We start from the raw sequence: 55,123 nt of genomic DNA, 5'->3' as shown, positions 1-55,123 counted from the left end.
AACGGCACCCTGGTGTGAGGTTGCCAGCTTAAGAAGCTGATTGATTGTCGCGCTCTGATTTCAAGGACATGAAAAGTTCGACGTCGATTTCGACTCGCAGAAGGAAATTCTCGTGTGCTACCGCGTCCAGACGCAAAAGGGGCTCGATGGCTGCCGGATCGGCCAACCTGTCGATCAACTTCTTTGCCTGCCTTGTAGACGATCATCGTGCTTTGCGCGGTTGATCCGGCGGTCGACGCTGGTCGCACAGAGCAAGAAGCATCGATCAAAGAGCCTTTCCTTTGCCTATGGCGGTCTGCAACTGCTTAAGATTTGGTACATCGGAGGTATGGGCGACGGGCTACAAGGACGACAGTTCCTGGCTCGACATTGCCGAAGCGAAAGACCGGAATCGCGCGTCTGCCTTGGTCATGAGTGTCGGCGATGATGCCCGCGTGATCGTCAAGGGCTTGATCGGAGGCCGTCCATCGTTGCCAGGGGCGGACGACGTGAAACAGCCCGGGCACCGGGGACACACCGCCTTCTTGGAGAAACGTGCCGTGGCGCATCAATCGCCCGAGGATCGACTTTCCGGATACGTTCATGAGGCCGCTGGCCCGCAGCCACCACCACATGCTTGTCCCAAGAATGCGCTCGGGCAACAGCCGCCGCGACCGCCCGGTTGCGAGCAGAACCGAGTGGGTCGCGGAAAGCTCTGCCGCGATATCCGCCCCGTTGCCCCATCGCCCACCACTAGGACGACGCCGGCGGGAATTTGCCGGGGTTGATGATAGGTCTCCGCGGTCAATTGAAGGATCGACGCGTCAAGTTTCCGACCAATTGTCGGTATGACCGGCTTCTGGAACGGGCCCGTTGCGACAATCACGAGAGTCGCGCTCAATTCCTCGCCCGAGTCCAGCGTGGCGCTGAAAGACCCGTCATCTGCTCGGGCGAGGAGGCGGACCCCGTCGCCGAGCGAGACAGGCAAATCAAAGTGCGACGCGTAATCGGACAGATAAGCCGCGAACTCCTCCCGCGAGGGATAGCCGTCAGGGGCGCCGGAAACGTTTAGTCCCGGCAACGAGCTATAGGCTCGAGGGGTGAAGAGCGTCAGGGACTCGTAGCGATCCTTCTAGCTCTCGCCGATTGTCTTCGCACGATCGACAATTCAGAACCGCAAGCCAGTCTCACGCAGATGGTATCCTGCCGCGAGCCCGGCTTGCCCTGCGCCGATCACCAAGACGTCAACGCTCGGCATGCGGCGGGTCATGGATCGGCGCGGATCATTGGACGGCCGCGACCTCGGCGCGGACGAGTTCCTGAAGCTCCTGCACCCCGAAGCTGGGCAAGGGTTTGCCATTCACGAAGAAGGTGGGCGTTCCCGAGATGCCGATAGTTTTTCCGTCCTCCATGTCCTTGTTCAACGTCGCCATGATGTGTGGCGCCAGCATCGTTTCCTTCGCCTTCGCCACATCGAGACCTGCAGCGCCTGCCGCCTCCCAGGCCTTGTCGAGTTGCGGTCCGCTATCTGAGGCCCATTCGGGTTGTTTGGCCAGGAGCGCCTCTAGCACCGGCACGAAAACATTCTGCAATCGGGCCGTTTCAAGGATGCGTACAGCCTCGTCCGAGCCCTCATGGAAAGGGGTGTAGCGCAGGACCACCCGAACATCGATTGGATATTGGTCCATTATCTGCTTCACGGCCGGATAGAAAGCGCGGCACGCCTCGCAGGACGGATCGAAAAATTCAACGATCGTGACCGGCGCATTGGCCGGGCCGAGGACCGGTGAATGAGGTCTGACAAGGGTGCTCGACTCTTGCATCGGGGCAGCTGGCGCATCCACAGGGACTTTTTTGTAGAAATACCCTGCCGTTGCGAAACCTCCCAGCGCCAGAACGGCAATGGCGAGGACGGTCGTGCGTCTGTTCATGCGATGGACCTTTTGCGAACGAGGATGAGAAGGATAATGATCGCGGTAAACGCGGCCAGTGAAAGGGCTGGTATGGGAATCCAGCCGAGGATGCTCATATCGCTGCCGGAACAGGACGGGCCGGTTCCACACGGTTCGATGCTCTCCGGGATCACGCCGCCGTATAGAAGGCCATGATACAGTGCGACGAGCCAACCGATGATGGCCAGCGGTAGCGCGTAGCGCCAGACGCTCGAATCCGAGACAAAGCAGGAGATCGTGAGGATCACCGCAAGCGGGAACATAAAAGCCCGCTGAAACCAGCAGAGGACACATGGCGCCTGGCCCATGATCTCGCCGATGAAGAGGGCGCCGAGCGTCGCGGAAATTGCGACCAGCCAGGCCGCGAGCAGGAGCCCCCATGCGCGAAGATCGGGAAGATCGGAGTTAGCCGCCTCCGGACTTGTCTTCTGGTTGTTGCCTATAACCATTTCTCGTGAGGTTCCGTCTGTTGTTCCGTTCTGAAAGTGGTGCTTGTGCTGTTCAGGCTTTTGACTCGATGAGGCGGCGCAGCTTTGCAATACGGGTTTCGCGCGGTTCATCCATGTCCATCGTCCCGATGAAACGGCCGTCGGCTCCCATCAGGAAGACGCCCGCCGTATGATCCATCGTGTAGCCGCCGCCATCGACCGGGACCTTCTTGTAGTAGGCCTTGAACGCCTTGGCGGCGGCCTCGGTCTGTTGCGGCGTGCCGCGCAGGGCGACAATGCGGCTGTCGAAGGCCGTCATGTATTCGGCCAGCGCCTGCTGGTTGTCGCGCTCGGGATCAACCGTGATAAAGAGCGGGGAAAAGCGGTCGGCGTCCGGGCCGAGTTCGTCCATCAGGCTCGTGAGCTCAGACAATGTCGTTGGACAGATGTCCGGGCAGTAAGTAAAGCCGAAAAACATCAGGTAAGGTTTGCCGGCCACGTCGGCATTGGTGAATTTCTGGCCCCTATGCGTTGTCAGCTCGAATGGTCCGCCGACCGCTGCTTCGCCGGTGCTTGACACGGTTCCGGATGTCGGCAGTGGCTGTACGCCGGGGAAAATACCACTGAACCCAATGAGCAGCCCACCGACGACAGCGACCGCACTCCAGGCAACGATGCGGAATGTCGTTACAGCATTCATTGATCCATTGCCCCGTGACCGTCATTGTTCTCAGTCGGCGCCGAGGCGCCACGACCCTGGATAGCGAAATCGACTGTGATCGATCCTGCCTTTTCGAAGGTCAGGGTCACCGGAAACCTCTCACCTTTGACGAACCGTTTCGTCGGTTTGATGAACATGATGTGTGTCCCGCCGGATTGGAGCATGACGGTAGCACCAGGCGCGATCTCGATACCTCCAACTACGGGTCGCATGCTTGCAACCCCGCTAACAACCTTCGACTCGTGGATCTCGAACTTCTGCGAGATCAGCGATGAACCGGAAACAAGGCGATCAGGCTCCGTTCCCGTGTTAGTCAGCGTGATGTAGCCGCCCGCTACCGGAGCCGCCGGCGGCGTGGCCCGTGACCAAGGCTGTACAATCTTAATCGTGCCCACTGTGTATTCCTGAGCGCTGGCCGGGATGGAAACCATCAGTGCCGCCAGGGTCGCTGCGGCGACGGTCAAAACATTCAATCGCATGAATCTATCCTTTCTTCTTATTGCTCGTGGCATACCGGCCATGCCGCAAGAGGCGCAACGCGTTTGCTGACGAGCGCAGCAGCAGAATATGCCCAGACCCAATTGCCGTTCGATCTGCGCCAAAACGAAGGCGAGGGCGAACATTGCTCCCGTAAAACCACCAGGCGACCTTTCCGGCCTTGCCACCATGCCTCCCGACGCCGCTGAGGCAGGCAGCCTGACATCGCCGGAGATTCTTGTCGATCACTGATCGGCGTGAAGCCGAGCGCCCGAATCTTGTCCTCGATTGTCCGAGGCGAGGTTCTGTTTTCATCGAGTGAGAGCGAGACGCTCTCCTGGCTTTTTTGGCTGACATTGATGTCGCTTTCGCCCGGTAGCCGCCTCATCGCGTTTTCGATTTTGATCGCGCAGGATCCGCAATCCATTCCTTCAATACGCAGTTTCAAGGCGCTAGGGGTCGCCATGGTTCACCTCGACAATTTCGACATGACCGGTTACATGGACCCTATAGCAACTACAGGGTCAAGCCATGGGCGCGAACATTCTGACGATTGGTCACCTCGCGCGAAAGACCGACACAAAAGTCGAGACAATTCGCTTTTATGAAAAGAGCGGCCTCTTGCCCGCGCCGGAGCGGACGAAGGGCAATTATCGCGCATATGACCTTGCTCATTTGGGCCGGTTGAGCTTTATCCGCCGTGCGCGCGATCTCGGCTTCTCGCTCGATCAGGTTCGAGAACTTCTGTCTTTGTCGGATAATCGCAACCAGTCCTGCGCGGCTGTCGATGCCATTGCCAATGAGCATCGATCTGAGATCGAGCGCAAGATTCGCGATCTCCAGGCGCTCAAGCTCGAGCTCGACAGCATAATCGACCAGTGCGGCTGCGGAACCGTGGCCGAGTGCCGCATCATCGATTCCCTGTCGCCTTCGCAATGAGCCAGCGGAACAAATTGTCGTCGTCCAAGCCCGCACTGAGATCTTGGAATTTGGCAAACTGCGCGAGATCGTGATTGGCATCTTCGGTCAAACTTGACCACCTTCCGAATATGTTATCCACGTTACGCCGAAGGCGTCTTGCAAAAATCATCCTTTTCGGATGCCTTGGCGCCATCTTGGGATATGCCATAACCAGCGTCGGCTTCTTGATAGTTTGCTATGCTGTCGAGCACACATTTTCGGAAGAGCTTTGGGCGGCCTGGAGTATAGTCGTTTTCACGATAGCTTACGGTATAGCGGGCGCGATATGGGGATCTGCGCCGGCTACTACCCAATAGATTTCCGTCCGACCGCTATAGTTTGTGAGCCGCATCACTCTGACGGCATGGCTCTCATTCTAGCCGATCCGCCCGAAGACCGGAAAGTTTTCGAGTAGCCAGAAGGCGAACAGCGACATCTGGCCGGTAATCATCGCCAGGCCCATGGCGATCATGATCACTCCAGCGCCAATCTGAAGCAGCCGTCCGGCTCGCCGCATGGCCGTGAGCCGCTTTGTCAAACCTTGGGTAAACAGGGCTGAAGCGATGAAAGGTAGAACCGAGGCCAATCGAATAGACGCTCAGGAGAACGATGCCGCTGGACGCAGTTGCCGAGACTGCGCTGACAGTCAGCATCGCACCGAGAATGGGACCGATGCATGGGTCCAGCCGCAACCGAAAGCAAGGCCCAAAAGGTAGGCACCGAGAGGACGGCCGCCCGGAATGTGGCCGTGAAAACGCACATCCCGATCCATCCATGGTAGGCGCACCACCACGGAGACGCCGAACACGATGATGATGGCGCCGCCGACGATGTTGGGTTCATACCGGTTGGTCAGAAGAAGGCGACTCATGGCGGTAGCACTGGCGCCAAGAGCGACGAAGATGGTCGAAAAACCCAACACAAAACAAATGCTGAGAACCGAGCGGCTCGGCTGAAGTTAGCTGCTGAACAAGGCGGTACTGCCCGATTTTGATTGGCGGGACTCGCTATAAAAGGATTAATGAAACCAAAATGTTCAACGGCTCTATTTTTCGCTATCGCGCTTTTTCTGGCTTCGCGACCTCAGCCAGAATAGGAAGAAAAACGCCGCGATGAACAAAACGGCAAATCCGCCTGCGGCGACGGTCGAGAAGTTGCCGATCGCGATCATCACGGTTGAGAGATAAAATGGCGCGGTCGCGAAGACGGCCATGATGCACGCCGAGGCGACAAGCGCGTTCCGGTCTTCGCGCTCTATTTTCCCCAGGCTCCGACGCAAGCGCCCCACGAAACGCGCCACAGTTTGACAACCCGCCTTACTTCGATGCCCGCGCGTCTCAGAGCCAGTCTCAAGCGTCTTCTTCGTTCGACCTCGATCGCCACAGGAAGGGCGAGCGCCGGTATCTTTTGAGCCCCTTGTTGAGTGCACGTCAGTCAATCCTGCGGATCGGCCGCCGCAAGGCTTCGACGTAAACCTCCAAGCGATGGCCAACGACCCGGTAACCATAGCGTGCGGCCAAATCGTCCAGCATCTTCTCAAGTTCGGGTGAGTGGAACTCGATGAGCTTTCCTGTTTTGTGGTCGATCAAATGATCATGATGCGGGCGGCCTGCCAGTTCGTAGCGCGAGCGACCGTGCTCAAACGTATGGCGGATGACGACACCAGCCTCAACGAGCTGCCGTAGGTTGCGGTAGACCGTGGAAAGAGAGGTGCGCCTGTTTACGGCCTGGATGCGCCGGTGCAACTCCACCATATCGGGATAATCCGTCATTTCCGAAATGACGCTGATGATGGTCCGTCGTGGCTCTGTGATCCGGAGCCCCTTCGAGCGGTAGATCGTCTCGACTATTTCCGTTTGTTCGAGCGAGGGCTGGTTTGGTTCCATGAGGGCTATTGGCCCGCACTTGCCGCTATGAAGCAAGCGCTCAGTTTCAGCCCGGAGACAGAACGCTGCGAACTGATGGCCTCGCCTGCGGTTGAGCGCTTTGAAGCCCTGTTTTCGGAACTGATAGGGACGAAGGACAAGCGGGGCCTTCTGCTGCATGATTAGAGCTCCGCTGATACTTCTAATAAGATCGGATCGCTTGAACTTGAACGCTGTCGCCGAGGGCCCCATCTAGAACTAGTCCCGGTATTCGGTAACGAGGAGCAGAACTATGAAATGTCCGATCGATGATGTCGAACTCGTGATGTCAGAGCGCCAGGGGATTGAGGTGGACTACTGCCCAAAATGTCGGGGTGTCTGGCTTGACAGAGGCGAACTCGACAAAATCATCGAGCGCTCCGCCGCAAATGAAGCCCCGTTACGATATGCCGATGAACCGCGCCACCGGGAGGAAACCGAGAGTCACGGAGCGCGTGGTGATCGCGATCACTCCTATTCCAAACACAGAAAAAAGAAGTCGCTGCTCGGAGAGCTTTTTGATTTCTGAGAGGCATTGGCATCTGAACCGACAAGTTGCCAGGACGAGTGGGGTTCGGCGTCGGCCATGGCGGCGGTGGGCCTCTGCGCGGTGATGGGCGGGACGCCGGAGCAGGTGGAAAATGCCGCCGAATTCAAAGGTGGCGCTCGTCGCGATCGGCGTCGTCTTCAGCGACGTGTAAGCCTCCACATGCCTAACCATGCGACCGGCGCGAGGCGGACAACGCTCGCCATGCCCGGAAGTATCCAACGGCTTTCCCGTGGGGAAAGGAAAGACGAAGTGGGCGAGCTCGGTAATTCCCATGGATGTGAAAAACGTCCACGCTAGGTAGTACCCGAATTGATACCCGCGTCTTCAGTAGAATCACTAGAAATGAGCCGGTCTCCTGGACGGGTACTCCGGTGATCTTCGAAAGTGCAGAGGGGAAAATCAAGGAAGCGCTCCTCCATTCTCTGCAGAATGACGAAGCCAAGCGTCGAAAGTAAGGACTTTGATCGACGCGAACGACACGTTGGTCGGCATGAGGAGCCACAGGATGAAGCCGCCTAAAAAGCCGAACGCGAAAAGCAACATGGACAAAATGCCTAACAACACATAACCGAGTCCGAGCACTGCCACAGTGAACAGAAAGGCAGAATTGACAACGGATTCTCTCTTTTTGATCGTTATTCACCTCACTGCAAGAAATCTTTTCCCACAGTAGCCGCTTTCGCAACCGTCGGTATGAGCCTAACGCCGCTAACCGACGATTCGATCCCACGAACGCGAACGGCGCCGGTGAAGCTGGGTCGCAATGAAATCTGTATTTTGGCGCAAAATATCTCTTGTCCCTCTAGTTGCTAGAGGGATTAGCGTGCGGCTGATGACGGATCCGGAAGGCAATCGGAAGGCGCGACGCCATGAATGAAACTGTTCTCAAAAGCCGGTACAGGGTCGAAGGTATGGATTGCGCCAGTTGCGCAAAGAAAATCGATACCGCGGCGAGGCGGGTCGACGGCGTCGAAGGCGTTTCCGTTTCGGCTACCGCCGGAACAATGACGATCGAACATCGTCGCGGGACCGATATGTCGAATCTCGCGAAACGCGTCGAAAGCCTGGGTTACAAGGTCGCTCCGATTGCCGTGGGACAAGCAGAATCGGTTTCTCAGTCAGAGTCTGCTCTCGAAGCCGACGTGGCGCACGATGGGCACGCGCACGGCGAGGGCGGGCACGTTCACAAGAATGAGAAATCCCCCGACCGCCGCGATAGCTCCGTATCGGGACTCCATGGCCACGATTACGAAAGCGAAGAAGGCCCATGGTGGCAGACCGCGAAGGCGAGGCTTACGATACTTTGTGGTCTCGCGCTTGGCGCAGCCTTCATCCTCGCAAAGCTGGTTCCGGAAACTGCGCCATGGGCGTTCATCGCCGCCATGGCGGTTGGACTCATACCTATCGCTCGACGGGCCGTAATGGCAGCCCTGAATGGTTCGCCATTCACCATTGAAACGTTGATGACGATCGCAGCAGTCGGCGCCGTGATCATCAACGCCAGCGAGGAAGCCGCAGTCGTCGTCTTCCTGTTTCTTGTCGGTGAACTGCTGGAGGGTGTAGCAGCCGGTCGGGCTCGCGCCAGCATCAAGGCTCTCGCCAAACTGGTGCCCAAGACAGCGCTCCTGGAAGTTGACGGAAAAACGTCGGAGGTTCCCGCCGAAAGCCTTGCAGTGGGAGCGACCATTCTTGTGCGCCCGGGAGACCGCGTTCCGGCGGACGGCACTATCATCTCAGGGTCAAGCTCCAGTCGTGGGGATCACCGGGCTTTGGCCGGCGATTCTCGCGGACACCGGCGCCACGGTCCTCGTCACGGCCAATGCCATGAGGCTGCTTGCGTAGCGCGGGCTCAAGTGATTCCGGTATCCGTTGCGCAAGCGATGAGACTGCTGGTTCGTTGCATTGCGTGCTCTCTCCTGCCAAAGCACGCAATCATGTGAGGAAAGCTTGTGTCAATCGAGGTATCGGCAATTGGATTGGTAACCGCGGCCTTGGCGGGCGCGATTTCCTTCGTTTCGCCTTGCGTCCTGCCTCTGGTTCCTGGCTATCTTTCATTCGTCTCCAACGGTGTTGACCCGGGCTCGACACGCCTGATCGATCGCCTTCGGGTGACGTGGCCTGCCCTCTGGTTTGTCACCGGCTTCACGACGGTGTTCGTGCTCCTTGGACTGGGCGCCCAGGTCCTGGGCGGACTCCTGCTTCGCTACAGCGCCGAAGCAAACCTAGTCGGCGGCCTGTTGGTGGTCGTCTTTGGACTGCTGATGACGGGCTTGTTCAAAGTCCCCTTCCTGATGCAGGAGTTTCGATCGCTGGGACCAAGTTCGATATCAGGGCCGGGCAGCGCGTACATGCTCGGTCTCGCCTTCGCATTTGGATGGACCCCCTGCATTGGACCCGTCCTGGGCTCCATACTGACTGTTTCGGCGATGTCCGCAAGCAGCGGCGCCATTCTGCTGGCCGCATACGGTCTTGGCTTGGGCGTGCCCTTCCTGTTAGCGGCATTGCTCTTCGGCAATGCCGCGGCGGGGCTGAAGCGACTGCGCTACACCGGCCGGATCCTGAACTTGGCGGCCGGCGCGGCAATGATCACGATGGGCGTGCTGATGATGACTGGACGCCTGCAGCTAATCGCTTTTTGGCTGCTTGAGCGGTTTCCCGCGCTCGGATCGATTGGCTGAGCGCTTGGTGCGGCAAGCCTACTTCACCGCAGCACCGTGCTGCGTGTGGCCTTCGCGTATCGCAACCCAACGTCCCGTATGATCGGTTGGAGAATCTACGCCAAGTGCAACACAGGCGTGTGGAGGGTAGGGTATCAGCCACCATCGCGCAAATGCGCCATGAAGACTTCGGCGGGTGTTTTGTATCCGAGGCACTTTCGTGGCAGCGAGTTCAGATGATGGGCGAGTTGGACAAGCTTTTGCTGTGAGACGTCCGCCAGGTCCGTATCGCCGGGCATGAAGCGGCGAATGCGCTTGTTGGCGTTCTCGACGCTCCCTTTCTGCCAGGGTGAACTGGGGTCACAGAACCAGCTCCTTGCGGCGATTCCGTCTTCCAAGGCCCTGAAGCCCGCAAACTCGGTGCCGCGGTCGAAGGTGAAGCTTTGACGTGCGGAGGTGGCAAAGCAGAGAATGCTTTGATGATCTTGTCCATGATTGGACGCGAGTGCCGGCTTTGGTTCTTGATCATCACCGTGTAGCGGCTCCTACGCTCGACCAGGGAGGTGACATTGGCATGGCCCAGTACACGCTCGAAGATCAAAAGGTCGCCCTCCCAGTGACCAAATTCAGATCGATCGCCAATAAAATCAGGATGTTGCGATATCCTGTGACTGGCAGGAAGCACGCTGTCTCGCGGCTGTCTGAAGCCCCGCGGACGGCGTTTGCGGCGCGCCTCAGGCAGATGTCGATAATGGCCAAGCCCGTAAGTTTCCTCAACCGTCTGCGGCGTTCCTTGGCGATGTCATCGGCAACCGTACTGTAATAACCGTCGTAGTCCGGAAGCTCGTGATCGCGAAACGTATTGCGCTTGATCTCACGGTAGATCGTCGATCGGTGACGACCGAGCTGGCGCGCCATCTCATTGATCGGAACCTTGCGTTCGACCAGGTGATAAAGGCGACGACGATCGGCGAGGGTCAATTGCGAATAGCATCGGGACAAGCCAAAATCTCCAAAGCGAAACCATTGAATTCATTGGTATGTCGCACTTGGAAATAGAATGTACCGCGCTACATGTGATGGTCGCATAATAAACCTGGAACTCAGGTGCTGGCGTCGAACCGCTTTACAAATCGGCGGATTGTCGGAAGCGGCCAATTACGGCTTTGCAGAGTTCTCCACACCGCAGGAGACCACTATGCCAAGCTCCAGCAACATTTCCTCGACATGACGCAAGCTCAGCGGAAATCGAAAATAAAGCCAGACTGCACGGGCGATGATCGTTGCCGGAAAACGATGGGCGCTTGTAGCGGATGGCGAGCGTATTCATGCCTGCGCGTCGACCCCCCCCCAAAACGCTGAGCAGAAGTTAATGTGACAAGCCCTCCGGGGAACGGCAGGCCTGGTGCGGGCTGCACTCCTTCCTGTCTCGTTCTTCCCCGGAGTCGGGCGGGGTGGGGTCGCTTCGGTCCGTCAACCAGAAAACCGCCGACCGTGGCTTGGGCTATGGCCTGCGCCCGCACCATTCGGCGGTTTTCCGGTGTGACGGGCCTCCGCTCCAGCGCGGATACGGGCCATGTCTGGCCGTCGCGCACCCTGCCCATGACACAAACTCCATCCAGACCGCGAGATGTTGTTAACGATACTGTAGCTATCCACAAAAAGACCGACCGATATTTGAGTCCTTGCCACCAAGGATTCGCACGAAAACGAGTCCCTGCGCTCAAGGATTCGACCCTTCTCGAATGCTTACGGACGCCCACGAATCCTTGCTAACATACTGATACGACCTCATTTTATGGAAACCTGCCCTCGCTTGACACGTCGTTCGGCAGTCTCGTATGGAGATGCCAGGCCCACACTAAAATAAACCGACGGCCGAGCCGAATGGAAGTTTTGTCAACAATTATGAGAGCGGGACCAACGGAGATTATAAGGCTACGTCGCAAGCCTAGAAACAACGCAAATTTCTCTTCTGTTTTCCCTTGCGCTCGACAGAAGTAGAACTCAACATATTCACATGAGCGGCGGGGATCGGCCCCAGAGCTTCCGAAACAGGAGAGGTACTATGAAACATTCCGTTCCCGACGAAGGCATCGCCATCATCGCCACCGCGCAGCGCGGCTATTACGGAGAAATCAGCCGCATCGAACTGGCTGGCGGCACAATCCTGTCCGCCGCCGAGATCGTGCGGAAGTTCTCGGCGGCCCTGCCGGACACCTTCGCGTCATTCGACCGAAAGATGCGCGGCGACAGCCTCAACCTGGACCTCTACGGGTACGACCCCGAGCAGGATGTCGCCGTCATCCAAATCCGGCATTTCTTCAAGCGCTACGCAAAGGGCTTCGCGAACGTACACAAAGACTACGTCCTTGCAGGTAGGAACGAGGAAACGGGCCAGTTCTTCCGTCATCCCGTCTCCGCCCATGCCGTTCACGCGGCCATCCGAAAGGACGGCGTGAACCCCGTTGCCGTCATTCGCGCCGCGCAGCGGTGGATGTGGGATGTTACTGACAAGCAGCTTGCCACCGGAATCCGTCAGGGCGACATCCTGATCGTCCCCGCAAAGGGCAGGCCAGCGAACGGCGAAACGATCGAAGCCGACATAGTGCTGGTCGGCGGGACCCATGAAGTCCACGCCTCCGCCTTCTGCCGCGACAAGAAGGGCGTGGTTTACGCCCACGGCCCGACCGTCAGGCACACCAAGGCGCAGCACCTCACGACTTATGGCGACGGCGACTTCTGGCACTCCATTCGCGTCGGCCGCGAAGCTGCGACATGGGAGTGGGGCAAGCGCCTCGGAGACTGAAAGCCGCCTGACGATGGCCCTGTGGCGCGGGCCGAAACCGGGATTTCCCGGTCGCGGTAGCCAAGCAAAGGAGCAGCGAGATAGCAACAGCAGCGGGGATCGTGGAGCGCGAAGGCGTTCGGGATCGATGCCGACATATGAAGGGTAAAAGCTGCGCATCGACGCGAAGACCGACCGCAGCGACATGAAGGTCTTCTTGGAACTGGAGGGAGAGCCGGACGCGATCGAGGGCGGGGCATTCACGGTGTTCTGCGACACCCCTCAACATGCGGCTTGGGTCAAGAGCCAGGTCAACACGTACCGCACCCGGTACATCGGCCTTTTTCTATTGCCTACGTGCTGGAAACGTACGATGGCGCGGACCTGTTTGCCTACGGCCCGGATATCGCCGGAATGGTCGAGCCGCCCAGGAGTTCGCGACACGGCGCGCCGCCGAATTCCCCGAGGACGAAGCCGCCTTACACTTCAACCGGGCGACATCCCCGGCCCTCGCCGTCCCTCCCGCGGCGGCTTCGGCGAGGGCCGAAAGCCTGAAAAACAAGAGGAACAGATATGCTTCATTCGTGGCTACAGAATCCAATTCAGGAATGGCTGCCGGCCCGCTGGTACGGCGGCTTCCTTGATGGCTTGCCCGACCTGTACGTCGGGAAGCTTCCGGCCGCATTCGGAAGAAATGGCATCCACCAATGGAAGGTCTGGATCGTGGAAAACCAGGTGGAGAGGCTGGCTCTGATGGATGCCCTTTCGAAACCTGTCCCTATGCGCGGCCAGATTGTGGACTTCGCATCGGGACCGGATGCCGCAGTCAGCAAGGTCGACATGAAGCGGCATTACGGTCTCGCTGCCATGGCTCTCTACATGCCAACAGAAGACTCTGTTGGCTGGCCGTGGATTACCCTAATCAGGCTGCCTTCGGTGGCTGATGCGGGGCCTCTTTCCCGTGAACTCGCACGAGGGGTTTACTCATACGAGATCGACCTGAGCGAAGCAGCCGCCCAAGATCGTGTCGCCCGGATGCAAATCACAGTGATGAAGGCGGGATCAATTCCAGAGATCGTTACCCCCGATCATCGGAAAGTTTCATGAATGGAACAGGTGGAAGGGGATTTGGACGAAGCCGGGTGCCGGGAACACCTGGAATATAGCGGCATCGTAAACCCTAACCAAATGGAGGACGCAGCATGACCAACGTGATTCAATTTCCCGCGCTGAGCTCGCGCTCTTTCCTCGCTCGTTGGCCATTCCTCGTGATCGAGGAAGCTCAGTCTCTCGAGCCGATGCCAATCCGTGGCCGTGCAAACGACGACGGCCCATCCGTCGAGTATTGCCGGAGGACTAGGTCATGACCGCCGACTACCAGCCGGCAGCTTCAACGCCGGTTAACCTGACATTACCAGTTGCGCTGTGTCTCGCGCGAAAAGCGCGGCATGCTCATGTTGTCGATCAACCGCTGATGCAGTGGGCTGATCGGTGCATCGAGTACAGGGTATGGCAGGATCAGGCTTCCTTGCCGAAGAAGCCTGTGATGCGCTGTTGCTGCGGGACGACGCTCAATGCGGGCGCAACGATCGGTTCGGTGACCTCTACCTCATCGCGCGCCCATTCCGCGCAGCGGGTTCGTTCTCGGAAGTCGACGGTCGTCTGTCGCTCAGACAGGTGAATGAACGTCCGCAGTCATTGATGATTTCCGTTTAGCTGGGAGCAACGATCCATTTCACAAAACGCATGGTTCTGCGCAGGAGGCCGCACGATTCTCCTTAGATCTTGCCCTGCGCAAGTAACGAATCTCGGTCGGCCTTCCAAGAGCGCACTTCGCCCAGATAGAAGGAGATTTCTCCGAGACGCTGAAAGTCTGCCTGCTTCCGTTCTGTGATGGCCTCCACGTTACGGTGTTCTCGCATTCTCATGTGCTCGAACACTGCATGGAATTTTCTGATCACGACCCCGTCGTCGTATTGCTGCATGAACGTTTCATAGGCAGCGACGGGTGTCATCTTGTCGGATATGAAGACACACCGGTCGTATTCGGGACGCTCGTGAATCTCAAAACCGTTAACGTCGTATTCCTTGTCCCAGCGTATTTGCTTACGGATGACGGCGCCTCCGAGTGCCTCGGCCAGATCGCGGGCCCGCTCGAATTCGCCAGGTTGAAAACCACCTGTCGCGGGGAAGGTGCGCACTGACCTTGTCCGCTGAGGAATACCCAGCTCGTCAAGGCTATACACATCATACGCGTATCTCGCAGGTAGGACCACACCGGGCGCGCAGACACACCCGCTACGGCGATCGTCACTTCTAGATGTCAAGGCGCTGTAGCCGTGAATGTAGAGCAACCAGATCTCTTCCTCAATTCTGTCGTCGAGATCTCCCCGTTCGGTTCCTTGCGGAAGGGGTCCTTCGATTATCCGATTGTTCCAGGCGTCGAGAGCCCGCATGAGCGGTGCGCTCATCACTTGCTCAAGCCGATCCTTTTCTCCAGTCGGTATCGACCACGCCTCTTCCTCAATGTCATCAATGCCCGGCCTGAAGTTGATGGATAGATCAAGATTGCATGTCATCTTCACCTCCTCCATGTCTCAGTTGATAGCGTCGCGGTGAGACAGCGGCCGCTGAGATTCAAGATGTGTCACCTGGAGCCCAGCCTCCTGGAGGCTCAGGCAGACCGCTCCAAAGGCGTAGCTGTCGATCGGCTTGTAGACGCCGCTCTTCGCGAGTGCAGACAAGTGTGAGCGGAAGACCGCGTCTGACAAGCTAGGTAGCCTGGCGTTGTCGAGGTAGACCGTGCCCCAGCCCTCCTCGTGCTCGTCCTCTACGTTCTCAAGTAGCGCGGCGAGTGTTGCGTTTGAATCGGACATCTGTTGGGCTCTCTGTTCTGTATTTTCGCAATTTGTCGGTAATTGTGATCGCTAACGTAACCAATGGTGATGATGAAAAAATGGGAGATCAAGTATTATTTTTTAAATGATTGAGGTGTGTGACGTTGATGATCGTAATAGTGTTTGCTTGTGAGGTGTGATGCGACTTGTATACTGATAATTCTTCCCGACGGCGAGGCAGGCCCAGAGAGCCTGCGCATCGACTCCTGTGCGTCGGTTTGGTCGGTCGACCCCGACATTGAAAATGGTCAACCGAAGTCGGGGCGACGTCAACCGCGATCGTGGCTGCATCTCCGAGCTAGAGTGGAAGAGGCTCTGAGCATGCTGGGCGCCGCAGCCAAGCAGGTCGCCTCGCTAGGTTGCAACCGGTCTGCCGGCTATTGCGGACGTCCAAGAGACGCCGAACCATCATATCATGAGTGGGATCGGCACAGACAACCCGGCAAGCGGGACGCAGGCGTTCGAGGCTGGCTATGCCGCCGCGCGTGCGTCCCGTTCCGCAGCCCTTGCCGACGAACGGGCGCGCAAGAAGCGCCGTCGCGCCCTCAAGCCCAAGGTAATGCCCGACGGCCTGAACCCAGCCGAGCAGCGCACATGGCGGCTCAAGGAACAACTCCGCCGCGAGGAGGCGAAGCAGTTCGCCGAAAATGCGCGTTTCGAGGCTGGCCTGGTCAGGGAGCGGCTCCAGCAAGGCTTCCGGCTCTTCGCCCCGAAAAAGGTCTACGGCCGCTGGCGTGAGGATGTCCGCGAGCTGGGGCTGCGGAGCGAAGCCTTCGGCCTGCCTGGAAAGCTGTTCGTCGCGTCGTGTCACAAAGGCGGTGAGTTGCGCGTGTCCTGGGACAAGGCGAACCTGAGCGTAGAAAGCCGTTCCAAGCTCCTGTCGCTGGACCTTCCCTATTTCGAGGGCAACAGGACCTTCTTGTCATTTTGGCGCATCGATCTCGACCAGACCTGGCCCTCGGTTGATGCCTGCATTGACGATATCCGGCAGCTGGTCGGCTGCAAGATCCCCTTTGCGCCGCACCTCGTCGCCGGAGACGAACGCACCGATGGTAGCTTCGCCCGGCCGCACATATTTTTTCTGCTGCCACCGGGCGAAGCGGTCTGGAACGATCCAGACGATCGCCGCTGCAATATGCGAACCGTCAAATTTTTCGAGGCCGTCTATTACGGCATCGTTGCCGCGCTGAAGGAACTGCAGGCCGACCCGGGAGCGCCGGCGACAACACAGCGTGGCAAGAACCCGCTGTCGCCTCTGGCGACAGGCTTCGTCATGAACGAAAGCGAGTTCATGTCTATGTCCGAATGGGCTGGCTGGGTCGACACGTCGCTCAATCGTGAGGCCCTCGTCCGCCAGCGCGCTGCCGACAAGGCCGGCGTTGATCTGGAGACCTCGAACGAAATCTTCACCGCCATCCAGAAGGAGGCTTATTGGATCCTTCGGCAGTGGTACTTCAACTCCGACCTTCGCCTGCGGGCGCCGGAAGCTACCGTTGCTGATAACCTTCACCAAGCCCTCGAGCCGGTCGCCCAGAATCTGGTCGTTGGCCTGCCTGGCCGCGGCCGCATGTCGGAAAGGCAGGTCGCACTGCTCGTGTCGCGGGTCGCTTCCTATGCAGCCGGGTCGTTTGACCCCGCCAGGCTCGAAAAGGGCATCGCCCGGAAGGCGCTGCTTCATGTCGTCGGCCATCTGCCGACGGTCCGGGAACGCCAGCAGGTGGCCGCCGAATACGCGTCAAAAGAGAAGGCGGAAAAGACGCTGGCCCGACTAGTGGACGCATGGAACTTTCTGGCTGTCGAATCCGCCGAAGTCTCAAAGTCCGCCCTGGCGCGTGAGGCCGGCGTTTCCCGTCCAACTGTGTATGCGAGGTGGGCCGAACTCAAGGCCCTCCTCGCAGCGCGCAAGCGGTGTAAAGTTCGCTGTATAGATAAGAAGCCTGTACTGCTCCCGGCAGGTATGAACTTCTCCATCACAGCCTGCCAGGACCGAGCACCGGTCATCATTGTTCCGGTCCATGATGCAATCGCCAGAGCCTCGGTCACCGAAGATACGGAGATCCAGATCATCGAGGATGGGAGGCACGAGCAGACGCCACACATCGTCCTGCCGCCCTGCCCCGTAGTTGTACGCGTTACTCCAGTTGTCATCCCTGAGACCATCGGCAGGGCGAATGACGCTACGATTTGGCAGCCAGACGATGACGATTTGGATTCCGGGATCATCGCCGAACAGGAAGCGTTTTTGGCTGCGGATCTGGAATACATGCCGAACTGGGATGGATGACGATCTGTCGAGTGACGCATTCTCGATTGAGGTGGCACACCGGGGGATGAAGGCAAAGTACGATCATCCAGCGACACACTGGCCAAATGGTCCGCATCCCACCAGCGGACCCGCAGGTCCCGCATCGTTTGCGAGCGAAGTCAGTCTGGCTGAGTCATCCACCTGGAATCCACATCCTTTATGAAGCTATACGGCAGAATGCGGCTTGGGGACCCAGACGAAGGGGATCGAAGTTCAAGTATCATTGGTGGGCGGATGTTCGTTTGCGGGCCTTGCGAATTTCCGCTCAGGGTCATCTTTTCGTCACCAGCGTGCGATTGCGACAGCAGCCGTTCAACGAAGCGCCTGCCGCCAATATTCAGCTCTTGGCCAAAGAATTCGCTAACCAGAATTTATGGCAGAGAAAGATTACGCAGATCCGGTCGAAGACTGCCCCGTCTCGTTCATACGACGTTAGCTTTTCGACGCTGAAAGTGCCTCCCATCACATAGTTGGGAGTTGAAAGTGGACTTTACGGAACCGGTGCGCAACGAACATGCCGAGGCCAAGCGGGACGAGCAATTTGCGGTCTTGCAGATCGAACCTGCTGAGCGTGCACCAGCACCAATCCGCCCACCGTCCCGAGGAGTACGACCAGATATTGGTCATAGGCGGGCTGCTTGGACCGAAAAGTTCGTTGCCGGATACTGCTGAGAGATTCATCCAACACGCTGCAAGAAAAGGCATTCCCATTAGGCGGTCTTTGCACTGGGAGCTTCCTGCTCGCTGAAATGGGCTTGCTGGACGGGTTCCGGGCTTCAGTCAGCTGGTTTCACGCGGTCACGCTTCCCGGACGTGAACGCGTCCTGCGACAGGCTCTTTGTCGTAGATCGGGACCGGGCGACTTGCTCTGGTGGAGCAGGCGCGGCCGAAGCACGGGCTGTGGGAGTATCGACCAGGCAGCTCGATCGAGCCTTCGCTGCAGAGCTGAACACGAGTCCCGCACGTGCACATGAAGCAGAGAATCAGCCTGGCAACGCGTTTGCTTCTCGCGGGCAAGGACGCGGTCGGCGAAGTGGCGTTCCAAGCGGGGTTTGTGAGCCCCGGGCATTTCAGTCGGGTCTTCCGACAGATGACAGACAGGTGGCCGACGGAAACGCTTCGCAGCCAGTGAACCACTCTGGGGTATTCGAGCAAATTTGGAGTGCCGCGTTTCAAGATTGATTGAGAGGTGGGTGCCATTTGCGATGGTCGCGATGTTCTGGCTCATGCTAGCCCGGCCAGCGATGTGCGATTAGTGCGTCGCCGTTCCGCGCGTCTGCGTAACTGATCGCCGCTAGGCTGGATTGAATTGTTGGATTGTTGGCCCTATCTCAAGCAGCAGCAGCTGGGTGAAGTGAGATATTTGATTTCTGGGGCTTTTCTTGGTAGTAGGTGGCTCATCATGACGCATTTTGGACCCGCTATTGTTCCTAAGGATTTCCCTGAGCTCAAGATGCTTATGTGGAACAGAGATTGTGCGCGTCCGATGCCCGCCGACGAGGTGTTCGCTCTTTACGAGCGCAACTGGCGGTTCGTCGACCGTGCGCGCCTAACGGCAGAAGAGACTCTTCTCATTGCTGAGCTGACTGAAGAGTTTGGCCACGGCCACATGCTGGTTTAATTTTTTTAGTTAGTCTTTTCAATCGCATGATGCATCCTATGGGTACCAACAGGAGCCCTGTGATGCTATTCCAACGCAACGAACACAACACGATAGTCGGGGTTCTCGCCTCGATGAACCAGGACCTACTGGTCACCAACAAGTGCTGGTTTGGCGGGGGAACTGCCATTGTCTTGAAACATGGCGAGTATCGAAAGTCGCTCGATCTCGATTTTCTTTGCGCAGACGGCGCCGGCTATCGCGAACTGAGGAATGCCTTTTTTGAACAAGGCATTCACGCCCTCTTTACTTCCCGAACTCGATCACTCCGGGACGTGCAAGCCGATGGCTATGGCATTCGGGTGTTTATCGAGCATGAAGGGTTGCCTATAAAATTCGAGATCGTCCGCGAAGTTCGTATCGAACTGGACGGCGCCGTCGATCCACTACTTCAGGTGCCAACTCTTAGCCCATCGGACATGTTCGCTGAGAAACTTCTGGCGAACGCCGACCGCTGCTACGACCGGGCCGTGGCCTACCGAGACGCGATCGATCTAGGTCGACTGGTCGAAGCGTATGGGCACATACCGGATACTGCTGTTGCCAAGGCAGAAAAAGCATACGGTAGGGATGTCCCGCGGAAAGCCATGGGAATCCTGAATCATCTGCAGAAGGTTTCTGAGTTAAGGTATGCCGCCTCAGTACTTGATATGGATGAAGACGCAGCAATTTCCGCCATCGCCTCCCTTCGCCGGGACTGCATCAGGATCTGGCCGGAGGCTGGCATCCTTCGAGATCCCGATCCGGAAGCAGGCGAAGATTTCGGAATGTGACTTTGCTGCTGCTTACTCCGGAACTCGCTCGAGGCGTGGTCAGCCGTCTGTGGTCGAGGACTCCATCTTCCACGGCCGTACCAGTCGCCACCTCCGACGAGAACAAGAATAAGAATAATGACGAGAAGCGTGGTGAGATCCATCTTTGCCTCCTCCCGCGTTCGATTGGTTCGCGCCTTCACATCTATATCCGGTCTCTCTCAATGGCTTGATGCGTTTTTTTGTTCCAGGGGCAGCGCTCCTCATCGAAGCGAGTCGGCAGGGAGTCCTAGGAAGCGTTGGCGCGGTCGAAGCAAGCGCATCTGATCGATTCTCGGCGCCTTCGCTCGGCGCCGACGTCTCGATCCTCTCATTGAAATCGCTTCGCTCCCTGCCCCGATGAACGACCGCGCTAAGAAGATCGCCGATGAAGCCATCTGGTTTGCTTCGGCAACGGGAATATGCCGGAGGTTCGTCGGGCGGGCCAAAACCAAGCCCTAGACTCGTAGAGTATTCAAGCTTACGGCCATCCGCAGATTGACCATCGAAGTCCATGCTTTCACAGTTGAAGCGGAAAACGAACTGCCGCGCAATTCCGAGCCGTTGCGCAGCATACGACGGCAGAATGACATTGAATAGGCAAGTAACAATACAATTCCTATCAGCATCCTCTGACTGAAATATAATATCAGATACGGATACGCTCTCGCAAATATCTTCCAGTAAAATATCCATATTTTTGTGGTTCACAGTCATTTGAATTTAATTTTTATATCCATTTGGAATTCTCGGTTCGACTATGGTTTCATCGAAAAATGACCTATGTCAAAGAAAGTTTTAACGAAACTAGGGCCCAGACTCATAACCAATAGCTGACAGTCGCGGCGATGCAGACTGCCGCGAGAAAGTTGACGGCAAGGCGGTCGTATCGTGTTGCGACCCTGCGGAAGTCCTTGAGGCGGCAGAACATGCGTTCGACGGCATTTCGGTCGCGATAGAGCACCGGAGAGAAGCAGTTTTTCCAGCGACGGTTGGCCTTTGGTGGGATGTTCGGCATCGTGCCGCTGGCCTCGACCTGGCGGCGGATCGCATCTGAATCATAACCCTTGTCTGCATGCAGGATGCGGGTGTCTGGCAGACGTTTCAGCAGCTCGCCTCCTGCCGTGCAATCAGCGACTTGGCCGCCGGTGGGCATGAAGGCAATGGGGCGACAATAGCGATCGGTCAGGGCATGGATTTTGGTCGTGCGGCCGCCCCGCGAGCGCCCGATGGCCTGATTTTGCTCCCCCCTTTACCGCCAGAGCGTCTTGCGCGGCCCGTAGTCCGGCGGCGCATCGACCCAGCGCCCGCCTGATTTCAGAACATGAACGATACCGCTGATCACACGCCGGTCGTCGACACGTTCCTTGCCCCGCGTGTCAGTCGGAAGATGAGGTTCGATACGGCGAAACTGCTCTTCGGTGAGCCAGAAATGGTCCCGATTCATCACCCCTCCCTTTCGGAAGTCGTGAATCACAAACCTCAGGCGATGCCAACATTTTTATGGGTCTGGGCCCTAGTCAGCCCATTTTTCGGCATGCGACAGACGCGCGCACTACTTCGTCATTGACTAAAGCGAGCATCTCATCGCGACGCGGGAGTGGCACCGAAATCCGCTTCAATGAAAGTCGAGCGCTTGGGTCAACTGCAACATGCGAGAGCGCCTAGTCTCTGACGTGCCCTCAAACCCTCCGCCTAAGGAATTCAGGCAAAGCAATACACGCATTGGCGTTGTCGTCATGCTGAGGGCGCGCTCGCAACTCGATCCTATGCAGACACTGGCAGACAACGTCACCGCCCTGGTTCTTTGTCACGTGCTCAAATGTGATGATGCCGGTACCCGATCGCAATCTGGACCGCTTCATCTCGACGACCTGCGTTTCGACCCTGAGAACGTCCCCAACATGCACAGGTTTTGGCATCTGCAGATTGTCGTACTCCGACTTGGAAACGGTCACCCCCAACATCACCTCTGACGGAATTCCGATTGTAACTGCCAGCACAAATGTCTTGTCGACTGCTTTGCACCCGACTTCATCCCAAGGTTCGTCAGCACCAGGGAGCGGTTGGACAAGATACGATAGCGACTTGATTTCATAGTCGTCTTCCTCAGTCACCGTGCGGCGTCGCCGATGGAAATCGCGATCGCCTCGCGCCCATTCGTCGAAGTATTTACGAGCCATCGGGGTCGCCCTCCAATAGTGCATCGCCCAACAGCGGCGTAAGAAATGGTGCCGCGAGCTGTGTGACCTTGTCGCCTGTCAGCGTCCCCTTGAGTTTCTTGGCAATAGCATCGATCGCCCGCCAAACATCAGGTATTTCGACGTGCTTTTCCGCTTGATGGCGAGCGTGCGTTACCTCGTCAGCCAATTGCGCCTCGTCAAAGCCCGCAATCCGCCCCTCGTGGCGACATGCTTCACGATCGGCCATACATGCGTTGTCGTTTACGACCTCAAACCAAGATCGCCCCGTCACGCGAGCTTCAGCGGCTGGCCCCATAGCGATGATGAAAAGCTTGGCGCGTGCGGAAGCGACACGCTGGGCCGTCGCTGCTCCAGCAAGTTTCAGAAGGCCAGGCAGCTCTTCAGCTTTGGTGGTCGGTCGCACCGGAAAAGCTCTTTTGAGCGCGGATTGAAGTTCACTCGAGATCGCTGGGCCGTAGCAGGTTGCCTGAGATCGAAGTACGCGCGCCCCGTCCGGGTTGTACCAACTTGGCCCCGCTCCGACCTCGATGCTGTGCACGGCCAGATGCAGCGGAAATCCCATGCGCTTGGCCATCAACAGGCGACCGACTGCGTGCCCAGCCTCATGCATAGCGACAACTCGCTCCACCTCCGTTGCCCGAGCGTCGGCGTATGCCGCGCGTCTTTCCCGTCTATTCATTTTCCGTGTGCCCCCCGGCCGTCACGCTGCATGCATGACGGGCATGAAAAGCGTGAAGCGAATTGGACGTAGGCGCAACTGTTCTTTCGCCAAAGGCGTGCAGGGCCGACCTAGCTCATTCCAACGGACCGGGCCGTCGCCAGGAATGCGCGATCGAAATCTGTAAGATCCGATCAATTCGAACGAATCTTTTCGTTAAACAGAAAGATCTGCCCCCTCGAAGCCGCCTTCCCTGGCGCTGGTCAGGTAGCTTTTGAGGTCCGAAAAGGTGTTCATGACGCGCATATCGAAAGCGAAGCGGGACAACCGCAAAGCTCGTAGCTAAGGCCGTCGGTATGCTCCGCCGGGCTCCTTAGCTCGGCTTTCGGTCAGTCCCCACCGCGGGGCAGACATCGAGCAGGATTACTCGACCCCCACGCAGACGACGTTCCTTCGTCGAATCAACCGTTCGTCAGCCCTGGTGTCCACCTCGCAGTCCGCGAGCTTACAGGACCCGGAGCCCTCTGGAGTTTCCAACTCCGATCAAACAATCGTTAACCAGTGTCGAAGATCTGGAAAGGATCGTTCAGATATGAGCGAAGACTAGTCTGTCGTGTTCATACCAAGTTAGCATTCGACACCGAAAGTGCCGCCCATCACAGTGTTGGGGGTAGAAAGTGGACTTTACGAATTCGGCGCGCGAGGCCAGACAGGGCGAGCAAGTATCGCACGCGCAGATTGAACCTGTGAGGTTGGCGCCGGCGCATGATCTCAACAAGGTTCTGCACTCGCTGAAGACAGTGGTGTTCAAGCAGAGCCAACGTATGGCCGAAGGCTATGTGCGGATATCAGCCGAGATCGAACGGGCACGCGGGGCCCTTCCCATTTCCAAGTTGAAGACTTTCCTCACCTCTGAATGTGGCCTCAACCGCAGTGACCTGGGCATGTATTTGGGGTTCTCGGAAGTGCTGGGGAAGCATGGGGAGATGATCGTGGCCCGTGGGCTGCCGATGACGCTTGCCAAGTCGCTCATCGCCGCGCCGGCCCCTGTACGCAAGGAGGCATTGGAACGGATCGCAGCGGGCAGCTTCGTTCACTCCGGCGACGTATCGGCGATCAAGCGCCGACAGAGGGAAGAGGTCGCAGATCCGCAGGTGGAACTGGAGCGACGTCGGCAAAAGACGCTGCGGCTATCAGCGCAGCGTAAGGCGACGATCGATCTCGAAACGTTTTCGAACCGCTTCATCTTCTTTGCTCAGTCCCTGATCGATTTTTTCAACGATGCGCAGGATGACGGCGCCGATGCGGGAAAACTCGGTGCGCGCAAGATGCGCCTTCAGGAAGAAGCCGGCCGCTGTCTTCGGGAGTTCGAAGCGGTATTCGATATCGCCGGCCTCCCTGGCATTTGGGAACTCGGCTTCCATGCCCACGATCCTCAGACCGTCCAACTGGCGCGGGCCTACAATAGTCTCCGCGACCTCGTTGATGGCGCATTCAAGCTCGCCGATGAGGAGAGTGGCAATCCGGTTGACCGGGACTATGCTCATCTCGATCTGGAGACAGTCGAGAACGTCATCTGGTTGTTCAACGACAATGGGATTTCCAGGAATGATCTAAGAGCGCGCAAGCTTCCTGCCGAGGTTTCCGCACCGAAGGTAGTTCATCCACCTCTGCGGCTGACCTCACTCGAGATCTGTGCTGGTGCCGGTGGCCAGGCGCTCGGACTTCACGCGGCGGGCTTCGATGCCCTGGCGCTGTACGAGCGCAATCCGGCGGCCGCCGAGACGCTTATGGCCAATCGCTGGTTCGGCCCGGTGCATTGTGCGGATGTCACCCAGGTGGATTTCAGGCGCCATCGTGGCAATGTCGATCTGGTTGCTGGCGGCGTGCCGTGCCAGCCGCACTCCAGTATCGGCAAGCAGAAGGGACGCAATGACGAGCGTGATCTGTTCATGGAGGCTGTGCGCCTGGTCGATGAGGTTCAGCCGCGCGCCTTCTTCTTCGAAAACGTGCAGGGGTTCGGCTTCCAGGGCAACTCTGACTACCGTGCGGATCTCTATCGGAAATTTGCGGATCTTGGTTATGAAAGCCAGGTTTTTTCGATCAACGGGAGCGACTATGGCCTTGCTCAGTTGCGACCACGTGTTGCGTTCGTTGGTTTCAGGGATACTCCGATCCAAAGGTTCCGGATGCCGCCAAAGTTCCCGGAATGGAATCTGACGGTCGGCGGCGCCCTGGTTGATCTTGTCGGTGCAAATGGTTGGTCTGGGGCCGATGACTGGGCGAAAAACAAAGCCAACCGCCGCGGATCGACGATTGTTGGGGGGTCCGAACAGTCCGGACGGCTTGCCTTCTCGTCTAACCTCCGCAAGCAAGACTGGCTGGACATGAAGATCGATCCAATGGGCATTGCCAACTCGGCCCCCGGGCGGGATCATAAGCTCGAAAATCTCTTCCAGCTTACGCTTGCGATGGGGGCACGGCTGCAGGGTTTCCCTGACGGATGGAGGTTTGTCGGCGCCGGCGCCGAAGGATCGGACAAGGACCGCAAGACGAAAACGCGCCAGATCGCCAATGCGCTACCGCCGATCATGGGGCACGCCGTCGGACTGGCGATCTACTCGGCACTCACCGGCGTCGAATTCGACTATGCGCAGGCCTTGAGGTCACCTCAAATGCCGCCGAAACGCAGCAAGGGTGTGGTGAAGCTCAGTGAAATACGCAAGATCGAAGACTATCATCGCCTCCAGTAGGTAGTTTCGGCTACTTTCGTCCCCGGCGATTCGCTGGGATCTCCGGGGGTGCCTGCGCAATGTTGAGGCCACTGGTTTCGACCCTCGTTGCTGGTCGGAATCCCCCGGTATGGTTGGGGCTTCCGACCCCGCGCTCGAGGTGTTCGCTTGAAAGGCCTGTGCCGGCAGAGGGGGCTCCTCCGCAAGACCTTGCGGAAGACACGCACAGTCGGCACAGGAGGCCTGGCTTAGATCTTTGCCAGGCATCTCGCCGGCGATCGGGTTGCAATAGGAATAAGATCCTGCAATGGCTGTGTCCGAATAACGGAGAAGTCATCATGCGCCGTTCCGTCCCCTGCCCCGGTCAGTCCGTTGGCAACAGTTTCCTTGCACTTGGCATCGCCGGCGTTGCGGTCGCTGCACACGCGCATGCAGCCGGCATGCAGGCGGTTAGCAATCATCGTGAGACTGCCGTTTCGGACCAGTGGGCCGAGCGTTTGATCGGCGCCCGCGCCTCAGCCGCCGAGGCCTTGTCCGTGGCGCGTGCTGCTGTTGACCGCGTCCACGAGCTCGAGGAAGAGATCGCGGCATTGCGTTGTGCTGTGTCGTCTCGCGACACATTGATCCGGAGGCTTTCCAGGAATGCATGATCAGCTCGACGAAACCGCAGAAATCTATCGCGTCTTTGGGGATTTCCTGCATGAAGTGCCCGAGGCGGAACCGGCGGTGCGCAAGGTCTGGCGCATCGCACGCATGCGCGAGGTTAGAGAACGGGCCGAGATGCGCCACGCTGCCGTCCCCGTTGAACATCAGGACCAAGGCGATGAGGCCTGATCACGCATTCCGCCGGGCTTGTCTTCTTGCCGTGCAAACAATGTAGAAAACGTGGCGAGGCCCTGGAATGGGGCCTCCGGTTGTCCAGGGTCAGGCTGCCCGGAACGTGGCGGATTGGGAACAGGGCGCTGTGTCGCAACCATCGTCCACGCATTCGGCTTTCCCGGCGTCTGGATGTCTAAGCAGGTTCGGGGACGGCAACGGCACACCCACGATGCCTTTACAACCGCTCGCCCAACGCCCGCATGCCGCCGGACCCGCCAACGCCAACCTGTGGAGCTGGGTCGGCTGCATGGTCAGCAGGGCTATAGCGACATGCTCGTCAAGTTTCGACATGTCGAAGCCTTGTCTCGATCGCCCGTCGGTCGATGCGTAGGCGTGTACGATCTGCCCTGCATCTTGTCGTGGCAGATTCGGCGCTGGAACAACGATCGTCGCCGCGGCCTCGAGGCGGTGCCTCAGTTCAGCTGTTTCAAGATCGATAGACTGATCGAAGACCCCTGTTGGGGGCAAGCGCGTTGCGGCAGGCGACAGACCGAGCATCCGTCCGATGTCGCCAAGTAGATCGAAGGGGAGCCGGATGCCGCCGGCAAGTGCCCTGGCTATGCCTCTCATGATCTGTCCGATAAATCTTGCCATGATTTCCTCCCTTGGCTTCGAGAGGAAAATCCACCGCCGGCATGCAATCGACAAACGCGCGTGATGTCGAAAAACAGCCCAACGACGTTTCTTCCGTCGGTGCGCTCAATTGCTTCCAGATCCGCATCCGGACAATATTCCAGCCGACTGACGTTCCGCGAGCAGCGCTGCCGCTCGCGGACCAGGACAGCCAGGCAAGGAGTTCCGCCATCGGATCAGGCGGCCTCGTTCAGTTCCGCGCGAGCCTCGTCGCGACGTTGCTTGAGCCACTCGAAAGCCTCGTCCTTGCTGAACGTTAGATAGATCGCGCCATCGAATCCGGAGCCAAGCCATTCCCTCCCATCAGTCATGTCGTGGAGTTGCTCGTCGGTCTCGTCGCCCCTGGGGATGAAGCCCCGAAACCATTCCTCGGGGCCCATGACCCAATAATTGGCAAGGTCGCTGATCGCTGTCTCGAGGATTTCGTGATCGCGGAAGGCTTCATCTCCCTCAGCAATCGCAACTTCGGCAACCAGATCAGGTCGGGACTCTAGCAAGTTGGCGATGGCAAGCTGGGAACAACTTGACTTGAGTGGAAAGCGAACGCCTTTGCCCTCCCATATCCATGCCGGGGTGCCAGATCCCCAGGAGTTGTTCACGGAGACATCCCCGTCGCGGAAGTCGATCTCGAGCCAGTAGCGCTCATTCTCACCGGGACAGGCGTCAATCGGTCGGTCCCTGCCTTCGCGTTCAATCTGCTCGCGGAAGCGCTTGCCCTCGGCCGCCGCACCTTCAAGGGCCATGTTGTACAGTTCAGTCTTCATCGGAAAGCTCCTCGTATTCTTGATATTCCGCATTCCCTGTCGGGTGTTGGCAGGTCAATACTGTTGCCTACATTTCAAGCGTGAAGGCGTTTTCGTATCGGCGCAAGAGCAATTTCTCCGCGACGATAACAGAAGCCGGGCAGGTAAAATAAATATCCGCTTGACGCCATGGTTAATAGACGAGCGGGAGATCATAAGTCTTTCCGGATGTATCAATGCGACAGTTGTACATGGAGCAAGATGCGTCTCAACTTGTCGTTGACACTGCTCCCGAACAACCGCGAGTGGTCCGCATCGCACGGTCTTCCTCCCGACGATGTACTCGTCAAATTTCTCGGGCTGCCATGTCAGCGGCGATCACTGCGTGGGCGAGCGCTACCCATTCATGCCAGGGCATCTCGACAAAGAAGCTTGGCGCGTCCGTCTGCATGACGAAACTGCGACCATCCTTTCTGATGTGCGAAACAACGTCCGGCAAGCGATCGTAGAATGCCTGTTCGGCTGCTTCGGCCTTCTCTTTGCGGCTTCGCCGGACGGCGTCTAGCCCACCCAGAGCTGTCTCCAACAATTGTTGCACGGCATCGAGTTCATCACCTTCCATGCGGCTGAAATCGAGGTTCATCGCGTCCATCAGTTCATTCCACGCGATGGGGGTGCGACGGCAAGCGCCAGGTCCTCGACCGTCATCCAGGCTTTGATGTGCTCCGACATGCCGCGCATTGCGATTACAATGGCCACTGCAGAAAAGTAGTCCGCCGGGCCGATGAGCCGATATGTCCGCCCGCTGGCCGTGACCGCAGTCATCGTATCCAGGTTGAAATACTGAACCGCGCTTGAGATGCGCCCTCGGGTCGTGCCTAACGGCGTACCAACCAAACGCGGTTCGCTCCAGCCGTCAACAACGACGCCCCAGGAAATCAGCTTAACCTGGGGTTCTTCCGAGACAGATTTTACCGCCATACGCCCCTCCGAATACAGGCTCCATCGCCTGTGTTCCCGAAGCTGGCTTGCCGGCGTGCAAGAGACCAAAGCTAACGATGCCCGCGTCTGAAGCGTAGCCAAGATGCGGGTTTTTGGCCCGGGTTGCCGCCTATCACCGCGGCAAGAACACCCCCGCCTCGGTCGTCGAGCACTGATACGACATCGCCCGAGCCGTGCGTCGGTCGGTTTGGATGGCGACAGGCTAGCACTCCGTGACTCTGGGCCCTTCGGCTATGCCAGCCCCTGTTTTTAGGTGTCAAAAAAATCAGTCCAATTTGAAACGCCGTATGTGCAAATCGATCCAGGTGGCCAGCACGCTATCCAGTGGCCCGGTGGGCGACCGAGCCGGAATACCGCAGGATAGTCGCGTCGGTGGCCGAGGCTGCGATAGAGAGTGGCCACCGCTCACAGCCTTTGAGGGATTGGTCAGCTCACTATTTCTCACTATGCAGTTTTCGGGAATCCGGATTCTAAGCTGCGGAGTAACGGGTAGAAGACGGTGCTATGGAAGGATGTCGGAGCGGCCATCCAGGTCCTCAATTCCGAGTAGTCTGTCGAACCGCTCCGGGGGCCGTACCAGCCTTCGGCGCAGCACGGCAATGGAGCGAGCGCGATCGAAGCCCTGCGCCACAAGCACGTCGGCGGCGCGAGACAAAAATTCATCACGGGATTTCCTGCTGCGCTTCGGCGATCTGATGGCGATTTCGCGCAAGAGCCCGTAGAGGGCCACTGTGATCGCTGTGTCTGTCTGTGGCGCTTCGGGGGATCGCCTCGCGTCCAGGCCCCGTCGGTATGTGGCCTGCTCGATCCTGTGTCTCGGATCCGTAACCGTGATCGGTCTTGCCATGGTCCCCTTCCCTCGTCTCACTAAAGCTCACTAAACGTGAGATCGCTTGCAGGCGCGCAAGTCACAACCGCTGCCGGCGATTGCACGACCGCTACCGTGGGCGTTCAGTTCGTCTGGTCGGTCGACCGTGGCTGGAGCGCGTCAGGAATCCTCGCACAAGTCGCTGTTCCCGCCGAAATCGCTGCCGGCGGCCGCCACTGTTCGGGTAGCAGTCTTGACGGCAGGCGGCTTGCCCGCACCATGTTCGACACGGTCGATCCGATCCCTGGCGCGTTGAATGCGGCGTCCAGAGCCGAATGGACCAGATCTGCGCCCTGCAGGTTTTCGCGCAGAATGACAGCTGCTGCGTCAGCCAGCGCGGCTCGTATCGCGGGAATCGTTGGACGGGGTTTGCCCCGCTCCATCGCCTCCTTCAGCCGCGCGCGCCGTTCGCGCTGCTTCTGGGCGTGGTAAGATCTCCTGCCTGCCGCGTCCAGTCCCGTGTATCCCGATCTGACTGGTCGTACGTCATCTGAACCGTGCGGTTCCGTCGAGGGTTCCTCGCTAACTCTGTCCTTGGCCATTTCTCGCTCGCATCCTGTGTCCCATGGGAAGGCTGGCGCGAGATTGCCGTCGGCACAATGGGGGTTCACCGATCTGGCCGGAAGCATGGCAGTCCGCCAAGTGCTGCATTCAAGGCGCTTGTGCGTATCCCGTTCGGAGATCGCCCCTTGACGCCACGCCATCCGACGCCCTATCGATCGGATATTGTTGGATTTTCCCGCATACCAGGAGCGGGAGCCGGAGTTCTGAACGCCATGACGAGACCCTTGAACCGAATACGTAGCTGATCATCCCTGCCGCATCGGCGGTCGGCCAGCTCATATTCTTTTCGAGGAGTTTCTCATGTCGTTTGTGACACAGCGTTACATCGCCGATATGCATTTCGGCCATGCTAGCATCATCGGGAACTGCGATCGGCCCTTCGCTTCCACCCGGGAGATGGACGGCGAAATCGTCCGCCGTTGGAATGCAGTCGTGGGCGAGAACGATCTCACCTACATCCTCGGCGACTACGGCCGGCCGGGTAAGGACGTGCACGCCTTCCGTCGCCAGTTCCACAGCCTGGCCGGGCGCAAGGTCCTGATCCTCGGCAATCACGACCTCGGCCGTGACGGCCGTGTCGACCCGGAAATCGCAAAACTGCCTTGGCACCAGCCGCCGACACATCTGCTCGAAGTCAAGGATACAGGCAGGCGGGTGATCCTGTCGCATTATGCCATGCGGGTGTGGCCGGCATCGCACCATGGTAGCGTCCATTTTTATGGACATAGCCATGGCAGGCTGCCCGGGATCGGGCTGTCGCGCGACGTTGGCGTCGACATGCCTGATGTCGCGTTTGCGCCGCGCACCTTCGCCGAACTCACCGCGGGTTGGGGTTTTTCCGTCACCGCCGCGGCCGATGAGGTGGTGGCATGAAGCTCTGGATCCTGTCGGACCTTCATTTCGACCCGTCCGTGCTGCGCCACAACCGTGGCTGGTCTGTGCCCGAGGCTGACGTCGCGGTCGTCGCCGGGGACGTGGCCTCGGGCGGTGTCGGCAAAGCGTGCAATGTGCTCGAACACCAAGTGTTGCCGCATATGCCGGTGGTTTTTGTGCCGGGCACTCATGAGTTCTACGGAGCCAGCATTCTCGAAGAGCGGGAGCATTGGCGTGAACGTTACCGTACCGGTGATCTGTCGGAGGGGTTGCACGTGCTCGATTGCACTTCCGTCATGATTGGCGGCACCCGTTTCCTGGGAACCACGCTCTGGACGGATTTTGAACTCGACGGCTCCGGTACATCCCAGGTCCGCGATGCGATGCGCAACGCTGAATCTCTGCTCAACGATTATAGATACGCCGCATGGCGCGTGTTGCCGCAGCGCGAACGGCTCACGGCCGAGCGCACGCGTGCACTGCACCGCCAGGCAAGGCACTGGCTGGAGGCCGAACTGGCGCGCCCGCGAACCGGGCCGGTTGTGGTCGTCACCCATCATGCCCCTCACCCGGGTTCAGTTCACCCGGATTATCGCGATAGCACTCTCAATGCCGCATTCGCGTCCGACCTGCACGGCCTGATCGTCGAGCATGGGCCGGATCTCTGGGTGCACGGGCATACGCATAATTGTTTCGACTACCGGGTCGCTGCAACACGTATCGTCTGCAACCCTTTGGGCTATCACGAGGAAAACAGAGCCTTTGATCCGGCTCTCGTGATCGAGTTGTGTGACTGAATGCGGGATTGGTATGATGACGAATACCGGTCGGCCGAGCGGCGTCGCTACGAACAAATCAGGACAGAGTTCCCCCACCTCGTGACCCGGCGATTTGAATGTCATCAAGGCTGGTACGATCTCCTGCACGAATTCTTCGCAACAGTTCGGACCACACTCGCAGCCGAGGAGCACCACGCACGGTTCGACCTATATCAGGTCAAGGAGAAGCTGGGAGGCCTTCGCATCCATTATCACCTTGCCAGTGCCGCTGGACCTGCAATCGCCGCCGCCATCTTCAAGGCCAGGCTCGCAGCAGAGGACGCGTCTTTCAGTTGCTGTGACGTGTGCGGCCGTCCCGGTGTCCTTCGTGTCGCCAATGGCTGTTACGCCACCCGGTGTGCCGCTCATGCCGACGATGGGTTGCCCTGCAAAGCAGAAAGAGACAGCGATGACCGATGACGAGAACAAGGTCGCTGTCGCTGTGCGGTCAGAGCCGTCGGAGGCCGAATTGCTTGCTGGATACGCAAGGGCCCATTGGCCAAAACTTACGACGGGCTCTGCAACGCCCGAGGAGATCGGGCGCGCACTGGTGTGTGCGGCATCCTGCGGTCCGGTGAACTGGACTGGGGTCAGGATCCTCCGGGAGTTGGGCGTATTGATTGAAGGCAGCAGGTGGATGACATGACTTTGGCCAGCGTCGAGGGAGCGACTACTGTGCGGCTCCCTGCCTTTTGGGGGGGGGGCGGTATCCAGTGCGGTCTTGATCTGATGCCGCCGCGGCGCGCGCCGCGAACTCTTGGCAAGCGTCTCTACCTCGGCATCGAACCCTGCTCGCAGCTTTGAGGGGCAAACCATAGAAGCGAGGCCCGATCTGTCTGAGCTGCGCGCGTCTGGAATAGGTCCGGCGCCCTACCCTGTCATTGGGACTGCCAGTCCTGATGCCTAAGATTTTCGCCGCGCGGTGGTCGGACCCTAGGCGGGCGACGTTTCAGCCGCATTGCATCGGAGCATTAACAGGCTCTGGTGGAGGCTGGGATACGTCCGTTTCAAGCCAGCGCTGCAGGCTTGCCTCCCATTGCTTGTCCTCCTGGTGTTTCCATGCCCTGCCCTCCTCCATCTTTGCCGTCACATGCTCTGGGATCCGCTCAGTCGGGCAGCTCTCTCCGCCCAGTATGCAGCCACCAATTCCGATTTCGGCAGGCCATTGGGTGATGACGCTGTCGCCAATATGCAGGTTGCCATCAACTTGCAGCCCTTCCGGCAGAGATGTGAGGCAAGCTCCGCGAAGATCCAGGTCTCCGAGAATGGTGAGGTCCTCGGGCAAGGTGATTTCGCGATCGGAAAGATTGGCAATGACCGTGAAGGTCAGGCGCGAGAACACTGCTCCCTTGGGGATGTTGTCCGCCTCGTGTTCCGTGCCGTGCACGTCCGTGACAATAGGATACAACCTCTTCCAGTCTTCGAAGTGTTCCAGGAAGGGTCTCAAGACCCTCATGTGAATGGGTGGCGGACGCTTGTTGCAGCGGCCTTGTAGCTGCCAAAGCGTTCGTCTGACCGGACCGCTTGCCCTTGACAGCGGGCCGCCTGGTGGGAACGCTTCGTCGGGATGAACGTCCACTTCGATCGTGACGTGAGGCCGCCCTGTTTTGTCACGCAGGGAGTAGATCTCTGTGGTTCCATTGGAGAGCGCTTCGTCATATGCGCCATGTCCAATGCAATGCTGCATGCGCTGGCTTTCAAGATCGAGCGCGCGACTGCTCAAGAGCCGCATTACAACGAAGCCTTCAGTCAGGCTCGCAAGCGTAATCTCATCTCCCGCATCCACCATAAACGACTTTCCCTGAAGCCGCATGCGCATGGCCTTGTCGGCTTCATGGGAAAGCTGAGCGATCGATCCACACTTCATCAGTTTGCGCGGTCGACCCTGGTCGTCGACATGGTTGAGCCAGGCGGCAGAACCCAGGAAATCCGCGGTCAGCCAGTCAACGATGTGCTTCGTCACATCGTGGTCGGGTAACGCTCCGCGCAATGGCACCCCGCGCCCCGACATTTTTGTCCGCAACTCACGAAGTCGTTTGACGGCGGTCCTGCCTATCGAGCAGCGGACCAGGTCGACGATCGCGGGCGATGACGACCAAGACCTGACCCAATCCTCCAGTTCGCGTTGCTCCTCCGCTGTCAATCTCATCGATGTCGCCCTGTAATCGCTTCGTGCATTTTGTCCGCCAGCGAAGCGCAGGCCAGAGCGCCCGTCAGCAGACCATTCGGATTGGAGACCATGTATTTCGACATGGTCATCTCCCTCCGGTCCCCATAAGCATGCGTCCGCCGGCGGAAATGACACAGCACGATCTTCCGGCAACATCCGTGATGGCATTGTTTGCAAGGCCGAGCGGTCGGTCGACGTGGTCCGATCCTCTGGGCCTGGGTTGCCATAGTATTTGAATGCAACAGTGCAAACGAGATCACCTTCGCTGTCGCGGGCCCTTGAGCCGCCACCTGCAAGCACGGCTTCGCATTTTTCGGATGCACGTCCAGGATCTGCTGTTGTCGAAACCAGAGCCGCAACTCAGAGCAAGGCGCCGGGTCACCAGCGGCGGCAGATGCGCTCTCTCCGCGCGATGGGATTGATTAGCTCGACTGCCTGTTCCGCCGGCTATTGTCGCCATCGAAAGGACGCCAAACCATCAGTGCCATGGGTGGAATTGGCAAACATGATCTGATGGCTGGCACGCAGGCTTTTGAGCACGCCTATGCCGCTGCGCGCGCATCCCGTTCGGCAGCCCTTGCCGACGAGAGGGAGCGCAAAAGGCGCAGACGTGCCTGCAAGCGGCGCACGATGCCGGAGGGACTGACTGAGGCCGAGCAGCGCATATGGCGGCTCAAGGAGCAACTGCGCCTCGAGGATGCGAAAAAGTTCTCCGAAAATGCAAGCTTCGAAGCTGGTCTTGTCAGAGACCGGTTGCAGCGAGGCTTTCGGCTTTTTGCCCCGAGGATGGTTTACGGTCGCCGGCGCGAAGATGTCCACGAATTGGGCCTGCGCAGTGAGGCCTTTGGCCTGCCGGGACGGATGTTCGTTGCAGCGTGCCACAAAGGGGGCGAGTTGCGGATGTCGTGGGACAAGGCAAACCTCGGTATCGAAAGCCGCTCCAAGCTGCTGTCGCTGGACCTGCCCTACATTGAAGGCAACAAGGCCTTTTTGTCTTTCTGGCGCATCGACCTGGACCGGGTCTGGCCGTCAGTTGATGCTTTTGTTGACGACATCCTGCAACTGGTCGGCTGCAAAATTCCTTTTGCACCGCATCTCGTGGCCGGAGACGAACGTCCCGATGGCCGCTTTGTGAAGCCGCATCTCTATTTCCTGCTGCCACCAGGTCAGGCCGTCTGGAACGATCCCGAGGATTCCCGCTGCCGAATGCGGACCGTCAAGTTCTTCGAGGCCGTCTATTTTGGCATTGTCGACGCGCTGAAGGAGCTGGGGGCCGATCCGGGTGCGCCAGCGACAACTCAGCGCGGCAAGAATCCACTCTCGCCTTTATCCACGTCACTCATGATGAACGATCGCGACTTCCTGTCGATGACCGGCTGGGCGGGCTGGGTCGACACCTCGCTTTGCCGCGAGAGGCTCGTCCGTCAGCGCGCCGCCGACAAGGCGGGCGTTGAACTTGAGACGTCAAACGGCCTGTTTACCGCCGTTCAGAAGCAAGCCTACACAATCCTGCGCAGGTGGCATTTCGATGCAGACCCGCGCCTGCGTGCGCCGGAAGGCACCGTCGTCGACAATCTGCATCAGGATTTGGAGCCGGTCGCACAAGAAATGGCCACCGGCCTGGCTAGCTGCCGTCGAATGTCGCGGACCGCGGTCACGCTACTGGTGTCGCGGATCGCCTCCTATGCCGCAGGCTCGTTTGATCCTGCACGGCTCGAAAAAGGCATCGTTCGAGGCGCGTTGATGCATGTTGTTGGTCATCTCGCGAGCGTTAGGGAGCGCCAACAGGTCGCTGCCCAGTACGCTTCTCGTGAACGCGCCGACAAGACGCTTCAGAAGCTCGTCGACGCCTGGGACTCGCTGGCCGTCGAGGCCGCTGAAGTGTCAAAGTCTGCCCTGGCGAGAGAGGCGGGAGTTTCTCGGCCTACCGTCTATGCGAGGTGGTCCGAACTTAATGTGGTCCTGGCAGCGCGCAAGGGGTGTAAAGTTGGGTGTATAGATAAAAAGCCTGTAGTGCTTCCGGCAGGGTCAGTCTCTCCGTGTTGGGTCCGTGATGACCGGGCGCCGGCCATGGCAGTACCGTTCCAGGAGGGAAATGTCAGCCCAATCACAAGATGGACCGAAGAAGTGATACAAGCACGAGAGATCGTTCTGCCGCCCTACCCCGCGATCATGCCTGCCGCATTGAAGCATCTCACCCAACCGACGGGCGCAGGGGCTGGGCAGGACCTTTCAAACGATGGCGATCAGGATGCCAGATCATCGACGAACAGGAACAATTCCTAGCCTCAGAATTGGAACACGCTGTCGGGCAATTTGGCATTTCGTGGGGCGAATGTCTCTAGCGGGGCCGGCAGCCGACAGGCGATTGCGAAAGCGGACCTCTAGGCGCCGTGCTTGCATTGACCTGAACTTCCTCACCTTACCTAGCTGCCGGACATGAACGAGCCAGCCAGGGTTGAAACAGCGAACGCCACGAGTCGTTTGTTGGGGTTTCAGTTGGCAGTACCTCGTCAGACGTATTTTGACGGCCACCGCCAGTCAGTCTGGGGTTTGCCATAACAGTTGGTGTCATAGGTAAAGCGACCGGAGGCCCCCTCCCGACAAGCCCACACAATTTGACCGTACTGATTGTAGAAGGCATCCCAATCTGCACCCTGGTAATCGCTTGGGCGATAGCTCCCTCCGCCCCCGCAATCGTTGTTGGCGCACACCGCCACCGCTGCCCCAACTGCGGCAATAGCCACGCCAGCTGCTATAGCGTTGTTTTGGTTATTGACCATCTCCACGCACTGGAGGGCCGACACCGACCTGCTTGATAGTTCGACATAGAGAGCTTGCTTGAACTGACCGTCATTCGTTGTGACAAAGGATCGGCATAATGCCGAGGTGCTCACTGCCTTGGGGTTCTTACTGAGCGCTTGTTGGGAGGTGGTACACGCAGCAAGTGACACAGTAAGAAGCGCCGCCGCAACAGCGGCGGATTGCCGACCAATCTGCATTTTGAGCTCCCCAGCCCCAATATTACGTTAATCAAGCTATCTATAAAACAGCTTCTCGTGAAGTACGGAATCTTGCGATGGTCAAATGCCTGAGCGAAAATCTAGGCAATGCATGAGACATGGCCTTGACTTGGCCAAGTGCACGACACCGTCAGGAGAGGCTTTGACAGGCTGGGGGAGCCAACCATCAAGAAAGTTGCCGCACAGGATGCGTCCAAGACGGCGCAGACTGCCCTATGCTGTGCGAAAACTGGTTCCAACGTTGGCGATCATCGGAGGGATCGTTGCCTATCAGGCTGTCGAGCGAAGTGGTGCTCAAGTCGGCCGCATGTTCGACAACCTAGGGCCGAGTGCGTCGCGCCCCGCTGCAAGAACCATCCAAGGCCGCGCCGCGGTGATCGATGGCGACACTATCGAGATCGCTGGCCAGCGCGTGCGCTTCAACGGGATCGATGCCCCAGAGAGCTCACAGTTCTGCCAGGACGCAAAGGGCTTCGAGTACGCCTGCGGGCGCACCGCGGCGAAGGCGCTCGACCAATTTTTGGCAATATCTCGTCCGGTCAAGTGCGCGTTCGTCGGGTGGGATCAATATGGCCGCTTCGTCGGCAACTGCTTTCGCGCCGATGGCAAATCCGTTGCCGGTTGGCTAGTCGAGAGCGGTCATGCACTGGATTGGCCGCGATATTCGGGGCTCGAATATGCCGGCCACCAAGCTGCGGCAGAGAATGCCAAGCGTGGCATTTGGCAAGGGAAGTTTCAGAAACCATGGGACTGGCGGGCAAACCAAACCGAGGGCATTGCGCCAACTGCTGTGGCGCCGAGCCCGAGCTTCACATTCCTGGGCTCATCGTCGTGTGACATCAAAGGAAACATAAGTGCAGAGGGCGAGCGCATCTACCACGCCCCTGGTCAAAAGTTCTATCGCCAGACCAAGATTTCCGAGGGCAAAGGCGAGCGTTGGTTCTGTTCGGAGGCAGAAGCCAAACAAGCTGGCTGGCGCAAGTCCAAAAGATGACCCTCAGCATGTCTTGACGGATCTAAACCGGGAAGCGAGGATGAACCTAAATTCGGGGGGATTTCGTGAAATCAGTACTGCCAATCGTCCTGTTGGCGCTTGTCGCTGGCTGCGCAACTCCACCATCCAATATCAAGGCTGTCGCGTCCGATGGACGACAGTGCACACAGGCCGACCGCGATCGCTTGGCCGACATCACGGCGCGTCAACAGCGGACCGCTAACAAGGACGCTTGGGGCGTGTTCATGACTGGCGTTCCGCTGGGGGGCGACGACACTCACGAACCAGAGATTGCCCGGCTGAAGGGACGTTGCAATGTCAAATAAGAGTTTTCTTCAAGCGTTGCCTTTCACGAGGTCGTTCTGGCCTCGTGCAAAGCAGTGGGCATTGGGGTTGAAGCCTACACTTGTTGTCGTTCTAGCTATCTTGGCGATGTCCGAAACTGCGGCCGCTCATGGTGGTGGTTGCCGCAAGAGCTCGCCACCCGGACAATGTTGTCACATGGACAATAGCGCCGGGTCAGTGCATTGCCACTGATCGAGGCAGCTCCCGCACATCCTGGGCCATAAGCAAACGGGCTTGCTTCAAATGTTCGGCGCCTGGTTACAGGAATTGCCAGCACTGGATAGCGTAGTCTTTCAAAGCGATAGATCCCTCGATGAGGCCTTGCCGCAGCCACGGTCCGAACCGCGCTTTCTGTTGGCAATATCACCCAACAGTCTTCGAATTCACTGCATTCTAAACTGCGCTGCGAGCGGCGCTCTAATTTTGCTGCAGACGCTCGCACCGCATGGCAAGATGGCCTTGTTTGGTGGGGGGTTGCATGAACGCGGCAATGAGCCAGAAGCTGGCGAACTATGGTCAGTGGACCTATCGTGGCGCCTGGGCGCTCGAGATTGTTGCGGCAATCATCGGATTGGCAACCGGTATCGCGCTGAGCTATCGCGGTTTTGTTGCCAACGAAGCGGCCGACACCATGGACCTTGTCCTTGCAGGCGCATAGCTGCCGTTTGGGAACTTCAGCCCCCGAAGGTTCCACACGCATATTATGCAAATCCGCTGCCTGAGGCGCTACAAGCGAGGTCTCAATTGCTGTGACCACTCGATGCCCAACAAGCTTGCGAGATGCGCGACGATCGTCGGCATCGTGGATTTCAACCTTGAGCATTTTATCGGACTGAATAGAAGGACTAAGTTGTGAGCCGTTATTTCTCCGACAGGCATGGCTTTGGAAGCGCAGAGGTGCCCATCACTGTGCGGGAAGACGCGCCGCCCGCGCTTCGATATGCGCTGGCTGAGCTTGCACGGCGTGTCGGGCTCGCTCCATCTTCCATTCGCAGTGTCGTCTGCAGCGTGCTGTTTGAAACGCCAGATACGAACAACTGGTCGGAGTATCCCAACATCTGGGAGGAGGTGCTCAGGCTGATAGACACCTGCGAGTGGTACAAGGTCTATGACATAGCGGAAACGATCTGGCGCGGCCTCGAGTATAGATACGATGAACAGCAGCTTTTCGAGGCCGAGCTCAATAGGTTCTTCTGCGAGAAGGGAATTGGCTGGGAGCTAAAAAGCCCCATGGGCATTGTTTTCAGAGGCGACGCGAACTTCACCAATTCCACCAAACGTGCTGTCGAAGCATTTGAGGACACCGGCCGGCTGACCGCCGCAGCGGAAATCCGCGAGGCCCTCAAGGACATCTCTAGACGGCCCGTGCCCGATAGAACAGGCGCCATCCAACATGCGATGGCTGCTGTCGAGTGCGCTGCCCGCGACTTGACGGGAGAGCCAAACCTGACGCTCGGGCGCTTGATCCCTCGCCTGAACGTCCCACGGCCACTGGACACGGCACTGGAGAAACTGTGGGGCTATGCCTCCGAAAACGGTCGCCACCTCAAGGAAGGAGCCGAGGACAGTACCGCTGAAGCCGAGCTCGTCGTCAGCGTCGCTTGTGCCGTGAGTGTCTTCCTCCTCCAGCGGGAACGGGAAGTAGCGTCTGCGGCCGGTACATCCCGCCCCTGGCAGACGTCCTAGCGCGACATCCGGGGAATTGAGCGTAGATAGCTCTAGACAACCAGCAGGCGCAGTTCGGCAATCGCTGGCCTGAACCGATCCGCCAAGCGTTGGTCGCTCGTGACGAGAAGATAGTCGCGCTCGATCGCCTGGGCCACGATCCAGAGGTCGTTCTCATCGACTTGCAGCGTCTGCGCGGAAACGCGGTCCTGCCAGTTTTCCAGCCATCGCGGGGGGCGACGCGAAAGGTCCAGGTAATGCTCGGCAAGGCGCGCCTTGACCTCTCCATACGCCTCGGCGGTGTGGCGGCCGACTTCGGCAAGAGGATAGTTGGCAGCCTCGGCCAAGGTCTGACGGATGTGGGTAACATCCTGCCCGGCTCGTTGGGCAGCCTCCAACCCGTATCGCAATTCTGCCAGAACAACGACTGAAAGATAGACGAGGTCGGTCGAAGCGAAATTCTGCGCACACGCCTTGACCGCTGCAAAGTTGGGGCGACGTTGATCGAACAGAACGGACACAAAGTTGGTGTCGAGTAGAACCTGCTCCATCAGGCGAGGAACCTGGAGAGCGCGTCATTTTCCTCAGCAGGCACAGGCTTGAACACGTCGAGCACCCAGGGTCCCCGGCTCAGACCATGATCGCGAGTCAGCCATTCATGAAGGGGCACATACCCCTTCAAATCCGGTGGCAGCCAGCCGGAGAACGGGTGCGGAACGGGCCGCTCGCGGCCCGCGAAATAGCCGAACAGCTCCCGCTCAAGGCGCGGCGGCAGGTCATAACCATCGAGAACGAGTGCGTCGATCCAAACCAGCAACTGGTTCAGACGTTCGTCCTCGCTTCTTGGTGAAAGCACGGCGCTGAGCGATTTCTCGAGCAGAGCCTGATATTCACGCACGGCCTCGTTGAGCGCGGCCGAATCCAGTTTGCGCGGCAGTGGCATGCTCGCGAGCATGACGTTGGTGAAGTCGTGGTCCGTCGAATGCTCGGTGACAAAGGCGTTCGCGAGCGGTCCATTCAAGATCGCCGCCAGCACTTGTACATCGTAATCGCCCTTGGGCCAAATGCCGGTGAATTGCTGCGACGCCCAAAGTCCGCTGTGGTCCGGGGCCGCCGCAAGCCGCCAGGGGCCACGTGATGAACGCTGATTGTTGATCAGGACCTTGGGCTCATTCCAAGGCCGTTTGATCGGCCCCAGCCGATGGCTGAGCTGCGGGTCCGTGCTAAGCCAAACCGGATTCAGCAGATGGAAGGGTACGAGACTGTCGGCGGGCCTGTACACTCCTCGTTCCCGCATGGGCCCGGGCTCGCCAAGCACCCCCGAGCGCTGCGTTCGCCATTGTAGCCCCCGACCAATCTCCGCTTGATCGCCAAGTCGTGGAGCGTCTACAAGATAGGACCAGAGAGCGTCGAGCTCGCCAATCCAGAGATCGCCCTCCGCGGCCGCCCGAATTGCTCGGCGCTCGGACGTGAAGGCGCCCTCGGATAGAAACAGCTCTCTGTCGGCATCCGCAACTGTCCTGACCCGCAGCCTCACTGGTTTGGCCAAGCTTTCGGCCGGCCGGCGCTCAGTTGCGATGACGAGCGCGCAAGGATAGGTGGCCTTCTCGAACACGCGGTCCGGAAGTGACACGAGCTCGACACGGTCATAGGCTGAGGCAAGCCTTTTCCTAAGCTGACGGTACTGGGTCTGCTGCAGAAAGCCGCGCGGGAGAACAAACCCAATCGCCTCAGGACCAGCGTCGATTGCCGCGTGAAGGGCGACCATCGCCTTGGAAGGAGAAACAGAAAAGGCTTCGGGATAGTCCTGCCGTTCTTCCGCGGTGAAATCCTCAAACGGTGGATTGCACAGGACGACTGTCGCACCCTCCAGGAAGGCTTGGAGCGCACCAGCCTTGAACAGATCAGTCGAGCCGATGTGCCAGCCATTAGCATTGGGATAGTCGGCAAGAATCAGCGAGAGAGTCGCCACCTCACTTGCGAATGCATCAAGCTCGGCGCCAGCCATGCGGTCGACCAGAAACTGGTGACGCCGTTCGGCCGACCAGTCAGCCGGAAGGGAGTCGCGGAGTTCACGAAGTGCCGCGACCAGGAAGATTCCCGCTCCCGCGAAGGGCTCGGCGACCCGGACCTTTTCAGGGTCGTAGCGGGAGAGGTCGATCTGGCTCAGCACGTATTCGGCCACTGACCTCGGTGTGCTGTGCGTCCCGAAGAGCTTTCGCGTATCGGCGGTGACGAGGGTGTTCTCGTACACAAAGGCAAGGCTGTCGGACGAAATGTTTCGCAGGGTGATCGACGCGCGCAAGCGTGCCCAGGCGCCAGCAATGACATCAGGGGACACACCGGCGACGTCGGTGCCGAGCAGACCTAGGCCGTAGTAGCTTTGGATTCCGCTGAGAGCGGAACTGACATCATCATAGGGCCAATCGGCCGCCGCTGGATGCTCCCGATCCATCAGGATCTTGGCGGCCAGCAGACGGAAGGTCAGCCGGAAAGCCGCTTTCTCGCTGTCACGTCCAGCGTCCGCGGGTAGCAGCAGATCAAGCACGTCTGCCATCGTATGGTGCAGCTTGTGCTGGACCTCATGTTCGATAGCCGGGAGCAGGCCGAGATCGACGAAGTCGACTTGGATCGGGCCACGCGGTAGGCCAAGAGCCTTGGCACGATGTAGTGCCTGCGGCGTCCAGCTGTCTCTGTGGCGGTCGAACAGGTCGCCGAGCTGATCCACAGGGACACGCTCGAGCAGACGTGGCGCCTGCCGCGCGCCGACCGACCAGACACCGACACTATCGCTGTCGATCGAAAAAAAGATGGGAGCGCCAAGGGCACGACTGGCCATGACCGCAGCAGCACTATCGGGCTCCCCCTCGACAACGCCGAAGGCGGCGGAACGGAAAGATTCTGGCGTTTGCGTGAAAGCGGCAAGCGCGACGGTGCGCGTCTGGGCGGCCGGGTCCAGGACATCCGCAAAACTATAGGCGCGATGCAACGCCTCAGCGTCGTAACCGAGTTCGATCAGCTCCTGTTCGATCTTGGTAATGGCGCTCATCGGATCCGCACCGCACGGAACAGCGGAAGCTGCCCGCCCTGATCTTGAGGCGCGAACTTGCTCTCGAGAACATCGAGATGGGGGTCCAGGTGGAGGAACAAGGTGTCAGGATCGCTCCCACTCACGCGGATCATGCCCTCCGAAATCACTTCCCCATGTTCCATGGCGCGCAGAGCCAGAACGCAGCCCCTCAAAGTTGGAAAGGGCACTCCGATGAAAAGCTCGCGTAGCGCATGCAGCAAATCCTTGTGGGCCTGCAGTTCGATCTTGAACCGTTCACGCAAAACGACTGCTATACGCAGCAAGAGTACCGTCTGCCAGCTGTAAAGCGCCGGCCGCCCGGGTCCCCGCGCCTCGACGTCTGGCGGCACGAGGTCGCGCCGATGAGACCACTCGCGCAGCTGATTGGCGGTCAGTCCTGTCAATGTCAGCACCTGGCCCGCCGGGATCATGATCTGTTGCCTCCAAAGCGGTTGCCATACCCATTCTTAGCATCGAAGCGGGTGTCGTAACCGCTTCGCACACGATAGACGGGTATGGTGACCGTTTCAAGATTTTGTTGCTGAGCGAGAGGCAGGCGACCTTGGACCGAAACGCCGAGGCTTGCTTATACGCTCGCGGGTACCTCCAATTCATGGAGCACCGCCGATAACTCGTCTGGAGCGGTCAGGAAATTCTGGAATCCCCGGTCCCAGATCGCCGAGGTTCGGTCAGGTGAAACCGTCCAGCCGGTGCCCGAGCGAATACCTCCCCTCGGCCCCTTGGCATGGACATAGAGATCGTGGAACAGGTGAATTTCCTTGCTTCCGTATTCCCAAGCGGTCGCTTCCAGGAAGGGCTTAGGCCAGTAGTCAACGAATATGATCGGAGCAACCGGGCGTGCGGCTCTCGCCTCGCGCAACCAGGTATTGATGTGGAGGTCGGTCAGGCCCGATCCGATCAGGTAGATGACATCGGCGCACATCATGTCGCGGGCCAGTGCGGCGTAGTAATGCGCAAGCGGGCGCTGCTGAAGCCGTGAAAGCTTGTCCAGTCCCGTGACGACCGAGGTGCGCATGAAGGACGTGCCATCCATCCTCGACACATCGCTGCCATCGAACCGGGCGTGTCTGATGGCTTCCGAGCGATCGTCGAACCAGTAGAGGTCGCCGATTTCGCTCCCGGCTGGCATGGGATGAGGGAAACCCAAATGTACGGAGCCGTGCAAGTGGAACACGGCGTGCTCATCTTCGCGCGCCAGGAACTCTTTTGATTCGAAACGTTTTGGCCCCGGAGACGGTCGCGGTGGAAAGCCCGTATAGAGGTCAGGCACGGCTTGCAGGATGAAGTCGTCGTAGTTGGTCGTGTAAATGCGGGTGGTGAACTGGCTCTGAAGGCCGCTGATGAAGGCGGAAAGCGGCGCAAGGTCTAGCGGGTTGTTGTCGCAGGCGGTCGAGAACGTCTTGTAGATCACATCGACAATTTTGCCGCAGAGCGCGCGCAGAGCCTCCTTCGAAAGATCGGTCTTGTGTTCGATGAACGGGAAGAGGATCGGCCCATGCTCATTCACCGCACCCGCCGACGACGCAAACCAGTAGATCAGCTCGTGGGCACAATGATAGATGTGCTCGAAATTGACATCTCCCGGCGCTTTGAGATGAGCCTCCAGTTCGGTCTTTATGAGCTGGAATGCCTTGTTCCCCCCGCTGGCAATCATCCAGCTGTCCGCCCTGATCTGCCGCTCGATCTCGGCTGTGATCGTGGCCGTCGAGGGCGCTTTGTACTCAACCGAGGCGCCGGCGCCGACCACCAAGACTGCTCGCTTCATTCCATCCGCCCTTCTGTGCCGGTTTCCGGCTCGCTCACGCTGCGATCAGCTTTTCTCGACTGAGCCAAAAGCTTGTTCTTGGCTACCTGAATCTGTCCCTTCACGTCGGATGAAAGCTGTACGTTCGTAATCAGCCATTCGCAAATCTGGGCCAGGCCGAGCGCATCCTCCCCGCGTTGCGTGCCACCTTCGGCATAGACGATGATGCGGCGATAGAGGACGGGATTGTCCCCGGACGACCGATTGCGGAGCTCACCATGATCGTAGTCAGCGGGCGCAAATGGCAAATTGTGCGTCAGCGCGGCCTCCCGCACGGCCTCTGTCCCTTTGCGCCCGATGAGCTCGTAAAATCTGGTGCCGACCCGGCGCAGCACCGTCCCGGGGTGCTCGGTGAGGATCTTCCGGAAGGTCTTGTCATTCGCCCGATCCGGTCGCCGACCGAAATACGGAGCGTCGAGCGGAACGCAGAGCTTACGGATGGCGAAGATGACCATGTCGAGCTTATGGAGGTCCTCCGGCTGCTGCGAGAAGCCGAAAATGTTGTAGCGGTTTTCCCCCTGCCCGAGATCGTAGATGCGCTTGAGGAAGTCCTCCACCGTCTCGTCCCGCCAACGGCGGATCTGCAGGTCCTCCGGGCGGGTGAGGATGGTGGGCAGGAGAGTTGGCGCGAGCGACCGCACTGCTTCGAAGAGCTTGACGACATTGTGGCCATAGGCCGGGCCGCCCGCGGGAGCCTTGGCCGAGCACCCATTCATGAGCAACACTGCCTTGAGGTGCTTCTCCAGGCCATGAACTGCGTTCCAGTAGAAGTCGAGGTAGAGCTGGTTCAGAAAGCACCAACGGGCGACGACATAGGTCTGGTCGGCGGTCTTGAGGAACAGCTGCTTGATGATGTCATGTTTGATGGCGGTAAGTTCGCTCGCTGATGTGGGCGCGCCCTGTGGTTGAGTCATTCTTCGAAAACCTCCAGATCCTCTGCGTCGTCATCGGCTCCGCCCGTTCCGCCGATCTACACAGGAACTCGTGATGCGCGAGTAGATCACCTTCCCCGCCGCGCTCCGGATGTGACCGAAGGCTGGCATCATGTTGTTGGCAATGAACGGCATTGAGGGTCGAAACTGAGTGGTTTCGCGCTGCAGGCCCCCCTCGCCCCATCCCAACACTCGACGGTCGGTTTCTCCGACCTCGCCTGAATGTTTTGCAACTTTTGACGTACTCGACCGACCGCACCCTAACTTGGCGAGAGAGAGAGAGAGAGAGAGAGAGAGAGAGAGAGAGAGAGAGAGAAAATTTGACAGCCGTGCATATGGACAAATTCAACCTACAAATCATTGCTTTAGATACAATTTGACCTGCGGTTTTGTGCATCATCTCGTCCTCGAGCTGAGACACTTGCAACAAATCGCAGGATCCAGGGCCCAGCCCACTGTCTTGGCGAAGCTCTAGGATGCAGAATCAGCGTTAAGCTTCTGTTAACTAAAAATTTCTTGCCGAGAGTTGCGAATCGGGCATTAATCACGCTTGAAAAGCAAATCGCTTCAGAAAAGCGTTATTCCGGAATCAGCGAACATGAATTTTATACCCCGCGAGGAGGAGTTCGATTTTGATGAGGAGATTCTCGAGCAAGGGGAACTCATCTCGGACAAACTCAACATGCTGCGGCTCGAGCAGTATCCCCCAAACGCGCTGAAGGGGCTACGCCAATTCTCGTCGGTTGAGGTCGCGGATTTCCTCGGTGTGACTCAAAACCACATCAAGAAGCTTCACTTGGAAGGAAAAGGCCCCGCCCCTGACGTTTCCAACTCGGGCCGCCGCTCTTACACGGCGCAGCAGATGCTCGAGCTGCGGCAATACCTCGACAAACACGGCCGTTCCGACTTCAAGCGCTATGTCCCGCATCGCCGCCAGGGCGAAGCACTGCAAGTGATCTCGGTCGTCAACTTCAAAGGTGGGAGCGGCAAGACCACCACTGCAGCACACCTCGCCCAGCACTTGGCACTTACCGGGCATCGCGTACTTGCGATCGATCTGGATCCTCAGGCTTCGCTGTCGGCTCTCCATGGCATTCAGCCGGAGCTTGACAAAAACCCATCGCTCTACGAGGCGCTTCGCTACGATGATGACCGGAAATCTATCACGGACGTGATCAGGTCCACGAATTTTCCCGGCCTCGACATCGTGCCCGCGAACTTGGAGCTTCAAGAGTACGAATACGAAACGCCATTGGCGGCGACGAACAAGAGTTCCCCCGAAGGCAGACTGTTCTTCACCAGGATTTCAACAGCTCTGAAGGAGGTTGACGACCGTTATGACGTGGTTGTCATCGACTGTCCGCCACAACTCGGTTATCTGACGTTGACCGCGTTGACGGCTTCGACCTCAGTACTGATCACCGTGCACCCTCAGATGTTGGACGTCATGTCGATGAGCCAATTCCTTCTGATGCTCGGAGGCATCCTGCAGTCCATCAAGGGGGCAGGGGCAGCGGTGAAGCTGAAATGGTTCCGATACTTGGTAACCCGTTATGAGCCGATCGACGGTCCACAAGCCCAAATGGTCGGCTTCTTGCAAGCGCTGTTTAACAAGCGAATGCTTAAAAGCCAGATGGTGAAGTCCACGGCCATCTCGGACGCGGGCATAACCAAGCAGACATTGTACGAGGTAGAAAAGAGCCAATTTACGCGCTCAACCTACGAACGAGCGATGGAAAGCTTGAATGCAGTGAATTCCGAAATCACCACTCTCGTTCACCAGGCTTGGGGACGGAAATGATGATTTTGACAGCCGTGCAGAACGCCATTTTTGTATGTGAAATCAATTTGATGGCGTGGAATTTCGGAGGTGGTGATGGCTAGAAAACACCTTTTGGCAAGCGTAACAGCATCTCTGAACGCTGATAACGGAGAGCTGACTCATTTGGCATCGGAAGCTCGGTCGGAGTACGCCAAGCGCGGAGCCTCGCGGTCCATGATCCAGTCATTAGACGAAATGGCTGAGAACTCATTGCGAATGTTTGGTGGGGAAACCGTCGTTTCTCTCGACCCTGCATTGCTTGATGGCTCGTTTGTTGCTGATCGCATTGGCGAGGACGACGAGGAATATAAGCAGTTGCGGGAGGCTATACGTAGGTCGGGTCAGTCAACGCCGATCCTGGTTCGGCCACATCCTGATGACGCTGGGCGCTACATGATCGTGTTTGGTCATCGTCGCGCGAAAGTTGCCAAGGACCTTGGCTTCAGTGTGCGGGCCGTCATCAAGCCATTAGCTGACATCGAGCACGTCGTTGCTCAGGGTCAAGAAAATACCGCGCGAGCCGATTTGTCGTTTATCGAAAAGGCTCTTTTCGCGCGAAAGCTCCTCGACAGTGGTATGACGAAGGATACGGTCAAATCCGCACTAACGATCGACGACACGCTGCTGTCTCGCATGAGTTCAGTTGCAGAGACCATTCCCGAGACCGTCCTGGATGCTGTTGGAGCCGCGAAGGGTGTCGGCCGAGATCGTTGGGAAGAACTCAAGAAGATCGTTCAGATCCCCGCAAATGCGATCAAAGCCGTCGAGGTTGTAGGCACCGAGGGATTTGCCGCAGCACAGGCAAACGATGAGGCGTTCAACTTCCTCCTGAATTTCCTGAAATCCTCAAAGAGGTCCAAGAAGGCCAAGACAGCTGCGAAGCCCAATGTCTGGGCTCCCGACGACAACTTAGTTTGCGTTTCGGTCAATAAGACACCGAAGAAGGCAGTAATCGCCGTCGAGGCGGCAGATGGCATACGCTTCGCAGATTTTATCACTGGCCAATTGGACAGCCTCTACGAGGCGTTCAGGCAGTTGGAAAAGTAGCAATACGGAGACGAAAACCGCAAAAGAAAAAGGCCCCCGAGCGACCGAAGTCGTGGAAGCCTCTCTCATCGTGTAGCAACTTGAGAATCGCATTTCCACGAATCGCTGTCAAGAGTCGTAACCGTCGTCTCGGCGGGCAGGGTTCTTTTGCCTAACTGAGGCGAAGGAAATGGAAACGCATATTGCCGTGACCCCGTTTGGGGCGCGACCGATGTCGTTTGCCTTGTTGGCAGCGCAGCAAAGTTCACGTCAAAACCTCCCTGCGGGCAGGGCTGTCGACAAATGGCAGCTCTACAAGGACCTGTGTGAGGGCAAAACGATCATAGGTGTCAGCGATCGCTCGCTCGCGGTCTTGAGCGCCCTCTTGTCTTTCTATCCGGACAGCGAGCTGACAGAGGAAAATGGCCTAATCGTTTTTCCTTCGAACAAGCAGTTGTCCCTTCGTGCCCACGGGATGCCTGATCCAACGCTCAGGCGGCACCTGGCTGCGTTGCTGACGGCTGGGTTGATCCTGAGACGGGATAGTCCGAACGGCAAGCGATATGCCCACAAGGGCAGGGCAGGGGACATCGCGGAAGCGTTCGGGTTCTCATTGGCACCGCTTCTGGTTCGCGCTGACGAAATTGCCGCGGCTGCTGAACAGGTGCGTGCGGAGAATGCTGCCCTAAGGCTGACGCGGGAGCGGGTGACACTACAGCGACGGGATATCTACAAGCTCATTGAAGTCGCCCTCGAGGAAAGCCTTGCAGGCAACTGGCAAGTCCTCTGGAGTCGCTTCAGGGCGGTTGTTGACACTATTCCGCGTCGTGCGAGCCTCGTAGAGCTCGAAGCCATTCTTGCTGAGCTTTCGGCAATTCGGGAAGAAGTGGATAGTGCACTGAATTTCAACGATAATGATGAAATTATAAGCGGCAATGACGCTCATTCTGATCGGCAACAATCTGAATCAAACCCAGACTCCTATCTTGAACTTGAACCTGCTTTAGACCAAAGCGGGGTGCCGGCCGAGCCAGGACGGAGAACCACCGAGCCGAGCAAAGGCTTTCCGCTTGGATTGGTGCTGAAGGCTTGCCCCGACATTGAGGATTACGCTGCAGGCGGAATATCCAGCTGGCGCGATCTGATGGCCACGGCCGCGCAGGTGAGGGGCTATCTGGGGATCAGTCCCTCGGCCTATGCTGAAGCCTTGGACGCTCTCGGACAGGAAAATACGGCCGTCGTGATTGCCTGCATTCTGCAGAGGGCTCAGCACATCCATTCGGCTGGCGGATACCTGCGATCCCTGACTGACAAGGCGAGGGCAGGGGAGTTTTCAGTTGGCCCGATGCTCATGGCAGCCCTGAAAACAAACGCGATGCCGGCTAGGATGACCGGGTGAGGACGAGAAGTTTGGTCTGTTACGGTGAATGGAAGTCTCGCTGTCGTGTAAACCGGCCGCTACCATCAGTGGTGATAGCCGCGGCGCAGTTTCGTGTTGCGAAGTGCGACAAGAGCGGCTTCAGCGGCGGTCGATTCGGCAAAGAGGTCGACCTTCTGCCGGCCGCGCGTACCAATGCGGCCCCAGTGGCGCACGAGGGAGACGTCGCCGAACAATGTCGGTTCGATCGTCATGGCGTAAAATCGCGCCATGTTGCGCTCGGGATCACGGCGGTAAAGAACAAGGCTCGTCGAAGGCATGTCGGGCATGAGTGCAGACTGCCAGTGCAGGTGAGGCAGGGTCCAACGCATTGCAGGAATCGTTTTGACCTCATTGATTCATGCCGTTGATGGGTGTGCGGCAGAGCTCGCCCCAAAAATTTGGTCAGTCGCTCTTGAAGCACAACGGCATTGCCGTACGTGCCGACCTGTCTCAGACGGCGCGCATTTTGCGCTCGGTCATCCGAAAGAGAACCTCGGGCTTGGAGCGGGCAGTTCACACAGTGGCATAACCAGTCGGCTGAAACAGCAATCTTAAAGCGGTTGGACCGACGTCCGGGCCACTTGTCAGACGAGCAACCTGGCGGCCTTGCCAAGCTTGCGGTCGGCATCGTTGTAATAGCGGGCGGCCTGGTTGATGGAGCGGTGCTGCGACTGCTGCATGGCCTCAACCAGCGGGATGCCGCGCCGCGCCGCTTCGGTGAGATAGCCGGCGCGCAGGCCGTGCGCGGAGAACTCGGCCGGATCGAGACCCGCAGCGGCGATGTGGCGTTTGAGGATCAGATTGACGGCTTGCGGGGTCAGGGCGCGGCGCTGAACATGGCCCCAGCGGTCGATGGCGCGGAACACCGGACCGTCGGTGATCCCGGCCTTGGACATCCAGTCTTTCAGCGCCACAACCGGCCGGCCAATCAGCAGCGCACTTTGGCCGGCGTCGGCATCGGCGGTTTTTGTCCTGCCGAGTTTGATCGCCAGGCAAGGCAGTGTCTTGCCGTCGGGATCGTCGAGGTCCAGCGGAACCGGGGCCTCGTCGACCAATTGGTCAAGCCGAAGGGATGCAATTTCGCTGCGGCGGCGGCCACCGGAGGCAAAGGCGGCAAGCAGAAGCGCCCTGTCACGACAGTCGACAAGGCTGTCGCCAGCGCAGGTCTTGAGCACGGCGGCGAGAACGTCCGATGTCACAGCTTTCATGCTTTTGCGCAGACGTGGGCGGGCCGCGGCGCGGACGGCCAATTTCAGCGCGCTCTTGAGGCCAGGGGCGTTGAAGTGTCCGTCCAATCCGCGCCATCTAGTCAGCGTCGACCAGCTCGACAGTTTGCGACGGACGGTTGCCGGCGCGTGCGGTCTTTTTTCCATCCTAAGGAGGCCCTGGGCTCTGAGGACGGCCGCGACCGCTTCGGGCATGCCATGGGTTGTTTCCGCCTCGCGCCTGATCGGATCCCACAAATGATGGGCGACGAATTTCAAAAGCAGAGCCTCGGGCGCCGGCCAGGGCAGGGCAGCACCGGTTGCGGCGAGCGACCAGGCTTCGAGATAGGAAAGATCCGAGGCGAGCGCGCGCAGCGAGTTGTCGCCGATCCCTTCCCGGGCCAGATGCTTCAGGGTGGCGACATCCTCGTCGGTCAGCAGCTCGGCCAGCTGGGTGCGCCGATCGAACGGCAGGATCGCATCGAGGGCGTCGAGCTGTTCGGCGCGCTGGTGGAGGCTGTCGGCAGGGGCGGGTGTGTCTCTGGCCATCTGGCGCGGTCTTTCGGTGGAATTTTTGGACGCTGGCGACGCGGTTAGCCCCGGATTCTAGCGTTTTGGACTCTGAAATCAATCATTATCGATAAGAAATGATTATCATTAGTCATTTTTCAACTTCGAGGAACCATCAGTTGGTAAAGTTATGCGATATATAGCTTTAGGAAAGAGAATCGATTATAGCGTTAACAATGAGTTACTGGGTCAAGTCCCTGCCCACGCAACAGCTATTCGGGGCAGTTCGGGAGTTCGGCGGGTAAGCGGGGCAGATTTGTTGGCGGTGGCGCTTTGCCGGGCAATTGTGCCGTCGTGGAATGCGATGGCAGTCGAGAACAGCCCATGAGCGGCGCATGCCGGCGCCAGAGATGGAACGCGCTCGGGCTGGATATCGACAATCTCGACGAGGAATGCTGCCGACGCTGGACAGGCGCAACGTTGAACGGCAGCAGTTCAGGCATCAACAAAGACCGCGGCTGCGCGCTGCAGGAGATCGGGATCGGCAGGAGGAAGTGGCCGTCAGGCTCGGGCAGCAACAAGGCCGGCCAGCGGCGCAATGGCCTGATCGCGCTCGCAGATGCCGAGCCGGTCGCCGAGATAAGGGGTCGGTTCCGGTAGGGGGCGAAATGACACCCTCTCATGAGCGATTTAGGTTTTCCGGACGTGTTTAAACTCCCCCACATACGCGAGGCAGATCAATTGATGTAGCCTGTGCACGGTGCTGGAGATGACGGTCCGAACCAATGGTTATCATACTCTCATCCGCGGATTTTACCGCCTGACCATATTCGATGCGGGCTCGCCTCTCTCTAAGAACGGATATTTATCCCAGCGTGTGTCGAGGTTTCCCTGATCTCTGGCCATCATCTCCAGCATGCTGCACAGGCAGATATTCGTCGGGTCTCAGGCCGACAGCGGTGTTTTACGAGCAATATCCCAGATGAAGCCAGCAAGCTCGCGAGCAGTTAGAACACGTGGCTGCGGTTTCCCGGTTTTCGACAGATCGCGATATCGCTTGCAAAGCCTCGTCTGCGCCTTCCAGCCAATATCTCTGATTTCCTGCGGAAGATGCTGGCTTCGTCTGAGATGAGGGTGCCGTTCACGGGGCGGATGCCGGTAGGACCAACTCGCCTCGACCATCATGGTTCGAGCCAGGGCATTGCCGGTCCTGGTGATGCGCCCGCGTCGTACGGTGCTCCCGCTGGAATGTTCGCTCGGCACGAGTCCCAGCCAGGCCATCAACTGCCGCGGATTGGAGAAAGGGCTAATATCGCCTATTTCGGCAGCCAGGGTTGCAGCAATTGTCGTATTGACCCCGCGTAACGCTCTCAATGCATCGACGACCGGAGCAAAACGCCAGGGCTCGCCGCATCTTCAATAGCCAGATCCAGCGTCCGGATACGCTCTTCGATTTGGCGGATAGCTCGCTTCAGTTCCTCGAAGGCGATCTGTTGATGCGGGTAGCGGAGTTTGCGCAGTTCGTTGAGCTAGGGCGTTCATATCGAAGACCATGGCGGAGCAGAAAGCTCAAAAGCTGCTGCTTCGCAATCTTCAACGCTTCCAGAGCCTGTTTGCGGGTGCGGATCAAATCCCGCATGGCTTCCTGTTCTTCATCCGGCGTCCAGATCGGACTCAGCTCTCCGGCTCGCCACAGACGCGCCAGTATTTCCGCATCGCGCCGATCCGTCTTAATCCGATCTCCAGCGCGGCGCGGGATCATCGCCGGAGCGACAACAGCACAATCATATCCGAGTTTTGTCAGAAGGCGATGCAGCCCGTAGCCACACGGGCCTGCTTCATAGCAAAACACCGGTCGCGCGCCTGCAGCCGAAAAACGCTTTGTCAGGCGTAAAACAGAATCGGCCGTGTTGTCGATCACACCATAAAACCGCACATCGCCATTCCGGCCGTCATCTGCTGGCGCAACAGCAATCGCCTCAGCATGAACATCAAGGCCGACGTAAACTATTCTTTCCATGAACTTCTTCCTTTCCAAACCAATCCGTTTGACAAGGAAAACCTAGCGGCTTTGCCGCCGTAAATCGCTCATCTGGTCTAAGCGATCGGCCATCTGTATTCACTGGTCGGCAGGATACTGGCGACGTTTCTCTCCTGCACTGCCGAGTTCGAGCGCGATCGGATCAGTGAGCGCGTGAAATCCGGCCTTGCCGCCGCCAAGGCACGCGGCAAGAAACTCGGTCGACAGCGGGTGCAGCGGTGCAAAGTCGGATCGATTGGCGCCACGCGTTCTGACGCTCGTCGCTCAAGGCCGCAGCTATCGGCTCATTGGCTGCAACTTGGGCTCACCAAGAACACCATCGCTGACATCGTGCAACGTTGCCGCGGCTCTATCGTGGCTTGCTAGCCAGATCGTAGAGCCCGATCAGGGCCCCGACGACACCGAGCGAAAACCAGAACGCCGAAGACGATGACGAGAATGCGCACTGCCAGCCTTGTCGTATCAGCTACACCATCGAACTGATATCCGAGGCATAGCTGGGATAGGCGAAGATGATGCCCTTGATCCTGTTCGCGGTCAGCCCTGCGCCCATCGCCATGGCGAAGAGATTGATCTGTTCCTCCGCGCCGGGGCCGATGAGATGTGCACCAAGAATATGCCCCGTCCCATTCTCGACCAGAATCTTATAGGCGCTGTAGCGGGCGCCGACCCGCAGTGACGAATACCAGCCGGCGGTCTTTTCGAAATGCGTGTCAAAGGCCAGTCCCTTGTCGCGCGCCGCGGCTTCGGACAGCCCGACCGAGGCAAGCTGCGGCAGCGTGAAGACAACGCTCGGGATCGGCGGATAATTGACCTCGCGCTCATCCTTTCCGGCGAGCAGGTTCTTGCCCGCAACCCGGCCTTCATCGTCATTGCCACGGCCCTGGCGGGCGAACCCAAGCTGCTGATCGCCGACGAGCCGACGACGGCGCTCGATGTGACGGTTCAGGCCCAGATCCTGCGCCTGCTCAAGGATCTGCAGCGCCGGCTCAACATGGCCATGGTGTTGATCACCCACGACATGGGCGTGGT

52 protein-coding genes and 7 pseudogenes are annotated in these 55,123 nt (G+C 58.6%); 27 read left to right on the top strand and 32 right to left on the bottom strand.

The window, feature by feature from the left end; genetic code table 11:
* Positions 1-580 precede the first annotated feature (580 nt).
* The 6 genes from GGQ99_RS26470 to GGQ99_RS25240 all read right to left on the bottom strand — a co-directional run bounded on the left by GGQ99_RS26470 (position 581) and on the right by GGQ99_RS25240 (position 4,005).
* Positions 581-1,060, bottom strand: a complete 480-nt coding sequence (locus GGQ99_RS26470) for an NAD(P)-binding domain-containing protein (RefSeq protein WP_183264682.1) — start codon at positions 1,058-1,060, stop codon at positions 581-583.
* A 202-nt stretch (positions 1,061-1,262) separates the two neighbouring features.
* Positions 1,263-1,910, bottom strand: a complete 648-nt coding sequence (locus GGQ99_RS25260) for a DsbA family protein (RefSeq protein WP_183264681.1) — start codon at positions 1,908-1,910, stop codon at positions 1,263-1,265.
* Positions 1,907-2,380 carry a disulfide bond formation protein B gene (locus GGQ99_RS25255; RefSeq protein WP_183264680.1) on the bottom strand — a complete coding sequence of 158 codons (474 nt, stop codon included), beginning with the start codon at positions 2,378-2,380 and terminating at the stop codon, positions 1,907-1,909. Before GGQ99_RS25255 ends, GGQ99_RS25260 begins: the two co-directional genes overlap by 4 nt.
* A gap of 52 nt (positions 2,381-2,432) precedes the next feature.
* A complete protein-coding gene (locus GGQ99_RS25250; protein WP_183264679.1) occupies positions 2,433-3,059 on the bottom strand; it encodes an SCO family protein in 627 nt (208 codons plus the stop codon).
* Positions 3,056-3,559 (bottom strand): copper chaperone PCu(A)C, encoded by a 504-nt coding sequence (locus GGQ99_RS25245; protein ID WP_183264686.1) that lies wholly within the window; start codon positions 3,557-3,559, stop codon positions 3,056-3,058. Before GGQ99_RS25245 ends, GGQ99_RS25250 begins: the two co-directional genes overlap by 4 nt.
* A gap of 17 nt (positions 3,560-3,576) precedes the next feature.
* Positions 3,577-4,005 (bottom strand): heavy-metal-associated domain-containing protein, encoded by a 429-nt coding sequence (locus GGQ99_RS25240; protein ID WP_246389745.1) that lies wholly within the window; start codon positions 4,003-4,005, stop codon positions 3,577-3,579.
* 83 nt (positions 4,006-4,088) lie between these two features.
* Between GGQ99_RS25240 and GGQ99_RS25235 the strand changes: the two genes are divergently transcribed.
* The gene (locus tag GGQ99_RS25235; protein ID WP_183264678.1) at positions 4,089-4,496 is read left to right on the top strand and encodes a MerR family transcriptional regulator; all 408 of its coding nucleotides are present in this window, start codon (positions 4,089-4,091) and stop codon (positions 4,494-4,496) included.
* A 667-nt stretch (positions 4,497-5,163) separates the two neighbouring features.
* Here the strand turns inward: GGQ99_RS25235 and GGQ99_RS26240 are convergent.
* The 3 genes from GGQ99_RS26240 to GGQ99_RS25220 form a co-directional block, all read right to left on the bottom strand.
* Complete coding sequence (locus GGQ99_RS26240; RefSeq protein WP_246389744.1) at positions 5,164-5,436, bottom strand: cytochrome c biogenesis CcdA family protein; 273 nt, start codon at positions 5,434-5,436, stop codon at positions 5,164-5,166.
* Positions 5,437-5,562: 126 nt separating this feature from the next.
* Entirely contained in the window at positions 5,563-5,730 is a 168-nt protein-coding gene (locus GGQ99_RS25225; protein ID WP_183264677.1) for a hypothetical protein, read from the bottom strand.
* 217 nt (positions 5,731-5,947) lie between these two features.
* Complete coding sequence (locus tag GGQ99_RS25220) at positions 5,948-6,562, bottom strand: Fur family transcriptional regulator (RefSeq protein ID WP_246389743.1); 615 nt, start codon at positions 6,560-6,562, stop codon at positions 5,948-5,950.
* A 112-nt stretch (positions 6,563-6,674) separates the two neighbouring features.
* Between GGQ99_RS25220 and GGQ99_RS25215 the strand changes: the two genes are divergently transcribed.
* The 4 genes and pseudogenes from GGQ99_RS25215 (at position 6,675) to GGQ99_RS25200 (ending at position 9,649) form a co-directional block, all read left to right on the top strand.
* Entirely contained in the window at positions 6,675-6,950 is a 276-nt protein-coding gene (locus GGQ99_RS25215; RefSeq protein ID WP_183264676.1) for a TFIIB-type zinc ribbon-containing protein, read from the top strand.
* A gap of 6 nt (positions 6,951-6,956) precedes the next feature.
* Positions 6,957-7,073 (top strand): annotated as a pseudogene (locus GGQ99_RS25210) (L-serine ammonia-lyase, iron-sulfur-dependent, subunit alpha); the annotation flags it as partial.
* 767 nt (positions 7,074-7,840) lie between these two features.
* Positions 7,841-8,770 (top strand): annotated as a pseudogene (locus GGQ99_RS25205) (cation transporter); the annotation flags it as partial.
* A 150-nt stretch (positions 8,771-8,920) separates the two neighbouring features.
* Positions 8,921-9,649: a cytochrome c biogenesis protein CcdA gene (locus GGQ99_RS25200; RefSeq protein ID WP_183264675.1), complete on the top strand. Its 729-nt coding sequence runs from the start codon at positions 8,921-8,923 to the stop codon at positions 9,647-9,649.
* Between the two features lie 134 nt (positions 9,650-9,783).
* Here the strand turns inward: GGQ99_RS25200 and GGQ99_RS25195 are convergent.
* Together GGQ99_RS25195 and GGQ99_RS25190 are read right to left on the bottom strand one after the other, a co-directional pair.
* Positions 9,784-10,630 (bottom strand): annotated as a pseudogene (locus GGQ99_RS25195) (IS30 family transposase).
* 186 nt (positions 10,631-10,816) lie between these two features.
* Positions 10,817-10,958 (bottom strand): annotated as a pseudogene (locus GGQ99_RS25190) (IS6 family transposase); the annotation flags it as partial.
* A 738-nt stretch (positions 10,959-11,696) separates the two neighbouring features.
* On the opposite strand from GGQ99_RS25190, the gene GGQ99_RS25185 reads away from it, so the two are divergent.
* The 3 genes from GGQ99_RS25185 to GGQ99_RS25175 all read left to right on the top strand — a co-directional run bounded on the left by GGQ99_RS25185 (position 11,697) and on the right by GGQ99_RS25175 (position 14,132).
* On the top strand, positions 11,697-12,437 hold the full coding sequence (locus GGQ99_RS25185) for a hypothetical protein (RefSeq protein ID WP_183264674.1): 741 nt from the start codon (positions 11,697-11,699) through the stop codon (positions 12,435-12,437).
* A gap of 552 nt (positions 12,438-12,989) precedes the next feature.
* The gene (locus GGQ99_RS25180; RefSeq protein WP_183264673.1) at positions 12,990-13,523 is read left to right on the top strand and encodes a hypothetical protein; all 534 of its coding nucleotides are present in this window, start codon (positions 12,990-12,992) and stop codon (positions 13,521-13,523) included.
* Positions 13,524-13,925: 402 nt separating this feature from the next.
* Positions 13,926-14,132, top strand: a complete 207-nt coding sequence (locus GGQ99_RS25175) for a hypothetical protein (protein WP_183264672.1) — start codon at positions 13,926-13,928, stop codon at positions 14,130-14,132.
* 62 nt (positions 14,133-14,194) lie between these two features.
* Here the strand turns inward: GGQ99_RS25175 and GGQ99_RS25170 are convergent, their stop codons facing one another.
* Complete coding sequence (locus GGQ99_RS25170; RefSeq protein ID WP_183264671.1) at positions 14,195-14,995, bottom strand: hypothetical protein; 801 nt, start codon at positions 14,993-14,995, stop codon at positions 14,195-14,197.
* Between the two features lie 18 nt (positions 14,996-15,013).
* The gene (locus tag GGQ99_RS25165; RefSeq protein WP_183264670.1) at positions 15,014-15,292 is read right to left on the bottom strand and encodes a hypothetical protein; all 279 of its coding nucleotides are present in this window, start codon (positions 15,290-15,292) and stop codon (positions 15,014-15,016) included.
* A gap of 436 nt (positions 15,293-15,728) precedes the next feature.
* Here GGQ99_RS25165 and GGQ99_RS25160 point away from each other — a divergent pair, with 436 nt between their 5' ends.
* From GGQ99_RS25160 to GGQ99_RS25145, 4 genes are all read left to right on the top strand, one after another.
* Positions 15,729-17,597, top strand: a complete 1,869-nt coding sequence (locus GGQ99_RS25160) for a hypothetical protein (RefSeq protein WP_183264669.1) — start codon at positions 15,729-15,731, stop codon at positions 17,595-17,597.
* A gap of 991 nt (positions 17,598-18,588) precedes the next feature.
* Positions 18,589-18,750: a helix-turn-helix domain-containing protein gene (locus tag GGQ99_RS26465; RefSeq protein WP_183264668.1), complete on the top strand. Its 162-nt coding sequence runs from the start codon at positions 18,589-18,591 to the stop codon at positions 18,748-18,750.
* Positions 18,751-19,020: 270 nt separating this feature from the next.
* Positions 19,021-19,239, top strand: coding sequence for a hypothetical protein (locus tag GGQ99_RS25150; protein WP_183264667.1), 219 nt, complete (start codon positions 19,021-19,023; stop codon positions 19,237-19,239).
* A gap of 62 nt (positions 19,240-19,301) precedes the next feature.
* Complete coding sequence (locus GGQ99_RS25145) at positions 19,302-20,051, top strand: nucleotidyl transferase AbiEii/AbiGii toxin family protein (RefSeq protein ID WP_183264666.1); 750 nt, start codon at positions 19,302-19,304, stop codon at positions 20,049-20,051.
* A gap of 838 nt (positions 20,052-20,889) precedes the next feature.
* Here the strand turns inward: GGQ99_RS25145 and GGQ99_RS25140 are convergent.
* The 3 genes and pseudogenes from GGQ99_RS25140 to GGQ99_RS25130 form a co-directional block, all read right to left on the bottom strand.
* A pseudogene (locus tag GGQ99_RS25140) lies at positions 20,890-21,516 on the bottom strand (IS5 family transposase).
* Between the two features lie 235 nt (positions 21,517-21,751).
* Complete coding sequence (locus GGQ99_RS25135; protein WP_246389741.1) at positions 21,752-22,252, bottom strand: hotdog family protein; 501 nt, start codon at positions 22,250-22,252, stop codon at positions 21,752-21,754.
* A complete protein-coding gene (locus tag GGQ99_RS25130) occupies positions 22,242-22,847 on the bottom strand; it encodes a hypothetical protein (protein WP_183264665.1) in 606 nt (201 codons plus the stop codon). Before GGQ99_RS25130 ends, GGQ99_RS25135 begins: the two co-directional genes overlap by 11 nt.
* A gap of 761 nt (positions 22,848-23,608) precedes the next feature.
* On the opposite strand from GGQ99_RS25130, the gene GGQ99_RS25125 reads away from it, so the two are divergent.
* The 3 genes from GGQ99_RS25125 (at position 23,609) to GGQ99_RS25115 (ending at position 26,497) form a co-directional block, all read left to right on the top strand.
* Positions 23,609-25,684 (top strand): DNA (cytosine-5-)-methyltransferase, encoded by a 2,076-nt coding sequence (locus GGQ99_RS25125; RefSeq protein WP_183264664.1) that lies wholly within the window; start codon positions 23,609-23,611, stop codon positions 25,682-25,684.
* Positions 25,685-26,001: 317 nt separating this feature from the next.
* On the top strand, positions 26,002-26,313 hold the full coding sequence (locus GGQ99_RS25120; RefSeq protein ID WP_183264663.1) for a hypothetical protein: 312 nt from the start codon (positions 26,002-26,004) through the stop codon (positions 26,311-26,313).
* Positions 26,306-26,497 (top strand): hypothetical protein, encoded by a 192-nt coding sequence (locus GGQ99_RS25115; protein WP_183264662.1) that lies wholly within the window; start codon positions 26,306-26,308, stop codon positions 26,495-26,497. The genes GGQ99_RS25120 and GGQ99_RS25115 overlap by 8 nt, the downstream gene beginning before the upstream one ends.
* Before the next feature lie 90 nt (positions 26,498-26,587).
* On the opposite strand, the gene GGQ99_RS25110 is transcribed toward GGQ99_RS25115, so the two are convergent.
* From GGQ99_RS25110 to GGQ99_RS25090, 5 genes are all read right to left on the bottom strand, one after another.
* A complete protein-coding gene (locus GGQ99_RS25110; protein ID WP_183264661.1) occupies positions 26,588-27,136 on the bottom strand; it encodes a hypothetical protein in 549 nt (182 codons plus the stop codon).
* Positions 27,137-27,351: 215 nt separating this feature from the next.
* Positions 27,352-27,939: a hypothetical protein gene (locus GGQ99_RS25105; RefSeq protein ID WP_183264660.1), complete on the bottom strand. Its 588-nt coding sequence runs from the start codon at positions 27,937-27,939 to the stop codon at positions 27,352-27,354.
* A 325-nt stretch (positions 27,940-28,264) separates the two neighbouring features.
* Positions 28,265-28,570, bottom strand: a complete 306-nt coding sequence (locus GGQ99_RS25100; RefSeq protein WP_183264659.1) for a hypothetical protein — start codon at positions 28,568-28,570, stop codon at positions 28,265-28,267.
* Positions 28,570-28,899, bottom strand: a complete 330-nt coding sequence (locus GGQ99_RS25095) for a hypothetical protein (protein ID WP_183264658.1) — start codon at positions 28,897-28,899, stop codon at positions 28,570-28,572. Before GGQ99_RS25095 ends, GGQ99_RS25100 begins: the two co-directional genes overlap by 1 nt.
* A gap of 972 nt (positions 28,900-29,871) precedes the next feature.
* Complete coding sequence (locus tag GGQ99_RS25090) at positions 29,872-30,330, bottom strand: hypothetical protein (RefSeq protein WP_183264657.1); 459 nt, start codon at positions 30,328-30,330, stop codon at positions 29,872-29,874.
* Positions 30,331-30,652: 322 nt separating this feature from the next.
* Between GGQ99_RS25090 and GGQ99_RS25085 the strand changes: the two genes are divergently transcribed.
* Positions 30,653-31,225, top strand: coding sequence for a metallophosphoesterase (locus GGQ99_RS25085; RefSeq protein WP_183264656.1), 573 nt, complete (start codon positions 30,653-30,655; stop codon positions 31,223-31,225).
* Positions 31,222-32,022: a metallophosphoesterase gene (locus GGQ99_RS25080; protein WP_183264655.1), complete on the top strand. Its 801-nt coding sequence runs from the start codon at positions 31,222-31,224 to the stop codon at positions 32,020-32,022. Before GGQ99_RS25085 ends, GGQ99_RS25080 begins: the two co-directional genes overlap by 4 nt.
* A 970-nt stretch (positions 32,023-32,992) precedes the next feature.
* Here the strand turns inward: GGQ99_RS25080 and GGQ99_RS25075 are convergent.
* Positions 32,993-34,192, bottom strand: a complete 1,200-nt coding sequence (locus GGQ99_RS25075; RefSeq protein ID WP_183264654.1) for a PcfJ domain-containing protein — start codon at positions 34,190-34,192, stop codon at positions 32,993-32,995.
* Positions 34,193-34,699: 507 nt separating this feature from the next.
* On the opposite strand from GGQ99_RS25075, the gene GGQ99_RS26030 reads away from it, so the two are divergent.
* A complete protein-coding gene (locus GGQ99_RS26030; RefSeq protein ID WP_210308011.1) occupies positions 34,700-36,499 on the top strand; it encodes a hypothetical protein in 1,800 nt (599 codons plus the stop codon).
* 227 nt (positions 36,500-36,726) lie between these two features.
* Here the strand turns inward: GGQ99_RS26030 and GGQ99_RS25065 are convergent, their stop codons facing one another.
* On the bottom strand, positions 36,727-37,215 hold the full coding sequence (locus tag GGQ99_RS25065) for a hypothetical protein (RefSeq protein ID WP_183264653.1): 489 nt from the start codon (positions 37,213-37,215) through the stop codon (positions 36,727-36,729).
* Positions 37,216-37,477: 262 nt separating this feature from the next.
* Here GGQ99_RS25065 and GGQ99_RS25060 point away from each other — a divergent pair, with 262 nt between their 5' ends.
* The 3 genes from GGQ99_RS25060 (at position 37,478) to GGQ99_RS25050 (ending at position 40,261) form a co-directional block, all read left to right on the top strand.
* Positions 37,478-38,230, top strand: a complete 753-nt coding sequence (locus GGQ99_RS25060; RefSeq protein ID WP_281380107.1) for a thermonuclease family protein — start codon at positions 37,478-37,480, stop codon at positions 38,228-38,230.
* A gap of 823 nt (positions 38,231-39,053) precedes the next feature.
* Positions 39,054-39,233: a hypothetical protein gene (locus tag GGQ99_RS25055; RefSeq protein WP_183264652.1), complete on the top strand. Its 180-nt coding sequence runs from the start codon at positions 39,054-39,056 to the stop codon at positions 39,231-39,233.
* Positions 39,234-39,427: 194 nt separating this feature from the next.
* Entirely contained in the window at positions 39,428-40,261 is an 834-nt protein-coding gene (locus GGQ99_RS25050; protein WP_183264651.1) for an AbiJ-NTD4 domain-containing protein, read from the top strand.
* A gap of 32 nt (positions 40,262-40,293) precedes the next feature.
* Here the strand turns inward: GGQ99_RS25050 and GGQ99_RS25045 are convergent, their stop codons facing one another.
* The 5 genes from GGQ99_RS25045 to GGQ99_RS25025 all read right to left on the bottom strand — a co-directional run bounded on the left by GGQ99_RS25045 (position 40,294) and on the right by GGQ99_RS25025 (position 46,049).
* Entirely contained in the window at positions 40,294-40,791 is a 498-nt protein-coding gene (locus GGQ99_RS25045) for a PIN domain-containing protein (protein ID WP_183264650.1), read from the bottom strand.
* A complete protein-coding gene (locus GGQ99_RS25040) occupies positions 40,791-43,289 on the bottom strand; it encodes an SAM-dependent DNA methyltransferase (protein WP_183264649.1) in 2,499 nt (832 codons plus the stop codon). Before GGQ99_RS25040 ends, GGQ99_RS25045 begins: the two co-directional genes overlap by 1 nt.
* Positions 43,286-43,741, bottom strand: a complete 456-nt coding sequence (locus GGQ99_RS25035; RefSeq protein WP_183264648.1) for a MerR family transcriptional regulator — start codon at positions 43,739-43,741, stop codon at positions 43,286-43,288. The genes GGQ99_RS25040 and GGQ99_RS25035 overlap by 4 nt, the downstream gene beginning before the upstream one ends.
* A 155-nt stretch (positions 43,742-43,896) precedes the next feature.
* Positions 43,897-45,096, bottom strand: a complete 1,200-nt coding sequence (locus GGQ99_RS25030; protein ID WP_183264647.1) for an SIR2 family protein — start codon at positions 45,094-45,096, stop codon at positions 43,897-43,899.
* The gene (locus GGQ99_RS25025; RefSeq protein WP_183264646.1) at positions 45,093-46,049 is read right to left on the bottom strand and encodes a hypothetical protein; all 957 of its coding nucleotides are present in this window, start codon (positions 46,047-46,049) and stop codon (positions 45,093-45,095) included. The genes GGQ99_RS25030 and GGQ99_RS25025 overlap by 4 nt, the downstream gene beginning before the upstream one ends.
* A 616-nt stretch (positions 46,050-46,665) precedes the next feature.
* Between GGQ99_RS25025 and repA the strand changes: the two genes are divergently transcribed.
* The 3 genes from repA to repC all read left to right on the top strand — a co-directional run bounded on the left by repA (position 46,666) and on the right by repC (position 50,314).
* Positions 46,666-47,868, top strand: a complete 1,203-nt coding sequence (gene repA, locus GGQ99_RS25020) for a plasmid partitioning protein RepA (RefSeq protein ID WP_183264683.1) — start codon at positions 46,666-46,668, stop codon at positions 47,866-47,868.
* Between the two features lie 75 nt (positions 47,869-47,943).
* Positions 47,944-48,936 (top strand): plasmid partitioning protein RepB, encoded by a 993-nt coding sequence (gene repB, locus GGQ99_RS25015; RefSeq protein WP_183264645.1) that lies wholly within the window; start codon positions 47,944-47,946, stop codon positions 48,934-48,936.
* Between the two features lie 169 nt (positions 48,937-49,105).
* Positions 49,106-50,314 (top strand): plasmid replication protein RepC, encoded by a 1,209-nt coding sequence (gene repC / locus GGQ99_RS25010; protein ID WP_183264644.1) that lies wholly within the window; start codon positions 49,106-49,108, stop codon positions 50,312-50,314.
* 65 nt (positions 50,315-50,379) lie between these two features.
* Here repC and GGQ99_RS25005 read toward each other — a convergent pair whose 3' ends face one another.
* A complete protein-coding gene (locus tag GGQ99_RS25005) occupies positions 50,380-50,622 on the bottom strand; it encodes a WGR domain-containing protein (protein WP_183264643.1) in 243 nt (80 codons plus the stop codon).
* A gap of 297 nt (positions 50,623-50,919) precedes the next feature.
* Positions 50,920-52,089, bottom strand: a complete 1,170-nt coding sequence (locus GGQ99_RS25000; RefSeq protein WP_183264642.1) for a site-specific integrase — start codon at positions 52,087-52,089, stop codon at positions 50,920-50,922.
* 345 nt (positions 52,090-52,434) lie between these two features.
* Here GGQ99_RS25000 and GGQ99_RS24995 point away from each other — a divergent pair, with 345 nt between their 5' ends.
* Positions 52,435-52,710, top strand: a complete 276-nt coding sequence (locus GGQ99_RS24995) for a hypothetical protein (RefSeq protein WP_183264641.1) — start codon at positions 52,435-52,437, stop codon at positions 52,708-52,710.
* Between the two features lie 285 nt (positions 52,711-52,995).
* Here GGQ99_RS24995 and GGQ99_RS24990 read toward each other — a convergent pair.
* A pseudogene (locus GGQ99_RS24990) lies at positions 52,996-54,070 on the bottom strand (IS110 family RNA-guided transposase).
* 84 nt (positions 54,071-54,154) lie between these two features.
* Between GGQ99_RS24990 and GGQ99_RS24985 the strand changes: the two are divergent.
* Positions 54,155-54,457: a recombinase family protein gene (locus tag GGQ99_RS24985; RefSeq protein WP_425486860.1), complete on the top strand. Its 303-nt coding sequence runs from the start codon at positions 54,155-54,157 to the stop codon at positions 54,455-54,457.
* A 100-nt stretch (positions 54,458-54,557) separates the two neighbouring features.
* Here GGQ99_RS24985 and GGQ99_RS26235 read toward each other — a convergent pair whose 3' ends face one another.
* Entirely contained in the window at positions 54,558-54,845 is a 288-nt protein-coding gene (locus GGQ99_RS26235; RefSeq protein ID WP_246389746.1) for a hypothetical protein, read from the bottom strand.
* 117 nt (positions 54,846-54,962) lie between these two features.
* Between GGQ99_RS26235 and GGQ99_RS26025 the strand changes: the two are divergent.
* Positions 54,963-55,123 (top strand): annotated as a pseudogene (locus GGQ99_RS26025) (ABC transporter ATP-binding protein); the annotation flags it as partial.

Origin of the sequence: Aminobacter niigataensis (assembly GCF_014200015.1) — a bacterium.
Classification (GTDB): domain Bacteria; phylum Pseudomonadota; class Alphaproteobacteria; order Rhizobiales; family Rhizobiaceae; genus Aminobacter; species Aminobacter niigataensis.
Note: the sequence above shows the minus strand (reverse complement) of the source record. Positions and strands in the feature narration are given on the sequence as shown.

Excerpts from the sequence above, each read along its gene's own strand:
- GGQ99_RS25135 (WP_246389741.1), bottom strand. The coding sequence starts at position 22,252 with ATGGCTCGTAAATACTTCGACGAATGGGCGCGAGGCGATCGCGATTTC.
- GGQ99_RS24995 (WP_183264641.1), top strand. The coding sequence starts at position 52,435 with ATGAGCGGCGCATGCCGGCGCCAGAGATGGAACGCGCTCGGGCTGGAT.
- GGQ99_RS25175 (WP_183264672.1), top strand. The coding sequence starts at position 13,926 with ATGGCAGGATCAGGCTTCCTTGCCGAAGAAGCCTGTGATGCGCTGTTG.
- GGQ99_RS25225 (WP_183264677.1), bottom strand. The coding sequence starts at position 5,730 with ATGGCCGTCTTCGCGACCGCGCCATTTTATCTCTCAACCGTGATGATC.
- GGQ99_RS25185 (WP_183264674.1), top strand. The coding sequence starts at position 11,697 with ATGAAACATTCCGTTCCCGACGAAGGCATCGCCATCATCGCCACCGCG.
- GGQ99_RS25100 (WP_183264659.1), bottom strand. The coding sequence starts at position 28,570 with ATGGACGCGATGAACCTCGATTTCAGCCGCATGGAAGGTGATGAACTC.
- GGQ99_RS25025 (WP_183264646.1), bottom strand. The coding sequence starts at position 46,049 with ATGACTCAACCACAGGGCGCGCCCACATCAGCGAGCGAACTTACCGCC.
- GGQ99_RS25260 (WP_183264681.1), bottom strand. The coding sequence starts at position 1,910 with ATGAACAGACGCACGACCGTCCTCGCCATTGCCGTTCTGGCGCTGGGA.
- GGQ99_RS25000 (WP_183264642.1), bottom strand. The coding sequence starts at position 52,089 with ATGGCCAGAGACACACCCGCCCCTGCCGACAGCCTCCACCAGCGCGCC.
- GGQ99_RS25095 (WP_183264658.1), bottom strand. The coding sequence starts at position 28,899 with ATGGCGGTAAAATCTGTCTCGGAAGAACCCCAGGTTAAGCTGATTTCC.
- GGQ99_RS25165 (WP_183264670.1), bottom strand. The coding sequence starts at position 15,292 with ATGTCCGATTCAAACGCAACACTCGCCGCGCTACTTGAGAACGTAGAG.
- GGQ99_RS25105 (WP_183264660.1), bottom strand. The coding sequence starts at position 27,939 with ATGAAGACTGAACTGTACAACATGGCCCTTGAAGGTGCGGCGGCCGAG.
- GGQ99_RS25160 (WP_183264669.1), top strand. The coding sequence starts at position 15,729 with ATGAGTGGGATCGGCACAGACAACCCGGCAAGCGGGACGCAGGCGTTC.
- GGQ99_RS25005 (WP_183264643.1), bottom strand. The coding sequence starts at position 50,622 with ATGCCCGACATGCCTTCGACGAGCCTTGTTCTTTACCGCCGTGATCCC.
- GGQ99_RS25180 (WP_183264673.1), top strand. The coding sequence starts at position 12,990 with ATGCTTCATTCGTGGCTACAGAATCCAATTCAGGAATGGCTGCCGGCC.
- GGQ99_RS25055 (WP_183264652.1), top strand. The coding sequence starts at position 39,054 with ATGAACGCGGCAATGAGCCAGAAGCTGGCGAACTATGGTCAGTGGACC.
- GGQ99_RS25170 (WP_183264671.1), bottom strand. The coding sequence starts at position 14,995 with ATGACATGCAATCTTGATCTATCCATCAACTTCAGGCCGGGCATTGAT.
- repC (WP_183264644.1), top strand. The coding sequence starts at position 49,106 with ATGGAAACGCATATTGCCGTGACCCCGTTTGGGGCGCGACCGATGTCG.
- GGQ99_RS25115 (WP_183264662.1), top strand. The coding sequence starts at position 26,306 with ATGCATGATCAGCTCGACGAAACCGCAGAAATCTATCGCGTCTTTGGG.
- GGQ99_RS25120 (WP_183264663.1), top strand. The coding sequence starts at position 26,002 with ATGCGCCGTTCCGTCCCCTGCCCCGGTCAGTCCGTTGGCAACAGTTTC.
- GGQ99_RS25085 (WP_183264656.1), top strand. The coding sequence starts at position 30,653 with ATGTCGTTTGTGACACAGCGTTACATCGCCGATATGCATTTCGGCCAT.
- GGQ99_RS25220 (WP_246389743.1), bottom strand. The coding sequence starts at position 6,562 with ATGCAGCAGAAGGCCCCGCTTGTCCTTCGTCCCTATCAGTTCCGAAAA.
- GGQ99_RS25245 (WP_183264686.1), bottom strand. The coding sequence starts at position 3,559 with ATGCGATTGAATGTTTTGACCGTCGCCGCAGCGACCCTGGCGGCACTG.
- GGQ99_RS25145 (WP_183264666.1), top strand. The coding sequence starts at position 19,302 with ATGCTATTCCAACGCAACGAACACAACACGATAGTCGGGGTTCTCGCC.
- GGQ99_RS25110 (WP_183264661.1), bottom strand. The coding sequence starts at position 27,136 with ATGGCAAGATTTATCGGACAGATCATGAGAGGCATAGCCAGGGCACTT.
- GGQ99_RS25235 (WP_183264678.1), top strand. The coding sequence starts at position 4,089 with ATGGGCGCGAACATTCTGACGATTGGTCACCTCGCGCGAAAGACCGAC.
- GGQ99_RS25150 (WP_183264667.1), top strand. The coding sequence starts at position 19,021 with ATGACGCATTTTGGACCCGCTATTGTTCCTAAGGATTTCCCTGAGCTC.
- GGQ99_RS25075 (WP_183264654.1), bottom strand. The coding sequence starts at position 34,192 with ATGAGATTGACAGCGGAGGAGCAACGCGAACTGGAGGATTGGGTCAGG.
- GGQ99_RS26465 (WP_183264668.1), top strand. The coding sequence starts at position 18,589 with ATGAAGCAGAGAATCAGCCTGGCAACGCGTTTGCTTCTCGCGGGCAAG.
- GGQ99_RS25080 (WP_183264655.1), top strand. The coding sequence starts at position 31,222 with ATGAAGCTCTGGATCCTGTCGGACCTTCATTTCGACCCGTCCGTGCTG.
- GGQ99_RS25090 (WP_183264657.1), bottom strand. The coding sequence starts at position 30,330 with ATGGCCAAGGACAGAGTTAGCGAGGAACCCTCGACGGAACCGCACGGT.
- repB (WP_183264645.1), top strand. The coding sequence starts at position 47,944 with ATGGCTAGAAAACACCTTTTGGCAAGCGTAACAGCATCTCTGAACGCT.
- GGQ99_RS25030 (WP_183264647.1), bottom strand. The coding sequence starts at position 45,096 with ATGAAGCGAGCAGTCTTGGTGGTCGGCGCCGGCGCCTCGGTTGAGTAC.
- GGQ99_RS25040 (WP_183264649.1), bottom strand. The coding sequence starts at position 43,289 with ATGAGCGCCATTACCAAGATCGAACAGGAGCTGATCGAACTCGGTTAC.
- repA (WP_183264683.1), top strand. The coding sequence starts at position 46,666 with ATGAATTTTATACCCCGCGAGGAGGAGTTCGATTTTGATGAGGAGATT.
- GGQ99_RS26030 (WP_210308011.1), top strand. The coding sequence starts at position 34,700 with ATGGGTGGAATTGGCAAACATGATCTGATGGCTGGCACGCAGGCTTTT.
- GGQ99_RS25065 (WP_183264653.1), bottom strand. The coding sequence starts at position 37,215 with ATGCAGATTGGTCGGCAATCCGCCGCTGTTGCGGCGGCGCTTCTTACT.
- GGQ99_RS25250 (WP_183264679.1), bottom strand. The coding sequence starts at position 3,059 with ATGAATGCTGTAACGACATTCCGCATCGTTGCCTGGAGTGCGGTCGCT.
- GGQ99_RS25130 (WP_183264665.1), bottom strand. The coding sequence starts at position 22,847 with ATGGCCAAGCGCATGGGATTTCCGCTGCATCTGGCCGTGCACAGCATC.
- GGQ99_RS25035 (WP_183264648.1), bottom strand. The coding sequence starts at position 43,741 with ATGATCCCGGCGGGCCAGGTGCTGACATTGACAGGACTGACCGCCAAT.
- GGQ99_RS25255 (WP_183264680.1), bottom strand. The coding sequence starts at position 2,380 with ATGGTTATAGGCAACAACCAGAAGACAAGTCCGGAGGCGGCTAACTCC.
- GGQ99_RS25215 (WP_183264676.1), top strand. The coding sequence starts at position 6,675 with ATGAAATGTCCGATCGATGATGTCGAACTCGTGATGTCAGAGCGCCAG.
- GGQ99_RS25045 (WP_183264650.1), bottom strand. The coding sequence starts at position 40,791 with ATGGAGCAGGTTCTACTCGACACCAACTTTGTGTCCGTTCTGTTCGAT.